This window comes from Rickettsia endosymbiont of Villa modesta (assembly GCF_964026485.1).
In the GTDB taxonomy this organism is placed as follows: Bacteria; Pseudomonadota; Alphaproteobacteria; order Rickettsiales; family Rickettsiaceae; genus Rickettsia; species Rickettsia asembonensis.
This window is the reverse complement of the sequence record NZ_OZ032157.1, coordinates 173,015-230,685: the sequence shown is the minus strand read 5'-3', so window position 1 is coordinate 230,685 and position 57,671 is coordinate 173,015. Positions and strand designations below refer to the sequence as shown.

Genomic DNA, 57,671 nt, shown 5'->3' with positions numbered 1-57,671 from the left:
AACACAAGAATATGCTAAAAATACTCTAAATTTAAAAAATAATTTATATAATCAAATAGTTGAAACTGAAACCGGAGCTAATTTAGTTGGGATGTATAATAATTTTCAAAGCTGCAGTCAAGAATACGCTCAGGAAGTTAAAACAACAGGAGATATAAGTGGTTATCATCTATGTCCTCTAGTATGTTAAAGGCGGAAACCACCTTTCGCCTTTCATATTGATTAGACTTCTTGCATAACGTGGCTAATAACGCGAATTTAGGATAAGGAAGAAGAGAAGCATGGAATAAGAATAAAGTATTTACAAGTTAAGAGTGTTGGGTTACTGAAGTTTTTCAACAAAAAAACAAGAACCCAACAATGAAAAAATGTATCACAACTTTATTTTAGATACTAGACAATTTTTGTGAAATATATGAAGAATGGGAGAAGCAAAAATTAATACCAACAGATAGAAAACGCCGGAGAGAAGGGAATTTAAGCCTTTCAGAGCTTTTAACTATCGTATTATATTTTTATATATCGCCGTGCAAAGATTTTAAGAATTATTATTTATATCACTTATCATATAAATATAGAGGTTATTTTAAATTACCAAGTTATAGTCGAATAATACAATTATGGTCAAGATTAATTCTACCGCTTGGTTATAATGTTGCAACTATTTAGAGGAGAGGAAACAGGAATTTATTGCATAGATTCAACTAAATTATCGATATGTTATACAAAACGTACAAATAGCAATAAAGTATTTAGTGGTATACTTCTTTTACCTGAAGAATTGGTAGTATTAGATATTAATTATCCATAAGAACATTGATTATTCGCTCATCTAAATATTCATTTTCCAACTTTTCAAGTTAAAGAAGTATATAGCTAAAATAGGGATGAGTAGTTATGGATGGTTTATGGGGTTTAAGTTGCATATAGTAATTAACAATAAGGGAGCGATTATGGCGATCAAAATTACCAAAGCAAATAATAGTGATTTATCGGTAGCAGACGATATAACTGATGGATTACAAGGTAAACTCTTTGGTGATAAGGGATATATTTCTAAGGAATTATTTACTAAATTATTAGGTCGTGGATTACGCTTATTTACAGGAATTAGAAAAGATATGAAGAATCATTTATTGGAAATGGAAGATAAAATACAGCTTAGAAAAAGGTCGTTGGTTGAGTCAGTATTTAATGTCCTAAAAAATAATATGAATCTTGAACACTCAAGGCATCGATCACCTACTAATTTTTTAGTTCATATTCTAGCTTGTGTTAATGCTTTTAATATTACTAAAACTAATATTTTAAACTCTTTTTTCGATAATCTTAAACTCTTCTTATCCTAAACTGGCGTTATTAGTGTATCAGGTTCTACCTGTTATCACAAAATAGGACTATAATTTTATTTAGAAAATGGTGCCAATGTGGGGATTTGAACCCCAGACCTACGCATTACGAATGCGCCGCTCTACCAGCTGAGCTACATCGGCAAGGCTGAGATATGTCATTCCTGCGAAAGCAGGAATCTAAGTAAGCATACAAGAAACTATGTAATTTTTATCCAATTATTAAGGTTGTTCTACTGGATTCCTGCTTTCGCAGGAATGACATAGAACTATGCGATAATGTTTACAATCAGCATCTTTATAAATGCGTTGAAAATCTTAAATGGAAATGCTGCGTATCGTCATATTTCTTCTTCTTAACCGGGAAACCCCAATCCATTCTGATCGGTGCAAAACGTGTTACCCAAATAAAGCCGAAACCAACGGAAGCTCTAAGCGATTTATCGTTATAAAAACCGTTTGGAGTTTGATATTGTTTCTTATTTAGACCTACTCCCCATACGCTTCCTAAATCCATAAAGACTGCACCGGTTAAATTAAATTCCTCAGGTACAGGTGTTGGGAAATTAAGCTCTGTTGAGAATGTGTAATATCGCTCACCGCCAAGTCTTTCATTAGTGACCTTTTCGCGAGGTCCTACACCACCGCTTGCAAAGCCTCTTAAACTATAATCACCTAAATTAAAGCGATCGGAAATTCTAATAATTTTTCCTCCAAGCCCTGCAATATCACCACCGGAAGCAGATAATTTTAAAGTAAGCTTGTTATGTATGAAAGATTTATAATATTTACCGTCAACTTCATGTTTTATATATTTGTTATCACCTCCAACGCCGGCAAATTCTTGGGTGCCGCTTACTAAATAACCGTTCTTTGGAACAATTTTATTATTGGTTTGATCATAAGTAATAGTATGTCCTATAGCAGAAGTAATAAATCTTCCCATCTGCTCATTTAAGAATATTGAGCTTGATGGACTCAGTGCACTTAAAATATCACGTTTAATTAAACAATCTATTTCGTGACCTAAATCCTCTTTAATTTCATAGCCAAGAGAAGTTTTAACCCCTATAGAGTGTAACTTATAGCTTTGATCGGTTGTATTTAATACACTAGCACCGCGTCCTGTATAGTTTCTAAAAGCATTTACGCCAAGCGATAAATCACGATCTAAAAAGTGTGGTTCGGTAATACCGCCGTAATAGCTTGTACTGTTTTTACTTACTTGTACACCGGCATTAAGTAGTTTACCGGTACCGACTAAATTACGCTCTAAGAAAGAGAAACGCCCGAATAAACCGCCAGCAGTATTATATCCTAAATCAAAACCTATAGAGGAAGTAGATTTTTCATCAACTTCAACGTTAACATCATATTTATATTTAGCTTTAGTCGGAGCTAAGCTAATTGCTACTTTCTCAAAATAATCTAAATTTCTAAGGTTACGCTCACCTTTTTCAATATATGAACGGTTAATTATGTCCCCTTCTTCTGTTTTAAATTCTCTTCTTATAACATGGTCTTCAGTTTTAAGGTTATTAATAATATTAACTTTATTAATATAAACCTTATCAGCTTTCTCAATAATAAATTTAATATCTGCAGCATGATTAGCACTTTTCATTATATCCGGATAAACATTTACTGCAGGGTAACCGTTTGCTGTAAAATATTCTCCGATTTTTTCAGCTATATCATCAACCTTTTTCATATTGAAAACCTTGCCTTGCTTAATATTAACAATTTTATTAAGCGGTGTTATATCTATATTAGTTAATTTATTGTCTATTGTAATATTACCGAAGCTATATTTTTCTCCCTCTTCAATGGAATAGGTAAGGGCGAAATATTCTTTAGTATTATTGAGTTCTGCCGATGCCGAAATTACTCTAAAATCTGCAAAACCTACAGATTGATAAAACTCTCTCAGTAATTCTTTATCATATTCCACTCTATCAGGATCGTAAGTATCGTTACTTTCTAAAAAACGAAACCAACGAGATTCTTTAGTTAAAACAATAGATTTAAGTTCTGAATCACTGTAATTTTCATTACCGCTAAAATAAATATATTTAATACCGGTTTTTGGTCCTTCTGCTATATCAAAAATAACCTTAACTCTGTTATTTTCTAAATTTTCGATTTTAGGCGTTACCGTGGTAGCAAAACGTCCGCTACGTTTATAAATTTCTAATATTTTCTTTACATCTAATTCAATTTTAGCTTGGCTAAGAGATTCGCCAGACATTGTATAAATTTCTTTAGCGAGCATATTAGTTTTGATTTTAGAATTACCGCTAAATACTACGCTACTTATAAAAGGCGTTTCAGTAACGTTAACTATTAAATTACCCTCATTTGTTATATGCATAATTATATTTCTAAAAAGTGAGGTGGCATATAAATTTTTTATTGCTTCATCTTCTTTAGAATTATTATAGGTTTCTCCTACCTTAAGCTTTAAATAGCTCTCAATAGTAGAACGCTCAACCCTATGGTTACCTTCGATAGTTATTTTACGAATTACAGAGTCAGCTAATGAAATATGATAATAAAAAATCGTTAATAATAAAATTGTTAACTTACTAATTGATCTGATTTTCACCTAAAACCTTCTTTAAGATTTAATTTAAATTTCTAATGTTTAAATACGATGTCATCCGGTGGTTTGACCACGGTATCCAAAAAAACAATACTAATAATCTTGGTATTTCTAACTGGATCCCGTGGTCAAACCACCGGATGACAGGTGCATTTAAACGTAATTAATGTACTCCACTATAGTAGATAATATAAACGAGAGCAAGCAAATCTATAATTTAGGAAAATAAATTTTGTATATCGTTAGAAACAGAGATTATAATAAGAAAAATTATTATTGCCGCTCCTAATTGTAATAAAATATTTTTAGTTTTAGGATTCGGTAATCTACCGGTAATTGCTTCATAGAGTATAAATATCAAATGTCCGCCGTCAAGTACCGGTATAGGTAGTAAATTAAGTAATCCTAAATTAACGGAAAGCATTGCTATAAATAATAGATACATTTGGGTTCCACCAGCTATAGATTTTCCTGACTCTTTAGCAATAGCTACCGGTCCTCCTATCTCATCGAATGAACGTTTTCCTACAATCATTTGCGATATTGCTTTTAGAGTTAAAGCAGACATATCTATAGTAGTATTAATAGCTTCCCAAAATCCTCCTAAAATTCCTATTTTAGTATGAATAGGTTCATTTTTAGCTATAATACCGATGCGAAGAGTTTTCTTAATTTTCTTTTCTTCGGGAGGCGATATAATGATTTCTTGAGGCATTATATTAACGATAAATTCCTCATTTTTTCTTTCTATAGTTAAAGTAGAAGAGCTAAAGCCGTTGATTAATATCTCTCTCTGTACGTCCCCAAAATCTTTAACAGATTTATCGTTAACCTTAACAATTTTATCTCCTTCTCTTAAGTCTGCTCTCTCTGCCGGTGATGAAGCTACTACATCACCTATTATAGGAGGAATCTCTGTTTTTCCAAAGTAACAATAAAAACCTGCAAATATTATTACGGCAAGTAAATAATTAATTAACGGACCTGCCGCAACTATTAAAAAACGTTCTAAACAAGATTTAGCATAAAAAGCTACTTTTTCGTTAACTTCTTTAGTCTTATCCATAAGGCTGCGATCATAACCGTAAATCTTGACATAACCGCCAAGCGGTATAAGACAAATCTTCCATCTAACTCCTCTTGTATCGGTAATGCCTATTAGTTCTTTACCAAAACCTATCGAGAATTCTTCAACTTTTACATTAAAATATCTAGCAATACAATAATGCCCAAATTCATGGATAAATACCAGGATACTTATTGTTATAATAAATCCGATTATAGACAACATAAAAATTTTATAAGTTTACTAATAAATTATTTTAAGGTATAAATTGCAAGGTTGTAGGTATTATTTCGTTGTTGTGAGCGGGCGTTGTTGTTTTGTTTCCGATGTCATTCCCGCGAAAGCGGGGATCCAGTCTTTTTTTATTTTTTTTGGATACCGTGGTCAAGCCACGGTATGACACTGAACGTAATACTCACTCGCAATGACGAAAATTAAATTTTAAATTTCTTTTCTCTATGAGTTCAAATAAAATTAATAAAAAGTCGATTGCACGTATTGCAGCAGTGCAAGCTATTTATCAAAACATATTGCAAAATAACGATGATATGGATGATATCATACAAAATGTACTTTCTTTTTATCAAAATAATAATTCTACAACAGATTTACCTGAGAATTTAAAAATATCATTAAGTATAAGTCATTTTAAAATGCTGGTAAAGTCAGTATTTGAAAATATTAATAAACTAGACGAAATTATCGACAATCATTTAACAAATGATAAAGATCCTGCACATATGCCGATCTTACTCCGAGCTTTATTGCGGGTTAGTATATGTGAGCTATTATTTTGCCCTACTACTCCTGCTAAAGTAGTAATCAACGAATATACGGACATAGCAAATGATATGTTAAATGAACACGAGATTGGTTTTGTGAATTCAATATTAGACAAAATAGCTCAAGAAAATAATAAAATTTCATGACAAATAATTTAAGCGGTTATAGAAATAAATTCGTTAGAGTTAAGACTTCTAAAAAACGTACCGTCTCTTCTAGTAATTGGCTTAGACGCCAATTAAACGATCCGTATGTTGCAAAAGCACGTATAGAAGGCTTTAGGTCGAGAGCTGCATATAAACTACTTGAAATCCATGAAAAATTTAAACTTTTTAATCCTAACATGAAAATTGTTGATCTAGGAGCAGCTCCTGGGGGGTGGAGTCAAGTAGCTTCCAAGCTTATTAAAGCTTCGGATCATAGCCTAAATAATAAAATAATCTCTATCGATTTGTTAGAAATCGAACCTATTGCCGGAGTTGAGTTTTTTCAAAAAGACTTTTTTGAAGAAAATACGGAAGCATTAATTATTCAGGCTTTAGACGGTAAAGCTGATATAGTAATGAGTGATATGGCATCAAATACCATAGGTCATAAAGCTACAGACCATATAAGAACCTTACTTTTATGTGAGCAGGCTTTTGAATTTGCTTTAAAAGTGTTAAAACCCTCTGGTCATTTTATTGCTAAAATTTTTCGTGGCGGTGCAGAAAATGAATTATTAAATAAAGTGAAGCGTGAATTTAGAACGGTGAAACATTTTAAACCTTCATCCAGCCGCAGCGAATCTACGGAAATCTATTTAGTTGCTCTAAATAAGAAATAATAGACTTCTTTCATAACTTGCTTCTAAGGGTAATTTGTGCGTCGATCCGGTACTCGCATGGCATTTGCGTGGACCGGTAAATGCTCTTTATGTCATTCTTAGCTAAAAGCGGGAATCCAGAAAAAAGTATACATACAGAAAATTTTTGAAATTAAAAGCTCGATTTATCTCGCTTTATGCTGGATTCCTGCTTTCGCAGGAATGACATCGGTATCCACGCAACAACGTCTCCTCGCAATGACGACTTTCAGTATCCACGCAACAATGCCTACTCGCATCCTCACGTACTAAAGTGTACGCTGCGGCGGCAAGCACTTCCGTGTCTCCTACAAATTCCTCCTTATTAACGCCAGTTTAGGATAAGAAGAGTTTAAGATTATCGAAAAAAGAGTTTAAAATATTAGTTTTAGTAATATTAAAAGCATTAACACAAGCTAGAATATGAACTAAAAAATTAGTAGGTGATCGATGCCTTGAGTGTTCAAGATTCATATTATTTTTTAGGACATTAAATACTGACTCAACCAACGACCTTTTTCTAAGCTGTATTTTATCTTCCATTTCCAATAAATGATTCTTCATATCTTTTCTAATTCCTGTAAATAAGCGTAATCCACGACCTAATAATTTAGTAAATATTTCCTTAGAAATATACTTCTTTTACCTGAAGAATTGGTAGTATTAGATATTAATTATCCATAAGAACATTGATTATTCGCTCATCTAAATATTCATTTTCCAACTTTTCAAGTTAAAGAAGTATACAGATAAAACATTACTGCTTTACTTAAATAATGAAGAAGAAAAAAAAGAGTTTATTTTAAGCTTTTGTCAAAATTCTTTAGATTATGATGAAGCGTTAGAGGTTTGCCGGTATTTTCTTGAAAAAAAAAGAAAGTGAACAAATACATAAAACTGTTTTTCAAGGACTTAGTTATATAGTAATCAGAGTCCAAAAAATAAATTTTGATATAACATTGCCGTTTATCAAAAAATTTATAAAGTTAGATAAAAGTTGTGTGCATATTTATACAGGCTTTTTTTGAGTTAACATAGCAATTATGATACCTGAATTAAGAAAAAAAGCAATGCCTTTTTTGAAAAAAGCAAAATCACCTTATCTAAAAGAAATACAAGCCTTAAATCATTGAATATTGCTTTATTGCACTTTTATATTCAACTTCTTAAGCCGAATAGCAGATTATGTAATAATTCGCTATTCGTGTTAATTAACTATTATCTTTTTTCTTGGAGGAATATAGATTGTTTCATCTTCAGCATGCGAAATCTTTTCTAAAAGTCCGATAAAACGGTCTTTATTAGGTACTAGCTTTACTATTGCCCACCCTTCTTCTATTGATTTCTTTATGCGTTCTATATCAGATTTATGCTCTGAAAAAGATATAACTTTTTGTGCTGGATTTTGCATATTGATAAATCAATTATAGTTAATAAATGTTAATATTATAGTAAATATTTTTTAATAAATCAATCACATATTTATTATTTGCTAAATATAAATAAAATGATTACCATATATTAGGTCTTGTCTACTTATATCCTAATAAATAGTTTAATTAAAAATTAAAAGTTGTACAACAATTTTTTATTTTAAACATATATTTTTATTTCACTTATTAACTTTATTTAATTTAAACTGTATAATTTAATTATGTCAAATGATAATTTACAACCGCCTGCTCTTTCTAAAAAGCAATTATTTGCTTTTTTTGGTATGGTTGTCGGGATGTTTATGTCGGTACTTGATATTCAGATTGTCGCTAGCTCATTATCCGTAGTAGCTGCAGGTCTTGCTGCATCAAGCGATGAGCTTTCTTGGGTTCAAACATCTTACTTAATAGCTGAAGTTATCATTATTCCTATTACCGGCTTTTTAGCAAGGTTACTTTCTACCAAAATTTCTTATTTTATTGCAGCTCTAGGATTTACGGTTATGAGCGTATTATGTTCGCTCGCAACTAATATTGAATCAATGATTATCTTTAGAGCATTACAAGGATTTTTTGGTGGTGCTATGATACCGACGGTATTTAGTACCGTTTTTATAATTTTTCCTGCATCACAACGTCCTACCGTTACTATCTTAATCGGTCTTGTGGTAACCGTTGCCCCTACTTTAGGACCTACACTCGGTGGATATATTACGGAGATTTTATCATGGCATTTTATGTTTTTATTAAACGTCATACCTGGTATTTTCGTATGCACGGTAGTATTTTTATATGGGGATTTTGATAAACCAAATTATAAATTACTGAAAAATTTTGATTTTCTCGGTATATTATTAATGGCTTTAACGCTCGGCTTATTACAATATGTTTTAGAAGAAGGAAACAAAAAAGGTTGGCTTGAGGATAATTTAATATTATTTTTAAGTATTGCAGTAGCTTTAGGTTTTGTTTTATTAATCATTAGAGAACTAACCTTTATTAATCCAATTTTAGATTTAAAAACATTCCTTTATAAAGACTTTACTTTTGGTTGCCTTTATTCATTCGTTATGGGTATCGGATTATACGGGGCAGTATATATATTACCGCTATTTCTCTTTACTATTGCCGGATATGATACATTACAAATCGGGGCTACTATGATGGTGACGGGCGGAGCACAATTTTTATCTGCACCACTTGCCGGTAGGATGTTAGGGCTAGGGGTAGATTTACGCCTGATGCTTATTATAGGGCTTGGAGGGTTTGCTCTCGGATGTCATTTGAATAGTTTTCTAACGCCTGATTCTAAATTTGCTGCATTTGTGCTTCCTCAATTTGTTAGGGGGCTTTCATTAATGTTTTGTTTTATACCGACTAATAATATAGCTCTTGGCAATATGCCAAAAGAAAGAGTAGGTAACGCTAGCGGGCTTTATAATCTTACTCGTAATTTAGGAGGAGCTGTAGGACTTGCGGTAATCAGTACTATACTTACTAATGATACTAAAATCTTTATGCAATATTTATCGGAAAATATCTCGTCTACTTCTATAATGGCATTAGAACAACTAGATTCTTACACTGAATTATTAAGCGGGAAAGTCCTTAATCCTGAAAAAGCATCCTATTTGTTATTAGCAAACAAATTAAATAATGATGCTTTTGTAATTGCAATAAATAATATATTTAATATGATAGGGCTGTTATTTGTATTTATAATGCTACTAATACCTTTTACTTCAAATATCAAATTAACCGGAAATGTTAATGCTCACTAAAATTAAATTTATATTATATTTTCCTTGGTTATTATTAGAAATATGGAAATCAGCTTTCTCGGTTATCAAAATAATTTGGCAAAGAAAGATAGAGATAGAGCCGGTTTTTGAATGGATTGACGCAGAAGGGCTAGAAGAAATCGGTGAAGTAATTTATAGTAACTCGATTACATTAACACCCGGTACGGTAACACTTGATATAAATAATAATATGCTATTAGTGCATGCACTCAATAAATCATCGATTACCGATCTACAAAGAGGTAGAATGATTAAAAAAATTAAGCAAATATTAAAAACAACTTGAGGTAGAAAATAATATCAGATATAAACGCTCTAAAGTGTAAAAAAGTTTTGCTTAAAGTTTCAGGAGAAGCTTTAATGGGAGACAAGCAATTTGGACATGAATATGAGGTAATAAAAAAGATTGCCGGCGATATTAAGGAGGTCATTGATTTAGGAGTAGAAGTCGCTGTTGTAGTCGGAGGCGGGAATATTTATCGAGGGATCAATGCAGCACTTGTCGGTATGGACCGAGCTTCAGCGGATTATATAGGTATGCTTGCAACGGTGATTAATGCTTTAACATTACAAAACGTTATGGAAAGCCTAGGTATCTATACAAGAGTTCTATCGGCTATTCCTATGATGAGCGTGTGTGAGCCTTATATTCGCCGCAAAGCTAAAAGACATATGGGAAAAAAGCGTGTAGTAATTTTTGCTGGCGGCACGGGTAACCCTTTTTGTACAACCGATAGTGCCGCAGTACTTCGTGCAATCGAAATGAATTGCGATATTTTATTAAAAGCAACTCAGGTTGACGGCGTATATGATGCCGACCCTAAAAAAAATCCTGATGCTAAAAAATATTTCACTATTAGCTATAAAGATGTTATAACTAACAACCTGCAAGTCATGGATACGGCAGCTATTGCAGTTGCAAGAGAAAATAAGTTACCTATACGAGTATTTTCGATAAAAGAACAGGGAAATTTTGCTAGAGTAATACAAGATAAAGGCGAATATACGACAATTGAGGAATAATATATTGTAGTGTGACTCGGTTTTTCGTCATTGTGAGGAGGTCTTGTTGCGTGGACTGGTAAAATCCACTGTGTCACCCCGTGACTTGACCACGGGGTCCATAAAAATAATAAACAAATACTAATAATTTTAGTATTTTAACTGGATCCCGCGATCAAGTCGCGGGATGACAATAGAAAACCGATCCACACAACAATGTACTTGGTTCATGTACTAATAATATATAAAATAAATATATGGATGAATAAATATGGACACAGAAACGTTAAAGAAAAACTTACAAGAAAAGATGGATAAAGCTCTGAAAGTTTTAGATCATGAGCTTAAAGGGCTACGTACCGGTAGAGCTTCGGTTAATTTGCTTGATAGCGTAACCGTGGAAGCTTACGGGAGTAAAATGCCGCTTTCACAAGTTGCTTCTCTATCCACCCCGGATGCACGAACAATTAACGTGCAGGTTTGGGATAAATCTATGGTGTCCTCGGTAGAAAAAGGAATTACGATAGCGAATCTTGGCTTAACTCCAGCAACAGACGGTCAATTAATCAGACTACCGATACCGGCTTTAACTGAAGAAAGACGTAAAGAACTGGTAAAGCTTGCTCATAAATACGGTGAGGCTACTAAAATTTCATTACGTAATATTAGAAGAGACGGCAATGAAGAACTTAAAAAGCTAGAAAAGGATAATATTATTGCAAAAGATGAGCATCATAGCTTATCTGAACAAGTACAAAAACTAACCGATGATTATAGTAGTAAAGTTGGCTCGGCAATAAAACAAAAAGAACAAGAGATAATGACTGTTTGATTCTAATCGTCATTGCGAGCAGCCATAGGCTGCGTGGCAATCTCGTCAAATACCCTGAGATTGCTTCGTCAAAATTTTCAATTTTTCCTCGCAATGACGCCAACGCCTAAAAATACCCGAATGAAGAACATAAAACTATGATTACAAAAGAAGAAGCACAGAAAATAGCAAAATTAGCTAGATTAAAACTTGAAGAAGATACTGTAGAAAAATTTTCTACTCAGCTTAGTACTATTATGAATATGATTGATATCTTAAATGAAATAGATTGCAAAGATATAGAACCTTTAACTTCGGTTTCTAATATGAATACTAGAATGCGAGAGGACGCCGTTACGAGTTCTGATTTATCAAATAAATTATTTGATAATGTAAGCGGAAATAGTGCCCAGCTTGCTAAAGAAGTAAAATATTTTATCACTCCAAAGGTTGTTGAATAATTATGACGGAACTAAACAAATTAACAGTAGCAGACAGTGTAAAAGGTCTAAAAAATAAAGATTTTACAAGTAAGGAATTAGTTAATGCACATATTAAACAAATAGAGAAACATAAAAACCTAAATGCTTATGTTACCGAAACTTTTGATTTAGCTTTAAAACAGGCTGAAGCAGCCGATCAAAATTATGCTAAAAATCAACCGCGAACACTTGAGGGTATACCATTTGCCGCTAAAGATCTTTTCTGTACGAAAGGAATTAGAACTACGGCATGTTCTAATATACTGAAAAATTTTATACCTAATTATGAATCAAGCGTTACACAAAATATTTTTGATAAGGGCGGTGTGATGCTCGGCAAAACCAATATGGATGAATTTGCGATGGGTTCGGCAAATATCACTAGTTGTTTTGGAAATGTAATTAGCCCTTGGAAAGCAAATGATGATAATGCAGATTTAGTTCCGGGCGGTTCTTCAGGCGGTTCAGCTGCAGCAGTTAGCGGGTTTATGGCATCTGCTGCTCTTGGTAGCGATACTGGAGGCTCGGTACGTCAACCTGCAAGCTTTACGGGTTTAGTCGGATTTAAACCGACATATGGTCGTTGCTCAAGATACGGAATGGTATCGTTTGCTAGCTCACTTGATCAAGCAGGGATATTTACTAGAAGCGTTTTAGACAGTAGCATTATGCTTGAAGCGATGATGGGGTTTGATGAAAAAGATTTTACTTCGATTAAAGCAGAAGTTCCCGAACTACAATCCGCTATCGGAAGTTCTATGAAAAATATGAAGATAGGTGTACCTCTTAGCCTTGGTGAAGGCAATATTATTGAACCTGATATTATGAAAATGTGGCAGGATACCATAGAGCTACTTAAAAACGCCGGTGCTGAAATAGTTGATATTACGCTGCCGCATGCTAAATACGGTGTTGCCGTTTATTACGTAATAGCACCGGCTGAAGCTTCTTCAAATTTATCTAGATATGACGGCGTTAGATACGGTCTTCGAGTAGAACGTGCAAATATGACGCTTGACGAAATGTATGAAATGACTAGATCAGCCGGATTTGGGGAGGAAGTAAAACGTCGTATTATGATTGGAACACATGTGCTTTCATCTAGTTGTATGGATGCATATTATCTAAAAGCTCAAAAAGTACGTCGTTTAGTTGCAAACGATTTTAATAATGCTTTTGCAAAAGTTGACGCCATTTTGTTACCTGCAACACCGACCGAAGCTTTTAAGATCGGTGAAAAACAAAATGATCCGACTATTATATATTTAAACGATTTATTTACTATTCCTGCAAGTTTAGCCGGTTTACCTTGTGCATCGGTTCCTGCCGGATTATCGGCACGAGGTTTACCTCTTGGGATGCAGATTATAGGTAAACAATTAGATGAATATAATGTTTTGAAAGTAGCATCGACAATTGAGTCAGGTGTAAAACATATTAAATTTGAGCCAAAGGATTTTTAATTATGGCATATATTGAAGGTAATACGGGGAAATGGGAATATGTAATAGGGCTTGAAATCCATGCTCAAATTTCCTCAAAATCTAAGCTTTTTTCAGGAAGTAGTACTATTTTTGCAGCAAGTCCAAATTCGCAGGTTTCCTATGTTGATGCAGCAATGCCCGGGATGTTACCGGTATTAAATAAGCATTGTGTACACCAAGCAATTAAAACAGGGCTTGGGCTTAAAGCTAAAATAAATAAATATTCGGTATTTGATCGTAAAAATTATTTTTATGCCGATCTGCCCCAAGGTTACCAAATCTCACAATTTTACTATCCTATAGTACAAAACGGGACTATGGAAATACCGACTAGTACCGGCGATCTTAAAACTATTCGCATTAACCGTTTGCATTTAGAGCAGGATGCGGGTAAATCTATACATGATCAATCACCACATTACAGCTTTATCGATTTAAATCGTGCCGGTATTGGGCTTATGGAAATTGTAACCGAGCCTGATATATCTTCGCCGGAAGAAGCGGCTGAATTTGTAAAAAAGTTGAGGAATTTGTTACGTTATATCGGCAGCTGCGACGGTGATATGGAAAAAGGCTCAATGCGTTGCGATGCTAATATTTCAGTAAGACGTAGTGGCGAACCACTAGGCACAAGATGCGAAATTAAAAATATTAATTCAATTCGTAATATTATTAAAGCAATAGAATTTGAAGCTAAAAGACAAGTAGATTTGCTTGAAAGCGGTGAAGCAATAATTCAAGAAACACGCTTATTTAATGCCGATAGCGGCATCACTAGAACTATGCGTTTAAAAGAAGAAGCACTTGATTATAGATATTTTCCTGATCCTGATTTATTACCGCTTGTTATTTCTGATGAGTTAATAAATGAACTAAAAGCAAACTTACCTGAGCTACCTGATCAAAAGACTGAAAAATATACGAAAGAATTTGGCTTAAGTAAATATGATGCCGAAGTAATAGTAGCCGATGAATCGGTTGCTGAGTATTTTGAGAAAGCAGCAAATGAATGTAACCCTAAAATGCTTACTAATTGGCTAACTAGTGAGTTGTTCGGACAATTAAACAAAGCATCGATAGGAATAAATGAATGTAAAATTACTCCTAGTAACTTTGCAAAACTGGTAAAATTAATAGAAAATGATACTATTTCCGGTAAAATTGCAAAAACCGTTTTTGAAATTATGTTTGAAACCGGTAAAGCACCTGATAAAATAGTAGAGGAAAAAGGACTGATGCAAGTTTCGGATAATAACGTGCTGAACACAGTAATTGACGAGGTAATAGCTGAAAATCCTGAATCAATAGAGGGTTATAAAAGTGGTAAGGATAAATTATTCGGTTTCTTTGTAGGCCAAGTAATGAAAAAAACCGGCGGTAAGGCTAATCCGACGCTTGTGAATCAGCTTTTAAAGGATAAGCTGGATTCTTGATGTTTACCGATGTTGTCTGCATGGTTTCTATGTCATTCCTAGCTAAAGACATTATTGCGTGGACCGGTAAAATCCACTGTGTCACCTAGTTCGCTTGACCACGGGGTCCATAACAACAATAAAAAATACTAATAATTTTAGTATTTTTAACTGGATACCGTGGTCAAGCCACGGTATGACACACCAAACGGGTTTTTCAAGCCATACAACAAGCTCAATGCCTTACGGAAATGACACGGAACACACTAAAACTTAAAACATTATTTTTATGAAATTTCTAAAAATATTTCTACTATCTTTCTTACTAGTTTCTTGTGAAAAAAAAGAAACGGAAAAAACTTTAATAGTCGGTACTGCCGCAGATAATCCTCCTTATGAATTCATCCAAGACGGAGAGATTGTTGGGATTGATATTGATATTATAAAAGCAATAAGTGAGCGTCTAAATAAAAAAGTTATCATAAAAAACTTCGACTTTAACGGTTTACTTGCAGCTTTAGTTAGTGAAAATATTGATGTTGCGGTGGCGGAGCTTTCCGTAACACCGGAGCGTTCCGAATATATCAGCTTTTCCGATAACTACGCTACTGCAAGATTTGCCATAATATATAGAACAGGCGATAATATACAAAATAGCAAAGATCTAGATAATAAAATAGTAGGGGTACAGCTCGGTAGTGTTTTAGAAAAAAAAGCACAAGATCTATCACAGACAATGAATATTAAAGTTCATTCTTTAGCAAATCATTTAATGTTAGTTGAAGAGTTAAAAGCCAGAGTCATAGATGCTATTATTTCTGAGGAATTTCAAGGCAAGAAATTAAAAGAAAATAATTCAAATTTAGAAAGCAGTACTTTAGAAGAATTTTCATCAGATTTTGCTATAGGTATGTCTAAAAACTCAGGACTAATTAATGAAATTAATGAGGCAATCGATTCATTAAAAAAAGACGGAACCATTAACAAAATTATGAAAAAATGGCTGGGACAGTAACAGAAAGTCAATTTAAAGATACTATGAGTCGATTCCCCCAGGGAGTGACTATTATAACAACAACTTGTAATAACGAGCTTTTTGGCTTTACTGCTAGTTCTCTTACTTCTGTATCTTTAAAACCACCGTTAATATTATTTTGCCTCAATAAAAACTCTTTTAGTATAAACAGTTTTCAGAAAAGTGATAAATTCGCAGTTAGTATTTTAGCAGAGAATCAAATTGATATCTCAAAACATTTTGCTCAATCACAACCTAATAAATTTACAAAAATTGCTTATGAGCTTGGCAATAAAACCAATTGTCCTTTAATAAACGGTGCAACTTGTTATATAGAATGTAATAAATATGCTTCTTATGATGCCGGTGACCATGTTATATTTATTGGTGAAGTAATAAATACTGCTATTAAAAATGATTTAAAGCCTCTATTATATTTTCATAAATCTTATGCAAATTTACAATAAATCAAACATGATTAATATCGGTCTTAGCGGTTCTACCGGTAAAATGGGAAAAACCATTACAGAGAGAATAGATAAATTTAAAGATTGCAAAATTTCAGCAAAATTTAATAGTACTAATAATTTAGATGATTTAGATAATTTTTGTAAAAATTCTGATGTAATCATCGATTTTTCTACTCCTGAAATATTAGAAAAATTAATTAATTATGCATTAAAACATAATACAAAATTAGTAATCGGAACCACAGGACTTCAGCCTCAACATTTTAAGCTTTTAGAAAAAACAGCTCAAACTTTACCTATTTTATATTCTGCAAATATGAGTATCGGGGCTAATTTGCTCAGCTATTTAGCAAGAAAGACAACAAAAATACTAGATGATTACGATATTGAAATTCTAGAAACCCATCACCGTAATAAAAAAGATTCACCCTCAGGAACTGCTATTATGCTTGCTGAAACAATTGCAAGCGAGAAAGGATTAAATATAGCATTTAATCGTGGTAACAGACCGAGAAGCGAAAAAGAAATAGGTATTTCCTCGCTTCGTGGTGGAAATGTTCACGGTATACATGAAATATCTTTCCTAGGTGACGATGAAATAATCATTTTAAAACACGAAGCTCTGAATAAAAACTCTTTTGTCATTGGTGCAATTAAAGCTGCTATTTGGCTACAGGATAAATCACCGGCTTTATATTCAATGCAAGATATTTATAATTATCACTTGAAAAAGAGCCTTTAAAGGGCTATATTTTATTATTATACCTTGGTAAATGAAGAATTGGTAGACGAAGCTCAATTTGAAAAAGAGCAAGGGGAGTCTGTAAACCGAGGAGCGGAGCGTATACTTAATACGTGAGCATCCGAGGGCTTACAAAGACGACGTAGCCAATTTTTCAAGTTCAGCGAGTATAAATAACATAATCCTAAGGTTACTTTATGATCGATTATACAAAAACTTTAACTGCCACCTCAAAGAATAAAACTTTTGATGAAGGCTTAAGAAAATACATGCTTAAAGTATATAATTATATGGCTTTAGCACTTTTACTAACCGGTGTAGCAGCCGTAACGACTATATCAGTTGAACCTATTTATAATTTAATGTTTCAAACAGGTTTCGGCACTATTATAATGTTTGCTCCGCTCGGTATCGCTTTATATTTCTTTATGGGCTTCGGACGAATGAACCTGAAAACGGCACAAATATTATTTTGGGTTTATGCCGGTTTAACCGGTATGTCGCTTGCATATTTAGCTCTTATTTATACCGGTGCCTCGATAGCTCGTACTTTCTTTATTTGCTCTTCCGTTTTTGGAGCAATGAGTTTATACGGTTATAGTACGAGTAGAGATCTAACATCTATGGGTTCATTTTTTGCAATGGGTCTTATAGGTCTTATCATTGCTTCATTAGTCAACTTGTTTCTAAAAAGCTCGGCTCTTTCTTTTGCTACTTCTCTTATTGGAATAGTAGTATTTATGGGATTAATTGCTTGGGACACTCAAAAGATTAAGTCTATGTATTACATGGCAGGAAACGATGAAGTAGGACAAAAGCTTTCTATTATGGCAGCCTTTACTTTATATTTAGATTTTATAAATCTTTTCCTATATTTAATAAGATTTTTAGGCAATAGAAGAGATTAATTGGTATCCTTTCTGCAAAGTCATGATTTATTCATGGCTTTGTTTTTTTCATTGTCATATCACGATCAAATCTATAGTACCGAATAGTTTTTAAAAAGACCTCGATGTTATATCCCCACAAAAGCGGGATCTTGTTGTATGGATACCGACTCCTCATTGTGAACGGTCTAAGCGAGTTGGCGTTGTTGCGTGGATACCGATGTCATTCCTGCGAAAGCAGGAATCCATCATAAAGCGAGATAAATCGAGCTTTTAATTTCAAAAATTTGCTGTACTTATACTTTTTTCTGGATTCCCGCTTTTAGCTAAGAATGACATAAAGAGCATTTACCGGTCCACTCAACAATACCTGCTCGCAATGACGATTGAGATAGCCATGCAACAATGTCATCGCCCTAGCAGCAATTATAACTTCTTATTCTTTCTCTGCATTTTTTCTAGCTGACGGTGATAGCATAACGCTTAGCTCTTTTAGAGCTTTATCTTCTACATAGCTTGGAGCGTTCATTAGTAAATCTTCAGCTTGCTGATTTAAAGGAAATGCAATTATTTCTCTTATATTAGTAGCTTCTGCGAGTAGCATAACGATTCTGTCAATACCGGGAGCTATTCCGCCATGTGGTGGAGCACCAAACTTAAACGCTCTAATCATACCGCCAAATCTCTTATCAACTTCCTCCTCACTATAACCTGCTATGGAAAATGCTTTATACATAATCTCAGGCTTATGGTTTCTAATAGCACCGCTAGAAAGCTCTATACCGTTACAAACAATATCATACTGGTATGCATTAAGCTCAAGTAGTTCTTCAGTTGTTTTAGCATTTTCTAAGGCTTCCAAACCACCTTGTGGCATAGAAAATGGATTATGGCTAAAATCAATTTTTCCTGTTTCTGCATTTAATTCATAAAATGGAAAATCAGTAATCCAACAGAATTTAAAGCAATCTTTTTCAAGTAAATCAAGCTCTTCACCAAGTCTTATTCTAACCTTACCTGCAAGCTTTGCAGCTTTTTCTTTTTTATCGCTAGCAAAAAATACGGCATCACCGTTACTAATACTAGCTGTAGCTTTTAGACTCTCTAATTGCTGCGGGCTTAAGAATTTTGCTACCGGTCCTTTTGCTTCACCGGTTTCACTAAACTGAATATAGCCAAGTCCACCTGCTCCTTCTGATACCGCAAACTCTATCATTTTATCGAAGAAACTACGAGGCAGTGCAGCTGCCTTAGGGGCAGGAATTGCACGAACAATACTACCTTTTTTGATATTCTCTCTGAAAATCGTAAAATCGGAATCTCTAAATATCTCAGTTACATCAGCAATTATAATAGGATTTCGTAAATCAGGCTTATCAGAGCCGTATTTTAGCATAGATTCATTATATGGAATACGAACAAAAGGAGTCTTTGATACTTTTTTATCCGTGAATTTAGTGAATAAATCATACATCACAGGCTCAATAGTACTAAATACGTCTTCCTGTGTAACAAACGACATTTCTACATCTAGCTGATAAAACTCGCCAGGTGATCTATCGGCTCTTGCATCTTCATCCCGAAAACAAGGAGCAATTTGGAAATAACGATCAAAGCCTGATACCATCAATAACTGCTTGAATTGCTGAGGTGCTTGCGGTAACGCATAGAACTTACCAGGATGCATCCTACTCGGTACTAAGAAATCCCTAGCACCTTCAGGTGCACTTGCCGTTAAAATCGGTGTTTGAAATTCGGTAAAACCTCTTCCCGTCATCAAATGACGAATATGAGCAATAATTTGTGAACGTAGTATTATATTATTATGTAACTTCTCACGTCTAAGATCCAAAAAACGATGCTTAAGCCTTGAATCTTCCGGAGCATCTTTTTCGGTATTAATAACAAAAGGTAGAGTATCTGCAACCGATTCAACAATAAATTCACCTGCTAAGACCTCAATATGACCTGTCGGAAGCGTATCATTAATAGTATCATTTGATCTTGCTACAACTGTACCGCTTACCGTAATTACCGACTCATAACGCAAACGGCTTGCATCTTCCATAAGCTGCTGGTTTTGATCGGTAAACACGATTTGAGTTATACCATAATGATCACGTAAATCTATGAAAACTAGATTACCGTGATCTCTTCTTCTATGTACCCAACCGGATAACTTAACTTCTTTCCCAACATCGGATATTTGTAATTCGTTACAATTATGAGTTCTATATTTATGCATTTTCTACGTATATTTCTTTCCTTTATACATATACATAAAATTACAGAGTTTCGCAAATAAAAACTAAAGTTTTACCTTGCCAAAATTTTATCTTGATATTGCAGCAGCTTTTGGCTTTGATGGGAGTTGCTGATAATTTTGTTGTTGAGGTTTTACTTGATTTAACTCACCTTTAATCCATTCATATATTGCTTTCTTAGGGTTTTTAATTATCTCTGCAACATTTTCTACTAGATTTATTATTCCTTTAACTAACGATAATACATCTTTTGCTATTTCACCTATAGAATTATTACCTGCTTGTAGTTTTTCTTGGTCTTTATTGGACAAATTACTACGTATGTTATTCATTCTTGATTTAAGCTCATCTTGTTCTAGCTCTTCTTTTGTAAAATGTGACTTAAGTTTTCTATCAACAATTTTTTGTTCTTCCGGAGTTAAATTCTTGTATTGATCAACAAGTTTATTAACTTTTTCTTGTTCTTCCGGTAGTTTTGAAATATTTTCAGCAATATTTGGCATTTGTTTCTCTCATAAAGTTAAAACATATTAATTTTGCGTATTATATATATTTTTTAACTTTATACAAGAAAAACTTTAATAGAAATTAACCTTTGAACGCAGCCTTAATACCTAGAAAGTCTAAAAAATTTCGTAATTCTTGACGTGCAAGCACGTGTGAGCTATTAAATGCTCTATCATATTTTGCAGTTTTTAGATCAAATAATGTTAGACCTTGTAAAAATAACTCCCTATATATTACACGTTCACTAAATCCTTCTGCGAGTTTAAAGTTAATTCTTTTAGCAAGTTTAGCTAATACATTCCCTACGCGTCTTTTATTTAATGCATCAAGATTGCTTAAACGATTGCGAAGTATTACCCAATCTATACTAATTCTATCACGACTAGCACGCTCCATTTTCTGCTCCCAAATCATTTGACTATATATTGATGGGCTAATAATTTCATCCTTGCTATCGACTTTTGCTATTACGTCTAAATCTAGAAAGCTGTCATTAATCGGTGTAATAATTGTATCGGCGTAAGAATGAGCAACTCTTGATAAAGGAGTATGACTGCCTGGGGTATCAATCACTATATAATCGGCATCTTGATTATTTTCTAGTACTTCCTCAAAACTCTTGACTTGCTCTTCTATCTCTCCTTCAGATATATGAAAATGTTTTGGTACTAATACAGGTTTATCAGGATTTTGTTTATTATATAAATCTCGATTTTTTAAATAGCTTGTTAAAGAACCTTGCCTTGAATCGGTATCAATACTTACTACCGAGCAATTTTGATACAGCAAAGCTATTATTAGATGCATACAGCAGGTAGTTTTACCTGCTCCACCTTTTTCATTACCGATAACAAATATATAAGGTTTATTTATTGTGTTCATAATTATATTCAGAATAAACGAATAGTAGATAGACGAAGTTTAATGTCATTTTTAGCTAAGCATTGTCAGATGAACCCGATGTCATTCCCGCGTAGGCGGGAATCCAGTTCTTTGTCATACCACGACTTGATCGCGGTATCTAATTTATTATTTTTAGATCCCGTGGTCAAGCCACGGGATGACATCCCAAAGCCTTGGATTCCCGCTTTCGCGGGAATGACATAAAACGATCCATGCAACAACGCCCTTCGCTTCTCGCAATGACGACTCTGTATTCATGCAAGCAATGCCACACAAAAACGGCATCAAGTATATTCTTTGATAAATTTTTCAAGTAATCTAACACCATATCCAACTGCTCCCTTAGGCCCGAGTGCTGAAGCTTTGTTACTATTTGCAACGCCTGCTATATCTAAATGAGCCCAATCTACCCCGTCTTTAATGAAGCGTTTGATAAAATGTGCAGCCGTGCTGCTTCCGGCAGCTCCCGGTACGTTACCGATATTTGCCATATCGGCTATGTCGGAATTGATCATTGCATCATACTCATCATGAAGCGGCATTCTCCAAAGTTTTTCATTAACTTCTTCCCCTACTTTTATTAACTTATCAGCTAACTCATCATTATTGGAAAAACAACCGGCATATGTACTACCGAGTGCTACGGTTATCGCTCCTGTTAGAGTTGCAACGTCAATCACGCATTTAGGCTTAAATTTTTCTTGTGCATACCAAACGGCATCGGCAAGTACTAAACGCCCTTCTGCATCGGTATTTAAAACTTCTGCAGTTTGCCCTGACATAGTAGTTACTACATCTCCTGGACGCTGTGCGTTACCGGACGGCATATTTTCTACAAGCCCTACAACACCGACTATATTTACAGGTAATTTTTGACCGGCAACCGCAATCATAGCACCCACGACTGCTGCAGAACCTCCCATATCGTATCTCATTAAATGCATATTACTTGACGGCTTTAAGGAAATACCGCCTGTATCAAAAATCACTCCTTTACCAACCAAAGCAATAGTCGGAACATCTTTACTGCCGCCTTTATATTCCATCACTACTAATTTTGACTCGTTTTGTGAACCTTGACCGACCCCAAGTAATGCTCCCATACCAAGATTTTTCATCTCACGTTCACCGATAACGTCAACATCTACTCCGAACGGTTCAAGTATATCAACTATTCTTTCAGCATAAACTTGCGGAGTTTTAATATTTGATGGTTCATTACATATATCTCGTGTAAAAAATACTGCCTCAGCAATTAATTTTTTGACTTCAAATAATTTTGCTGCTTCAGTACTATTATCGGTAAAAATCTCAATTGACTCTACTGCAAACTTCTCTGCTTCTTTTAAGGTAGTTCTATATTTATTAAATCTGTAAGAAGCAAGGAATGCACCGCTAGCAACTAAAGATATAAATGTTTGAGGTGTAAACTTGCTAATTCTATTTGTAAGTTTTAAGCCGATAGTAGAAATTTTAGCACAAATTGCATTTTGTAAGATTTTACCGCCTAACTCTTCAATTTTTGCTTCAGTTAATTTTTCTTCATTCCCAAGACCTGCTATTATCAAATATCTAACCTCGCCTGATTTAATGACAGACGGAATAACTTTAATCTGTCCATATTTACCGGTAAATTGCAGTTTATTCTGAATAGTTTTAGAAATTAATCCGTGATGTTGTTGATCAAGTCCTATTAAATTACTATCAAGCTTTAACTGTTCATCAATAAAAACTACTAGACCCTGATTAGTAGATGATTCTTCATTCACAAAATTTATGTTAAGCATACTCATTCCTTATATTACTTTTGACTTTGGATAATTCTATTTATCTTGATAAAACTTTGCAAGTATTATAATTGATTTAAAACAAAATCTCATTAAATAGCATTTGACAAATGTTAATGTTTTTTATATTTTGCTGACGAGTTAGTTAAATTTAAGTAATAATATGCCAGTACATGACATCACTTCTCATTTAATTAAGCAGAAGTATACAATGATTAAAACATCATGTGAGCTAAACCAAGATATGGATGAGATTTATAGCCTCACGCCTCATCCAATGCGATATACTTGCTTTAACTATTTAAAGTTATTATCTCTACCTAATATCGCTAGCATTTTATGTAACAAAGCTTTGTTTTACGGCTAATCCTGTATGGACATGGACAGGGGCTAATATTTTGTATAAGAAGATGGATTAAGCAATAGCCAAAAAAATATTACACGGCTTACCTGATGAAATAGAAGCAGATCAACATATACCTAAAATTGTTGAGTATGTATTAAAAAAATATGAAGAAAACCCTACATTAGCACCTCTTGTTGAACCTACATTTATACAAAAATTTTTAGCAAAGACCGGTAAATATATTCCTGCTTTTTCTAAAATAGTAAAGTTTTGGAATGAAGGAGGAATTAATTATTCTGATGAAATACAAACAAAACGAAAATTAATTGACGTTATTTATAAACAAATTGTTTCTAAAGCTTATGAAGTAGGTAAAAAAGGAGAAAAACTTGAAATAACGGATGTGAAAGCACTTTTCCCAGAGATAAATTTTGAAGAAAAAATCAATGCTAAATCAGAAAATCTTGAAATAGAGAAAGTAGAAGTAATCAATGAAGAGCCTTTAATTTCTGAATTACCTGTTAGACATCTTTCTAAACCAGTTTATAGAGAGGAATTTAAAGGAGATACGGAACGCGCAGCACCGCAGCGTATATAGACATATGTGAGGATGCAAGTCTAGGCTCGACGTCTAAATTACCTCTAGAAGCGAAGTTTAGGAAGATGTCTATTGATCAAAAACACGAGGAAGCTACGATTACTACTAATGCAAATAATGGTATTAACCCATTAGTAAACTTACTCATGTTAAAAGCTTTACATGATGGAATTTGTCAAGAGGTGCTGAAAACTTATGTTGAACATTGTTTAGCAGAAATTCCGATATCTAAAAATCAAGAAATACTTGAAAACTTCCGATATGAAGATTCTTTAGCAAGATTACAATTATACGGTAATTATAATTATGATAACAATAATACGTATATCTTTGAACAACCAGTATCTTATTTAGGTCAAACCTACGAGCATTTAACAGCACCGATTGCTTGTTATTAAAGAATCATTCCTACAAAATAAGAAAAAGCCTATAGTACCAGACATTTTGTTAAAAAATCCCAATGTCATCCCCGCGAAAGCGGGGATCCAGACTAAAAAAACTTTACTTTACTGGATTCCCGCCTACGCGGGAATGACATAGAATAAAAATTGTCCGGTACTATAGTTATCCCCGCGTGGATACTAAAGGTCGTCATTGCGAAAAGCGAAGCGACGTGGCAATCTAGAAAATAATTAAAAAAATTCTGTAAATCAGAATTTTTAACTGGATCCCGTGGTCAAGCCACGGGATGACAGTGGTGAAATTGAGCCATACAACAACGCTTAGGTCGTTCGCAATGACGACTTTCAGTATCCACGCAATAACGCCTTACAAGAATCAAGTATATTTATACATTTTCTTCATCAAGCTTCACGGCTGCTTTACGCATTTTATCCATAAAGTAACCGGTTCCGGCAGGTACTAATCGTCCAACTATCACGTTTTCTTTTAATCCTCGTAGCTTATCTATTTTACCGGCAATAGCTGCTTCTGTTAAAACTCTAGTAGTCTCTTGGAATGATGCCGCAGAGATAAACGATCTAGTTTGCAGAGAAGCTTTAGTAATACCTTGTAATATTAATTGTGCTTCAGCAGGTTTTAAACCATTTTTAATAGCTTTTTCATTTATCTCCTCGAATTCATGTCTATCTATTTTTTCACCTGCTAATAAGGTAGTTCCACCTGAATCCGTGATTTCTACTTTTTGTAACATCTGACGAATAATAACTTCTATGTGCTTATCATCAATCTTTACACCTTGTAAACGATAAACGGCTTGAACCTCTTTAACAATATAATTTGCAAGAACCTCTACACCCATTACTTTTAAAATATCTTGAAGTACTGGATTACCGTCAATCAATAAATCGCCTTTTTTAACAAAGTCACCTTCGTTAACTACAACATGCTTGCCTTTAGGTACCATATACTCAATAGACATTGTTTCATCAATCGGATGTATAATAATACGTCTCTTAGATTTATAGTCTTTACCGAATTCTACTCTACCGTCAACCTCGGCAATAACTGCGTGATCTTTAGGACGTCTTGCTTCTACAAGCTCGGCAACTCTCGGTAAACCACCGGTAATATCTTTAGTAGTGGTTGATTCTTTCGGTATACGTGCAATAATATCACCTACAGATATTTGTACTCCGTCTTCTACGCTTAAAACTGCTCCAACCGGCAAGTAATATCTAGCTTCTAAACCATTTGATAAGGTTATAACTGCACCTTTAGTATCTAAAAGCTGTATACGCGGACGTAATTCTGCACCGCGTGAATATTGCTTCGATTCAATAATAACTTTACTCGGTATTCCAGTAGCTTCGTCAGTTACGTCACGAATAGAAATACCCTCAACCATATCTTTGAATAAAACTTTACCTGATTTCTCCGTGATAATCGGTATAGTATAAGGATCCCACTCCGCTAGTTTTTGAGTTTTAATAACCATATCACCGTCATCAACAAGTAATCTAGCACCGTATGGAATTTTATGACGAGCCTTTTCATTACCGTTATTATCAAGTAATAATAATTCACAATTTCGGCTCATAACAATTTTACGTTCTTCGGAATTAATAACAACGTTACGACTTATAATTTTCACTTTTGCGTCACAGGAAGCTTCTACAGAAGAAACTTCAGCACCTTTTGTTGCCGCTCCTCCGATATGGAAAGTTCTCATTGTAAGCTGCGTACCTGGTTCACCGATAGATTGAGCAGCAATAACCCCGATTGCCTCACCCTCCGACACCAACGTACCGGTAGCAAGATCCCTACCGTAACATATGCTACATATACCGGTAGTACTTTCACAGGTTAATACGGATTTTATCATAATTCTGTCGAGTCCAGCCGACTCAATCTGCTCTAACTTTGCTTCATTAATAAACTCGCCTTTATTGAGAATTAGATCATTAGTTACAGGATGAAATATATCGATAGCGGTAGTACGACCTAAAATCTTTTCAGCTAAAGGTACTATAACTTCTCCCCCTTCAATAACACTCTTAACTTCAATCCCTTTATCAGTTCCACAATCTTTTTCGGTAATAATACAATCTTGTGCAACGTCTACTAATTTTCTTGTTAAGTAACCTGAGCTTGCCGTTTTTAAAGCCGTATCTATTTGCCCTTTACGCATTCCGTTAGCAGAATTAAAACACTCAAATTCAGTTAATCCTTCCTTAAAGTTAGAGATAATAGGAGTTTGTATAATTTGACCGTTTGATTTGGTCATTAAACCTCGCATACCGCCTAACTGCTTAATTTGCTGGAAAGAACCTCTTGCTCCGGAGATAGCCATCATATATATAGCATTTATTTTTTGATGATTCGGATCATCACTAACTGGCGGCGTAGCAATCTCTTTCATCATGTCGTTTGCTACTCTATCGGTACATCTTGACCAAGCATCAACTACTTTATTGTATTTCTCTCCATAAGTAATTAAACCGTTTGAATATTGTTGTTCAAATTCTTTTATTTCAAGCTGAGTTTCATTGATATGAGTACTCTTAGATTCCGGTACTACCATATCGTCCATTCCAAAAGAAATACCTGAAGAACAAGCATATTTAAAACCTAGTTTCATTAGCTGATCGGCAAAAATTACTGTAGCTTTTTGACCGCAGTGACGATAAACTAAATCTATAACTAATGATATGTCTTTTTTAGTGAGTTGTTTATTAATAAACTTGAATTCTATATTAGGGTTAGAAGGCAATAATTCACCGACCATTAACCTACCGTAAGTAGTATCAATGATAACAGGGACCATTTTACCTTCGACATTTAGCTGATTTCTACGATATTTTATCTTTGTATGAATAGTTATAAATTTATTATATAAAGCATGTTCCATCTCAGCTAAATCTGAGAACATCATCCCTTCGCCTACTTCATTATCAAATGCAAGGGTTAGATAATATAAACCAAGTACTATATCTTTATCCGGTACAATAATAGGACGTCCGTTTGCAGGGCTTAAGATATTATTTGTAGACATCATAAATACCCTAGCTTCAAGCTGTGCTTCAATCGATAACGGAATATGTACCGCCATCTGATCACCGTCAAAGTCCGCATTAAACGCAGCACAAACAAGCGGATGAAGCTGAATCGCTTTACCTTCGATTAATAGCGGTTCAAATGCTTGAATACCTAATCGATGCAATGTCGGAGCTCTATTAAGTAAAACCGGATGCTCTCTTATGACTTCTTCAAGCACATCCCAAACTTCAGGCTTTTCAGCTTCCACCATTCTTTTTGCGGCTTTAATAGTCGTAGCAATACTGTACAACTCAAGCTTAGAATAAATAAACGGCTTAAATAGCTCCAATGCCATTTTTTTAGGTAAACCGCACTGATGGAGCTTAAGCTCAGGTCCGACCACGATAACCGAACGTCCTGAATAGTCAACCCTTTTACCAAGTAGGTTCTGACGGAAACGACCTTGCTTACCTTTAAGCATATCACTTAATGACTTAAATTGACGCTTATTAGCATTTTTCGCTGCTCTACCTCGACGACCGTTATCAAATAACGCATCCACTGCTTCTTGTAACATTCTTTTTTCGTTCCTGACTATTATATCAGGAGCTTTTGACTCTATTAGTTTCTTTAAACGATTATTCCTATTAATTACTCTTCTATAAAGTTCATTTAAGTCCGAAGTAGCAAATCTCCCGCCGTCAAGCATAACAAGCGGTCTAATTTCAGGAGGAATAACCGGCAAAACATCCATAATCATCCATTCCGGCTTATTTTCCGACTCTAAAAAATCCTCTACTAATTTTAAACGCTTTACTAATTTTTTCTTTTTGACTTCTGAGGAAGTGGTTTGTAATTCCTCGTATAATTCTTGCTTTAACTTTAAAAAATCAAGCTCTTTAAGCATTTGTTGTATTACTTCTGCACCTATAGAGGCAGTAAATGCATCTTCACCGTACTTATCTTTTGCTTTCTGTAATTCTTCCTCTGTTAAGAGTTCGCCTTTTTGTAAAATCGATAACCCTGGGTCAACTACTACATAATTTTCAAAATAAAGAATCTTTTCTACATCTCGCATTGTCATATCAAGAAGCATACTAATTCTTGAAGGTAGTGACTTTAAAAACCAAATATGAGCAACGGGAGCAGCAAGTTCAATATGCCCCATTCTTTCACGCCTTACTCTAGAAACCGTAACTTCAACGCCGCATTTCTCACATGTAATACCACGATTTTTCATCCGCTTATATTTACCGCAGAGACATTCGTAATCTTTTACCGGACCAAAAATTCTTGCACAAAATAAACCATCTTTCTCTGGTTTAAAGGTTCGATAGTTAATTGTTTCAGGTTTTGTTACTTCACCGAAAGACCACGAACGTACTTGATCAGGACTTGCTATATTAATCCTTATTTGATCAAATTGTTGAGTATTACTTAATTGTCCGTAAAAATTTACTACGCTCATAAATACTTTTCCTTAAAAATTACTCGTATACTTCTTTATTTAAAGTTCTCATTGTATGGTTTTCGTCATTGCGAGGAAATTGCAGAGCAATTGTACGCCCGCAATCTCGTGCCAAAATCCTGAGATTGCCACGCTCCTTTTAGTCGCTTAGCTCATGACGCTTTAGTATCCATAAACCACAGAATAACTAACTCGAAGTTACTTCAAGCTTTACGTTAAGACATAAAGATCTAAATTCTTTTATCATAACATTAAATGATTCAGGAATGCCTGATTCAAAATTATTTTCACCACGTACTATAGAATCATAAGTTTTGATCCTACCGTTTACGTCATCCGACTTAACCGTTAACATTTCCTGTAACGTATAAGCCGCACCGTAAGCTTGTAATGCCCAGCATTCCATTTCTCCGAAACGCTGTCCACCGAAATGAGACTTACCTCCAAGCGGTTGCTGCGTTACTAAGCTATAAGGTCCTATAGAACGAGAGTGAATTTTATTATCGACTAAGTGATGAAGCTTCAGCAAATATTTCTGTCCAACGGTCACTAGACGGTCAAAATATTCACCGGTTCTACCGTCAATTAATTTTACTTGTCCTGAAGGATCTTGACCGGCAAGTTTTAACATATCTTTAACGTCCTGAACTTTTGCTCCGTCAAATACAGGAGTTGCAAAATGTACGCCTTTACTTACTTTATTACAGAAAGATATAATCTCTTCTTCCGATCTTTCAAGTATATAATTAATATTCTCTCCGTATAGCTCAAGTAAGAATTTCTTAATCTGCTCAATACCTATATGTTTATTTTTATATTCCTTTACTAAGGTAGATATTTTTTTTGCTAAATTTATTGATGCCCACCCAAGATGCGTCTCTAAAATCTGTCCTATATTCATACGAGACGGAAGACCTAGAGGGTTAAGAACGATATCTACCACAGTTCCATCTTCTAAAAATGGCATATCTTCTTCAGGTACGATACGTGAAATAACACCTTTATTTCCGTGCCTTCCTGCCATCTTATCCCCGGGCTGTAATTTATGCTTAGTTGCGATAAATACTTTTACTACTTTTAAAGCTCCCTGAGGTAAATCATCACCGCTTTGCAATTTTTCTACCTTAGTAGCAAATCTTTTATCGATGGCATCTTTTTTCTCATCATAATGAACTTTAACTTGCTCTATTTCATTCATTACATTTGCATCTTCCACGGTAAGCTGCCAAAATTGCCCTTTAGATAAACCTTTTAGCATTTCACTAGTAATTGTTCGTCCTGCTTTTACTTGCTTAGGACCGTTAACAATCACCTGCCCTATTAAAAGCTTTTCAAGCCAACTAAACACAAAATGCTCAATAATTTCTAATTCGTCGTCTCTGTCTTTTGCTAATTTTTCAATTTGTTGTTTTTCAATAGCAATAGCTCGCTGGTCTTTTTCTACACCCCTACGAGAAAATACCCTTACTTCTACTACAGTTCCGCTAACTCCCGAAGGTACATGCAGAGATGAATCTTTTACGTCAAAAGCTTTTTCCCCGAAAATAGCACGTAGTAGCTTCTCTTCAGGAGTAATAGGCGATTCACTTTTCGGTGTTACTTTTCCGACTAAAATATCACCGGCTTTTACTTCTGCACCTACATAAATTATTCCGACTTCATCAAGATGACGCAATGCTTCTTCGCTTACATTCGGTATATCACGGGTAATTTCTTCAGGACCAAGGCGTGTATCTCTAGCTATTACTTCAAACTCTTCAATATGAATAGATGTAAACACATCCTCTTTTACTATACGTTCAGATATTAAAATTGAATCTTCAAAATTATAACCGTTCCAAGGTAAGAAAGCCACAAGCACGTTTCTACCTAAAGCAATTTCACCGTTATCCGTACTAGGACCGTCAGCTATAATATCGTTTTTCTTAACATAATGACCGACCTTAACTAAAGGCTTTTGATTTATACAAGTATTATGATTGGATTTTTGGAATTTTAATAAATTATAAATATCAACAGACGGAGAACCGCCAATTTTTTGTTCTAGAGTTCTAATCACTATTCTATTTGAATCTAACTGCTCAACAATACCGTCATGTAATGCAAGTACTGATGCTCCGGAATCTTTAGCTACTACCCCTTCAACTCCGGTACCTACAAAAGGTGCATCCGTTTTAATTAAAGGAACGGCTTGTCTTTGCATGTTTGAACCCATCAAAGCACGGTTAGCATCATCGTTTTCTAAGAAAGGTATAAGAGAAGCCGCAACCGATACTACCTGCATAGGAGTCACATCAATAAAATCTACCTCATGCGGTTCTACCATTACAAAATTACCGCCTTCAACACGGCAATTAATAAACTCTCCTTGCAACTTTCCGTCTTTATCAACTTTAGAATTTGCTTGTCCAATTTTGTATTTACCTTCTTCAATAGCAGAAAGATATACTACTTCATCAGTTACCTGCCCATCTTTAACTCTTCTATATGGACTCTCTATAAAACCGTGTTTATTTATCCTAGCATAAGTAGCCATAGAGTTAATTAACCCGATATTCTGACCTTCAGGTGTTTCAATAGGACAAATACGACCGTAATGAGTCGGATGTACGTCACGCACCTCAAAACCCGCTCGATCTCGACTAAGCCCTCCGGGACCGAGTGCCGACAGCCTTCTTTTATGAGTTATTTCCGATAATGGATTTGTTTGATCCATAAATTGGGATAATTGGGAGGTACTAAAAAATTCTTTTACGACTGAAACTAAAATCTTGGAATTTACTAAATCATGAGGCATTACGGTATCAACATCACCTGCCGACATCCTTTCAATTACAGATTTTTCCATTCGGACTAAACCTATTCTAAATTGATTTTCTATCAATTCACCTACTGATCTAACCCTTCTATTACCTAAATGATCAATATCGTCTATAATACCTTTACCGTCTTTAAGCTCTACTAAAACTCTTACGATATTTTTAATATCATCAATTGTTAAAACCGTAACTTCTTCTGAAATATTCAGCTCTAACCTAGAATTCATTTTTATTCGTCCGACTTCTGAAAGATCATATCTTTCCGCATCAAAGAATAAATTATAAAACAGGCTTTCAGCCGCTTCGATATTAGCAGGTTCGCCGGGTCTTAAAACTCTGAAAATATCACATAACGCTGCCTCACGGTCCTGATTCTTATCAGCAAATAAGGTATTTCTTATATATGGACCGGATTGAGGATTGATTACTAATACACTAACATTTTTAATTTTAAAATCATTAATAACATTTAGCATATCGCTAGTTATCATTTCACCGATTTTTGCTAATACTTCATCGCTTGCAGGATCCCTTAAATCTTCGGATAGATATTTGCCGATTAAAGTTTCATGAGCTACTAAAATATTATTAAGCCCTTCCCCAAAATATTTTTTAGCTAAACGCGGAGTAATTTTTTGCCCTGCTTTCAGTAAAACATTTCCGGTATCTGCATCTACTAAATCACTTATTAAACGATGAGCAGTAATATGCTGAGGTATAAATTTAACCGCCCAACCTTTATTTTTAACAAGCTTATAAGTTACTGAATTATAATAAAATTTTATAATTTCTTCAGTACTCATACCTATAGCTCTAAGCAAAGTAGTAGCATAAAGCTTTCTTTTTCTATCAATCCTAAAATAAATAACATCCTTAGCGTCGAATTCTAAATCAAGCCAAGACCCTCTATATGGAATAACACGAGCAGAATATAAAAGCTTGCCGGAAGAGTGGACTTTTCCTTCATCATGATAAAAGAATACGCCAGGTGAGCGATGCATTTGCGATACAACTACTCTTTCTGTACCGTTAATGATAAAAGTACCGTTTTTAGTCATTAATGGGATATCACCCATATATACTTCTTGCTCTTTAATCCCTTTAATTTCTCTAGTACCGGTATCCTCATCTATATCCCAAATACTTAATCTTAAAGTTACTTTAAGAGGAGCAGCATAACTTAAACTTCTTTGACTGCACTCTTCTACATCATATTTTGGAGTATCGAATTCATATTTTACAAATTCTAAATTAGCAATATTGGAGGAATCTGAAATAGGAAAAATTGAGTTTAATATAGATTGTAAACCTTTATTTTTTCTTTCAGAATCTTTAATATTTAACTGTAGAAAGTTTTTTTCATATGAATTTTTTTGAATTTCAATCAAATTCGGTATATCTGCTACTAAATTTATGTGACCGAAATTTTTTCTTATTCTTCTATTATGTGACAAGGGTTGTGCTTCTATATTATCCCTTAATGAAACCATATAATCTCCTGACTGATAAAATTACTGCCCGTATTGAAGTGATTAGGTCCTATACATTTTAATAGAATAATCATAATTATGGCTCTTTTTAGCTGTAAATCATAAGTTTTTTTGAAATAGTAATAAACTTTCCTCTCAAAAATCTTATTAATTTTTGCTTAAAAATATCTCCTAATTATAATCATTAATCAAAAGTGTTCAAAACCTAGGTTCTGTATATAAAATATAAATTATTTATATTTCAAACAGTAAAATTTTTATTGGAATAGCTACCTATTTCAATAAAATGCTTACAATTTGCAGTAAAATAAAAATATACTGTTTTAAATTTTTTTACATAGAACTTAAATTAAAGAAACCTAGTAAGTTTCCTATTTAGATCTTGTGTAGGCTCTGCGAACATTTCCAAAAAGATTTGATTTTGGTTATTTGTTTGTTACAAAAAATTATAAGGTTTTTTTAAAATTAGGTATTATTCCTTCAAAAATCTCATTAATTTTCATCAAAAATCAATTATAAATGTTCACAGAACCTAGAAAATTTTAATAATTTAAATTTCTAGACGTATGGTACGTTAACAAAATTATTTTAATCAATAAGATTTTCAATGTAATAGCTTTAACCTATTTCAAAAAAATAACTTACATTAGCTTTAAAATAATTTTTAAACAAAAAAGCCTTATTCAAATTTAATTACTAAAATAAGGCTTTTTAGACTTTAAGAAGTTAATTTAAAGCTATAAAATATTTTATCATGTAATGCAAAAAATATTAGGTCCTGTAAAAAATTAATCTATATTTAGTTGTTTTTGATTGAAAACCACAAGATTTTTTTTGGAATAAAGATAACTGTTCCAACAAGAATCTTATTAATTTTTACTTAAAAATATCTAATAATACAAATAATTTAATTTTTCTTTACAGAACCTTAATGCAGAAATAATTATTTTAATTCAACTTTTGCTCCGGCAGCTTCTAACTTACCTTTGATTTCTTCAGCTTCTGCTTTTTTCACATTGCTTTTAATCGGCTTTGGAGCTTCATCAACTAATTTCTTAGCTTCAATTAAACCAAGACCTGTGATATCTTTCACAACTTTAATTACTTCAACTTTCTTGTCACCGGCAGCTGTTAAAACTATTTCAAACTCAGTTTTTTCAGCTGCTGCTTCAGCCGCAGGAGCTGCAGCACCGGCAGCTGCTACAGCTACAGGAGCTGCTGCAGATACACCCCATTTTTCTTCTAGCATTTTCACAAGCTCAGCTGCTTGCATTAATGTTAATGATGATAATTGTTCTTCAATTTTAGCTAAATCTGCCATAATTTTTTCCTTTTTACTTTTTTTATATTGAGAGATTACTGCATCAGGTATTTCAAAGTTAATTAAATTCTTTTTTGCTACAAATTATAAGATTTTTTTAAAATAAGAACAATCTCCTATAAAAAACCTTATTAATTTCCACTATAAAAGCTCTTTAATTATCAATTAAAATCCCTAATGCAGTAAACCTTTAAGTTAATTTTTACTAGCATGTGCTTGTATTACTCTCGCCATACTCGAAGACGGGGCTTGTAAAACACCTACAACCTTAGTAGCCGGTGCTTGTAATAACCCAACAATTTTACCTCTAAGCTCATTAAGTGAAGGTAGCTTAGAAAGTTCTTTTATTGAATGTTCATCTAATACGTGATTATCGACTATTCCACCAATAATCTTAAGATTATCATTAGCCTTAGCAAAATTAACTACTAATTTTGCCATCTCAACCGGTTCTTTAGAATAAACAATAGCAGTAGGACCTGCAAATAAATTAGCAATACTATCAAGCCCTGTTTGATTTGCAGCTATTTTTGCTAAAGTATTTTTAACTACTTTAAAACCTGCTTCTTTAGATTTAAGTGATTCTCTAAGTGAACTCACTTGACTAACGGTTAACCCATGATAATGGGTAATAATTACGGAGGGCGATTCTTTATAAATATTTACAATATCCTCTACTGCTACCGGTTTTTCTGATCTTAACACCTTTTAATTCTCCTTTTATAACACAGTTTAATATATTTAAACTGATACAAATGCTCAAAATAACAAAACTTTTTTTTATTATTACTATACTACCGTTAAACGGCTATAAAAATTATGCTATACTAGTTAAATCTATTTGTACCGATGCTCCCATAGTAGAAGATAAATACACTGCTTTTAAATAACTTCCTTTTAATCCGGCAGGTTTCGCTTTAATTACTGCCTCAATAAACGCATTTAAATTTTTTAATAAATCTTGGTCTGAAAAAGATAATTTTCCAAGCCCTGCATGAATTATACCTGCTTTCTCTGCTCTATATTCTACTTGACCGCTTTTAGCATTTTTAATAGCATTTTTAATATCTAAAGTTACGGTACCAAGTTTAGGGTTAGGCATTAAACCTTTTGGTCCTAAAATTCTTGCAACTGAACCTATAACTGCCATCATATCGGGAGTAGCGATACATACATCGAAATTAATTTTCCCTGCTTTAATTTCATCAATAATATTTGTTGAACCTACTAAATCTGCCCCGGCACTTTTAGCTTCTTCTTCTCTTTCTTCTTTACAAATAACGGCAACTCTTACGGTTTTGCCTGTACCGGCAGGTAAATTAACTACACCACGTACCATTTGATCGGAATGCCTAGGATCAATTCCAAGCTTCATAACTATTTCTAAGGTTGGATCAAATTTAACATATGATGCTGATTTTAATCGTTCAACTGCATTTGTTAAATTATATAAAGTATCTGATTTTACTTTTTCTCTAGCTTCTCTTATTTTTTTACCGCCGCTAATTTTTACGGCAACATCTTTCTTATTTGACATAATAATTAATTCCCTACCACTTCAAGTCCCATAGATGCAGCACTACCACAAATAATTTTTGTTGCTGCTTTAATATCTTTTGTATTTAAATCAGGCATTTTTAACTTTGCAATTTCACGACAATCATCCATAGTAACTTTACCTACTACGGCTTCTTTCTTAGTAGCACTAGAACCTTTAGTAATTTTAGCATATTTCTTTAAAAAATAAGAAGCAGGAGGAGTTTTTATTTTAAAAGAAAAACTACTATCTTCATAAACAGTAATTAAAGTCGGTAAAGGTACTCCTTTTTCCGTATCTTTTGTACTATTATTAAATTCATCACAAAATGTTTTAATATTAACTTTTCTTTGCCCAAGGGCCGGTCCTATAGGAGGAGCAGGAGTGGCTCCGCCGGCCGGAATTATCAAGTTAATATAACCTTTTATTGCTTTCTGAGACATTTATAAATATCCTTATTTTTCTCTTAAATTAATATTACTTTATAACACTCTTACGTAGAGGTAGTTTATATATTGCACTTTAGTCCTAATTAGACATATACTTCTTTTTTTGAAGAAGTTTTAAATAATGAGTAATGAAAATGAAAAGCGGTTTTCACTTTTATTAAAAATTTATTTATTTTTCTTACTCTTCATTTTATTTAGTATTCTAAAAATACTATCGGCTTTTAATCATTTTTCTTTACTTGGTTAAAATTTAGTTCTATTGGAGTTGCTTTACCAAATATTGATACTGAAACTTTTAACCTATTTTTTTCCTGATCTATTTCTTCTACCGTACCGGTGAAAGTTTCAAAAGGACCGTCTGTAACAGTCACTATTTCACCAACTTCATACAATTTAGAATTCTTTGCTTCTTTAGCTTCTGCTTCCAAATTATTAAAAATATTCTGTATTTCGCTTTCCGTAAGAGCTTTTGGTGTGGTCTTGCTTCCTAAAAAGCCGGTTACTCCTGGTATATTTTTTACTAAATGCCAAGATTTATCAGTCATATTCATCTTTATCAAGATATAACTCGGCATTAGTTTTTTTTCTACCTTGACATTTTTACCGCGTTTAACTTCAGAAACTCCAAAAACAGGTATTAATATATCTTCAAAAAAATCCGTCATTTTCTGTTTAGCGATTCTTCTAAGCATATCTTCTTTAATGCGTTTCTCTGCTCCTGATGCCGTATGTACTACATACCACTGCTTTACATTTTTTTCAGAAGAAGGCAATATATTATCTATACTCTGTGCTGTCACAATTTATTCCTTATACTATTTGCCGATATTAAGCAAAAGCTGCATTATGTTATGTATACTATAATCAAGTACCAAACAAATTAGGCTAAAAATAAAAACTGCTACTACCACTACTAATGTTGAAGCAACAAGCTCTTTTCTAGTTGGCCAAACTACCTTATAAGTTTCTTGTTTCACTTGTTCAAAAAACTTATAAATTTTATATTCTTTAAACATGTTTTTGTTAGGTAATTTATTAGACTTCTTACAAAATTCTACTTCTAGAGGTAATTGAGACAATGATCCAGCACTGAAATTCTCACATACTAGCATGTACGTTGTGATTCGAGGTGAAGTATCTCTTTTAAATTTTTCTCTATAAGCAAATTTTGTAAAAATTCTATATTTTATAGCAAAAAAGCTCTAAACCTATAATGGCAGGAGCGACAGGCATCGAACCCGCAACCTCCGGTTTTGGAGACCGGTGCTCTACCAATTGAGCTACACTCCTATCATATTTTTAATAAAAAATCAATAAATTTATTAAAAATATTTGTTATTATTAAAAAATTACTATAATAATCGGTACTTCTAATTTATAAGCTGTCATGGTAAAACAACATTTATCTTTGCAAAACATGACATTAATTATATCTAATTAGATCCATCAATTATTTTTTAGCTTTAATAATATCAGCTACCTGACTCGGCACTTGATCATAATGAGAGAATATCATACTAAACTGAGCTCTACCTTGAGATAAAGACCTAAGCGTATTAACATAACCAAACATTTCCGCTAACGGAACATTCGCAGTAACTACTTGAGCATTCCCTCTTGGATCCATGCTTTGAATTTGCCCTCTACGACTATTTAAATCGCCTATAATATCACCCATATATTCATCAGGAGTGATAACTTCAACTTTCATAACAGGCTCAAGTAATTTAGGATTACCTTTCGGCATCCCTTCTCTAAAGGCTGCCTTTGCAGCAATTTCAAACGCAAGTACACTAGAATCTACATCATGAAACGCACCGTCAACTAAAGTTGCTTTAAAATCAATCATAGGATAACCGGCAATAACACCAGTTTCTCTAATATTATTTAAACCTTTTTCAACACCCGGTATATATTCTTTAGGCACGGCACCACCGACGATTTTACTTTCAAAGACAAAAGTTTTATTTTTATCTTCATCTTTTAGATCTTTTACCTCTTTTAGAGGCTCAAAAATAATTTTTACACGAGCAAATTGTCCTGCACCGCCGGATTGTTTCTTATGGGTATAATCGATTTCGCAAGCTTTTGTTATAGTTTCACGATATGCTACTTGAGGAGCTCCAATATTTGCTTCAACCTTAAACTCTCTTCTCATACGATCAATGATAATTTCTAAATGGAGTTCTCCCATTCCTTTTATCACTGTTTGTCCTGTTTCATGATCCGTTGAAACTCTAAATGATGGATCTTCAGCTGCTAAACGAGAAAGTGCAAGACTCATTTTTTCTTGATCGGCTGTTGATTTAGGTTCTACCGCAAGCTCAATTACCGGCTCCGGAAATTCCATTCTTTCTAAGATTACTTGCTTATCCATATCAGATAACGTATCACCGGTAGTAGTATCTTTAAGACCTGCTAAAGCTACTATATCACCTGCTGACGCTTCTTTTACGTCTTCACGATTATTAGCATGCATTAATAGCATTCTACCGATTTTTTCTCTTTTATTCTTTACGGTATTAATAACAGTTGTTCCTGAAGCAATTTTACCTGAATATATTCTAATAAAAGTTAATGAACCGACAAACGGGTCATTCATAATTTTAAATGCTAAAGCTGCAAAAGGCTCAGTTACCGAAATAGGAAAATCTTTTTCTTCACCGGTACTTACTTCCATACCTTTTACTATACCTATATCAATAGGCGAAGGTAGGAAATCTACTACAGCGTCAAGTAAAGGCTGTACTCCTTTATTTTTAAAAGCACTACCGCATAAAACTGGATAAAATGCTGCTGAAATAGTACCTTTTCTGATTAATCTTTTAATCTCTTCTTCTGTTACTTCTTCACCTGATAAATATTTTTCCATGACGCGATCATCTAACTCAACAACCATATCAAGTAATTTAGCACGATATTCTTTAGCCTTGTCTTTCATATCGGCAGGTATATCTTCTTCAAAATACTCAGCACCAAGTGATTCATCTTTCCAAATCACTGCTTTCATTTTAACAAGATCAATTATACCTTTAAAATTTTCTTCAATACCTACAGACAATTGAATAACAAGCGGTTTTGCTCCTAAACGATCTTTGATCATTTCAACGCATCTATAAAAATCTGCTCCCATTCTGTCCATTTTATTGACAAAACACATTCTAGGAACATTATATTTATCTGCTTGCCTCCAAACCGTTTCAGACTGAGGTTCAACACCTGCTACACCGTCAAATACTGCAACCGCACCGTCAAGAACACGAAGCGAACGCTCTACTTCGATAGTAAAATCAACGTGTCCGGGAGTATCGATAATATTAATTATCTTATCTTGCCATCTACAAGTAGTAGCAGCTGAGGTAATGGTTATACCGCGTTCTTGCTCCTGCTCCATCCAGTCCATGGTAGCACCGCCCTCATGAACTTCACCTATTTTATGCGATTTACCGGTATAATATAAAATACGTTCGGTAGTTGTGGTTTTACCGGCATCAATGTGAGCACATATCCCGATATTACGAATATGCTCAAGTTTATTTATTTTACTCATTATATCCCCTACCTTATTTCATTTTTTTAGGGCTAAAATGAGAGAAAGCTTTATTAGCTTCAGCCATTTTATGAGTATCTTCTTTCTTCTTAATGGCGACGCCTCTATTATTAGAAGCTTCAAACAGCTCTTCAGCAAGTTTATCAATCATCATTTTTTCAGAACGTTTTGACGCAGCATTAATAATCCAACGGCTAGCAAGAGCATATCCTCTTCTTTCATCAACATGCGTAGGAACTTGATAATTAGCTCCTCCAACCCTAACCGAAGTTACTTCTAAATGCGGCTTCACGTTATGCATAGCATTATTAAAGGTTTGATACGGATCGACTCTATGCTTCTTTTCAATTTTATTAAAGGCTGAATAAACAATTTTTTCTGCAAGGGCTTTCTTCCCTTCTTTCATAATATTATTGATAAATCTTGACAGTAAAATACTGTTATATTTCATATCAGGTAAAATTACTCGCTTTTCAGCGGCGTGACGACGTGACATTTTATTTTTTCTCTCTAACTAATAATTTATTTTTTTGTAACTGCAACTTGTTTACGAGGAGCACCATAACGTGAACGACCTTGCTTACGTCCTTTAACTCCAGCAATATCATATGCACCGAGTACGATATGATATTTCACACCCGGAAGATCAGGAACCTGACCGCCTCTTACTAATACCCTATCATGCTCCTTTACACTATGCTTTTCACCGGGAATATATGCATTTACTGTTCTTTTATTACTTAAACGCACCGTTGCAATCTTACGAAGTGCAGAGTTAGGCTTTTTAGGGGTAACGGTTTTTACAACTAGGCAAACACCACTTTTAAAAGGATTAGATTCTAAGGCAGGAGCTTTGGTCTTACGAGTTTTTGACTTTCTCCCAAAACGTACTAATTGATTATATGTCGGCATTAAAAAAAAATACTCCAAAAAAACTTATATATACGATAATTAAAGGGTGAAAAAATACTTCCACCCTTTGTTTTAAATCATTTCTAAATACAAATTATAAGAATTTGTAAATTACACTAAATTTAAATTATAATTACTTTTTCCATAAAAGCAAGTATGTTTTAATTAACAATCATTTTTTTCTCAATTATTTTTGCTATAAAGCTGATTAACATCACTAGAATATAATAACAGCACGCAGCAATAAGCATTGGAAAAAAATAATTATATGTTTCAATTGATACAATTTGTGCTCTACGCATTAAATCCATTTCTCCAAGCATAGAAATAATGGCTGATTCTTTAATCAAATTTACAAGCTCATTTACTAATGACGGAAAAATATTTTTAACTGCTTGCGGCAGAATTATATCTTTCATTATTAAAAACTTTGGAATAGCAAGAGCTTCAGCCGCTTCAAACTGCCCTTTATCAACTGCATTAATCCCCGCCCTGATTACTTCGGAAACATATGCTCCCGAATTAAGGGAAAAAGAAATAGCTCCCGCCATAAACACACTAAATTTAACGCCTATTATATAAGGTGAAGCAAAATAAATAATACTTAATTGAATTAATAAAGGAGTACCTCTGAAAATAGAAGTATAGAAATTTGCAAAAAGCCTTAAAGCACGATTCTTATTTACCTTACAAATAGCGAGCAACATCCCTATTACTAAACCGAATATAACGGCAATAACGCTATATTTTAAAGTTACTAAAGTCCCCTCTACAATAAAAAGGATTTTTGGATAAAATTTTATTAAATACTCAAACATTTTGTTTAGTTATATAGTATTGTTTGCCTTGTTAAATGACTGTCGATGTCATTCCCGCGTAGGCGGGGATCCAGCATAAAGCGAGCTAAATCGAACTTTTAATTTCAAAAATTTGCTGTATTTATACTTTTTTTCTGGATCCCCGCCTACGCGGGAATGACATTAAAGGTTTCTGGATTGCCACATCGCTTCGCTTCTCGCTAGTATCTACGAAACAACGACGCCAATTTTTGAAATTCACCGAGTATATACATTAATACACTCTTTTTGCCGGTGGAATTACACTTATCTCATCGGTTAAAGTGGTTAGCGTTACAGGTTTATAATCAAGAACTACTTTACCTGCTTCATCGATAGAGCTAAGAGTATGTTTCATCCAATCTCCATCATTACGATCAGGATAATCTTCCCTAGCATGAGCTCCTCTACTTTCTTTTCTTGCAGCTGCCGAATATACCGTTACCAAAGCTTGATCAAGTAGATTATCTAGCTCTAAAGCCTCCACTAAATCACTATTCCAAATTAAAGATTTATCGTTAATTTTTATATCTTTATAGCCGCTTCTTATTTCGCTAATCATTCCTGCTCCTTCATCTAGTACTTCTTGAGTTCTAAATACCGAAGCGTGGCTTTGCATAGTTCTTTGCATTTTAAGCCTTAAATCTGCAACTACAATATTACCGTTAGCGTGACGGACTTTATCAAATCTATTTATAATTTTTTCAAGACTTGCCTCTTTTATAGGCTTATGGGGACTCGCTGGACTAATAAGCTCAGCTGCTTTTAAAGCACTACTTCTACCGAATACTACTAAATCAAGTAAAGAGTTTGAACCTAATCGATTAGCACCGTGTACCGATACACAAGCCGCTTCACCAATTGCCATAAGGCCTTTTACTACGCTATTATGATTAGTGCCGTCTTTAATAATGACTTGACCGTGGTAATTAGTCGGTATCCCGCCCATATTATAATGAACTGTAGGAAGTACCGGTATCGGCTCTTTAGTAACATCAACACCGGCAAAAATTTTAGCCGTCTCAGAAATACCTGGCAAACGGCTATGTAAAATCTCAGGCGGTAAATGATTTAAATGCAGGAATACATGATCTTTATGCTCGCCGACTCCTCGCCCTTCACGAATCTCGATAGTCATCGCTCTGGAAACTACGTCTCTTGAAGCTAAATCCTTTGCAGCAGGAGCGTAACGCTCCATAAAACGCTCTCCATTTGCATTAACGAGATACCCCCCTTCACCTCTAGCTCCCTCGGTAATAAGACAGCCCGCCGAATATATGCCTGTCGGATGGAACTGTACAAACTCCATATCTTGCAGCGGCAAACCTGCTCTAATCGCCATACCGCCCCCATCACCCGTACAAGTGTGAGCAGACGTTGCTGAAAAATAAGCACGCCCGTATCCGCCTGTTGCAAGCACTACATTATGAGCTCTAAAACAATGCAGACTCCCATCATCTAAATTCCACGCAACTACGCCTCTACATTCACCGTCTTCCATCAATAAATCAATAGCAAAATACTCAACAAAAAACTGCACTTTATGCTTTAGTGACTGCTGATATAACGTATGAAGTATGGCATGCCCTGTACGATCTGCCGCAGCACATGTACGCTGAGCCGCTTTTCCTTTACCGTACTCTGTTGTCATACCGCCAAAAGGGCGTTGGTAAATTTTTCCCTCTTCGGTTCTTGAAAAAGGTACCCCGTAATGCTCAAGCTCTAAAATTGCATCGGGAGCATTCTTGCACATATACTCGATGGCATCCTGATCACCTAACCAGTCTGAACCTTTCACCGTATCATACATATGCCAACGCCAATCATCTTCGCCCATATTCCCAAGAGCTGCACTGATTCCGCCCTGAGCAGCCACAGTATGACTACGGGTTGGAAACAACTTAGTTATACAGGCGGTATTTAGCCCTTCTTTAGCCATACCGAATGCAGAACGAAGACCAGCTCCGCCTGCACCTACAACTACTACGTCAAATTTATGATGTATGATATTATACGCTTTAGTCATTAAATTAATTTTTTATTATTTTGATACGTGAATTGCCTATTCCTGTCACCCCGTGGCTTGACCACGGGGTCCAGTAATTCAATACACAATAATGCTATAAACTGTTTTCTGGATACCGCGGTCAAGCCGCGGTATGACAATTTTTACCCCCTATAAAACATCGCTATTACAAAAGCTACAATAGTCACAATGCAAAATGATTGCACTATTATAATCAATATATTACGTAATTTGTGACAACTTACATAATCCTCAATCACTACACGCATACCAAGCATTGCATGATACAACGAAATAGCCACCGTAATTAACAATGCTACTACGTTAAAAGGCTTTTTAAGCTCCCACATAATAATATTTATATCATTATTTTTGTTAGTTAGCGTAAAATATATTAACCATATAGAACATAAAGCTAATATAATTCCCGTTACTCTTTGCAATAACCAATGATGAGAACCGCTTTTAGCAGAAGCACTATTTTTTGCTTTTACAATTTCTGCTTTAAAATCATATACCATTAATTTTCTCTAAACATATTAAGCTGTCATACCGCGACTTGATCGCGGTATCCAAAAAACACATTATTAATAAAAATAATTTACTTTAAAAGTTCTTCATATAAAACACTCATTGTCATCCCGTGGCTTGATCGCGGAATCCAAAGAAATAACTAAAAATACTAATATTATTAGTATTTTTAACTGGATCCCGCGATCAAGTCGCGGGATGACACACTATTTATACTTTTATACCCATAGTAACATAGTTAATAATATAGCAAATACAACTACACACCAACCGGTGATATTAACTGCTTTTATAGAAAAGCCGTAACCGATATCCCAAAACAAATGCCGAATACCGTTGCATAAATGATAAAACCAAGCGTAGCTCATTGCTACTAAGCATATTTTTATACTGCAGCAATTAGCAAGTTGTAAATAATTATTATCATATTTACTAAGGATCAGCCACCATACCAAAATCGATACTGCAAAAAATAGAGCTACGCCGGTCATACGATGCAAAATCGATAAAGTAGAACTAATTTGCGGCTTATATATGCTTAAATGCGGCGAAGTCGGACGCTTATTATAAATTTCTTGTTTGGTTTTAGTCATATATTTCTAATAAATAAAAAAAGGTTATGTCATTCCCGCAAAAGCGGGAATCCAGCGTAAAGCAAGATAAATCGAGCTTTTAATTTCAAAAATTTGCTGTATTTATACTTTTTTTCTGGATTCCCGCCTACGCGGGAATGACATGCTACACCACTAGGTCAATGACATCTATCTCTGTAACCAATGCCCTTCAGCGGGTGACAAATTATCCGCAACTGCTCTCCTATCATCAAAGACGAAACATTCACCTTGCCATAAATTATTCTCATTTTGCGTATCTTCTAAATATTGCAGTATACCACCCTTTAAATGATATACCTCTTCATAACCTATACTTTTAAGTAAGCTGGTGGATTTTTCACACCTAATACCGCCTGTACAAACCATAGCAATTTTTTTACCTTTGAGCAATTCTTGATTCTGCTGAACCCAAGCAGGAAACTGCTTAAATGTTTTAGTATTAGGATTAATTGCCGATTTAAATGTACCTACCTCTACTTCATAATCATTTCTAGTATCTATTACTATAACATTTTGTTTGGTGATAAATTCGTCCCAATCTTTCGGCTCTATATATTCACCTTTAAATAAATCAACATTCAAATCTTCAACATTCATGGCTACAATCTCTTTCTTAAGCCTTATCTTCAGCTTTTGAAAAGGATGAACATCGCTATAATTTATTTTAACGTTAACATCTTTGGGAGAGGTTATCTTTATCAATTCTTCAAGTACAAGATTTACATTTTCGTATGAACCTGAAAAAGAACCGTTAAAACCTTCGTTAGCTAATAAAATAGTACCTCTAACATATTTTCTTTTACCAATAAGCAAAAGTTTCGGTATCAAATTCGCTGGTTCTTCTATATTAACAAAACTATATGCACTTAAAATTGCTATTTTTTCATTCATAATTATTTAGGTGTCATACCGTGGCTTGACCACGGTATCTAGTTAAAAATTAAAAAATATTGGATACCGTGGTCAAGCCACGGTATGACATTTAATCACACCACCGATAACGGCACGAATACACTTGTATCGCCCCTTTCAATCAAGAGCAAAATATTTTGCTTATTCGATTTTTTTGCATTTTCATATAATGCTTCTAGCTTACTTATATTGTCTATGCTTTCCTGATTAATATTGGTTATCAGATCGCCAATTTTGAAGCTACTTTCTTCTTCATCAATATTGGTTATAACTATTCCCGCTTTATCGCTCGGAATATTATATTGTTGTCTTAATTCTTCAGTCAAATTACTAAAAGTAATATTATTTTTAGTAATAGATAAATTACTTTCTTCTTTGTTTGTTATTTCTTCTTTATTGGTCTCTTCTGTAGAATCTTTGGTAACTTCTTCATTATCTGAAGTAATTTTAATAGGTAATTCAAGCTCTTTTTTCTCGCGAAGTATTTTTACTTTTACTTCCTGATCAATAGGAGCATCTGCAATAATTACACGTAATTTTTTAGTATTTTTAACCGGTATATCTGCAAACTCTATTATTATATCACCTGTTTTAATTCCTGCTTTATCACCTGGACCGTCTTCTTGTACTTTAGCTACTAACACCCCCCTAGTATCTTTAAGCCCTAACCCTTCAGAAATTTCCTCGGTTAAATCTTGTATTGTTACTCCAAGGCGTCCTCTACTTACTTTTCCATCTTTCTTAAGACGTTCGATTATGGGCTTTGCAGTATTTGACGGTATTGCAAAACCAATACCTATATTAGTACCGAGCGGTGAAAAAATTGCCGTATTTACGCCTATTACTTTCTGATCCAAATTAAACATAGGACCGCCGGAATTACCGTTATTAATTGCAGCATCCGTTTGAATAAAATTATCGACTATATTATCCGTATCTATATCGATATCCCGCCCTTTAGAGGAAATAATACCGCTTGTCACCGTACCGCCTAGATTACCGAATGGATTACCGATTGCAATAACCCAGTCTCCTACTCTTGCATCATTTGAATCTCCAAACTCAACAAACGGTAACGGTTCCTCACTATCTATTTTTAAGAGAGCTAAATCGGTTTTAGTATCGCTACCTATTAATTTAGCCGATAATTCGGTATTATCTGCAAGTTTTATATTAATTTTATCAACATTTGCAATTACATGATAGTTTGTCACTATTAAACCGTTAGGCTCAATAATAAACCCTGAACCAAGCGGAACGCTTTTAAGAGTTTGATCGACCTCTTCCAAATTCAGCGGTATATTAAGCTTTTCTAAAAAATCATTAATGACGTCTAAAGGCTTTTTTTCTTGCAGCGGATCTTTCTCAGCATTTTCCGACTTACTATTAACATATTCTATTGTTGAAATATTAACGACTGCAGGAATTAACGGCTCAACTATATCAGCAAAGCTATAACGGGCAGCTTCACTTACTTTTAAAGGAGCAGAATTTATTGCCGTAAATTCATTCTCTTCTTGCTCCGCTACTTTTAAAGATTTACTATTTTCTTTTGCTAGAACAATGTTACTTGATATTAAAACTATTATAACAAGAACTATTTTCAGATTCATCATACTACTTAGTTAAATTAAGGTATTTTAAAACTTCAGCCTCAGGTGAAATCACAAAATTAGTATCTTCTTTCTTTAAAGAATTTTTATATACTAAAAGTGATCTATAAAATTTATAAAATTCCGGATCGACGGAATAAGCGGAATTATATATTTTTGCCGCTTTCTCATCGCCGTCACCTTTGATAATTTGTGCATCTCGATAAGCTTTAGCAAGTATTATTTTACTTTCTTTATCTGCTTTTGAACGGATACGCACGCTTTCTTCCTGTCCTTCTGCTCTAATTTGGGTCGCTTCTTTTTCACGTGCCGTTTGCATACGGCGATAAATAGCCGCACTATTTTCTTTCGGTAAATCTGCTCTTAAAATTCTAACATCTACAACATCAATTCCAAAGCTTTTAGCTTCTCCGTCTACTTGATTTAAGATATTTAGCATTACATTACTACGCTCTTGACTTAAAAGACTACTTAGCGAAATTTTACCTATCACTTTACGCATTGACGATTCAAGATTACGAGTCAACCTAATTTTCACACCTTGATAATCATGTACCGTTTTATAAAACATTACGGGATTATTAATTTGGAATTTGGCATAAGCATCAACAATAACTCGTTTACCGTCGGTAGCCGTTAATTCTTTTGCCTCAACCTCAACATCTAAAAGACGTGTATCAAAAAATTCAACATTTTGAATAAACGGGATTTTAATATTTAGTCCTGGATTTTCTATAGTCCTAACTGCTTCACCAAACTGGAATACTACAGCAGATTGGCGTTGGTCAACTGAAAATAAGGAGCTAAAAATCAGTATCAGCCCAAAAACAATTGTAAAAATTATATAATAGATCTTATGTTGCATTTAATATTCCTTGTTGTGTTTTTATATTCTATGCTGTCATAGTGTCATCCTAGCTAACTTGATCGCGGGATCCAGTCTTTTTTATTTTTTTGGATACCGTGGTCAAGCCACGGTATGACAAATTGGATTCCCGCATACGTGCGAATGACATCGGTATCCACGCAGAATGCATAGTACACTACGGTTTAATAGCCATATGCGGTAGTAGTGCATTATTAATAATCGTTTTATTTGAACCGCCTAATATCTCTTCGACTACTTCTAAATATAACCTATCTCTAGTTACTTGCCTACCTATAGTATATTGTTTATAAATAGCATTAAATCTTTGGCTATCACCTTCTGCTTTTGATATAACTTCTTCTTTATAACCTTCTGCTTCTTGTATAATCTTTGCGGCCGCTCCTCTAGCTTCCGGCAAAATCTTATTATTATAGGCTTGAGCTTGATTTATTTCTTTCTCTTTATCTGCCTTTGAAGTTTGCACGTCTCTATAAGCGTCTATTACTTCGGCAGGCGGCTCGGCTTTTAATAATTGTACTTTCTCAATCATAACACCGGCATTATAACTATCCAGTATCTTTTGTGCTAATTTTTCTATTTTGTAAGTAATTTCTTGCTTTTGATCAGATAATACCCAAGAAATAGGAGTATTGCCTATTACTTCTCTAACAGCACTTTCTACTGTTGCTTTTACTGTTTCTTCAGGTCTTTGTACGTTAAAAATAAAATCTTCGAGGTTATTAATATGCCACATTACGTCACAATTTAAAGCAACGATATTTTCATCACCGGTAAGCATTATACTTTCACCGGCAATATTTTTAGTATTATCGCCACCGCTACGTGCCGAGCTATTTGTACGATAACCAATCTCAATTCGGCGTGATTGTTTAACTTTCTCAACTATTATCTTTTCAAAAGGGGCAGGCAAATGATAATTAAGCCCGGGGTAGCCCTTACGCACAAAACGTCCAAATCTTATTACCGCTGCTTCTTCACCTTCTTTTATTTCATAAATACCCGAAGCAAGCCATAAAGCAATCACTGCGACAACAGCTAAAATTATTGTTTTAGCATTGAAATTAAACTGGAATTGAAATTTATCAAAATTAAATTGATTTTTACGCGGTCTTGTGAATATGTTATCATCTTTATTAGCATCAAAATCTTTCCATGGGGATTTTTTTAAAATCGAGCTATATTTTTTACTAAGCATTTGCTTTTTTATATTATTTTAAGGATTAAGTGATTATATATATTATAGCATATAACGTCAAGTTACGAACTTAAACAGCCTTAAAAAGGAAATTTAATTATGGCGGATTTACACCAAAAGCAAATTATCGATAAACTTCAGCATATTATCTTTAAAGATGGTACTTTTTTAAATAAAGTTATATCGGATATTATAATTAAGGGTAATAATATAGGTTTTTCCATAGATATATCAGGTAAAAACAAGTTAGAAGCCGAAGAAATAAAAACTAAAGCAATTGATAAGCTTAATGAGATTTCGGAAATAAATAAAATAACAATTGTTTTTACCGAAAGTAAACCGATGGAGAAAAAAGCTCAAAAACCAAAATATTTTGTAGAAAACGTAAAAAAAATTATCTTAGTAGCGTCAGGTAAAGGCGGAGTCGGAAAATCTACAATATCGGCTCTTATTGCTCAGCAGTTAAGTCTAGAAAATTACCGCGTCGGGATAGTGGATGCGGATATTTACGGTCCATCAATTCCGCATATATTCGGCATTAACGAAGTACCGAAAACAACAGATGGACGAATAATACCGATAACGGTAAAAAGCATCCAAGTTATTTCTATAGGCTTTTTTGTTAAAGACCATTCGGCAATTATTTGGCGTGGTCCTATGGCTAGTAAGACCATTTATCAATTATTATCAGTAACAAAATGGGATAATTTAGATTATCTAATTATCGATATGCCGCCGGGAACTGGTGATATTCATTTAAGCCTTTTAGAGAATTATCATTTAGACGGCGTAATAATCGTAACAACACCGCAAAAAATATCAGAAATAGATGTAATACGTTCTATAGATTTATATCAAAAACTTAATTTACCTATTTTGGGAATAATTGAGAATATGAGTTATATGTTTGAAAATAATAGCGGCGAGCATTTATCGCAAAAATATAATATTCCCTTAATCGCTCAAATCCCGATTATGCCGCAAATAGCCGATGCTTGCGATAAATCACTACCTCTAACAGATTTATTAACATTACCTTTAAAAGAATATTTATCATGAAAATATGGGTTATTGCAGATGATAGAACAGGCAACACGCATCAGGCTATTGCACTTGCAGAAAAATTAACGGTATTATTGCATGGATCGAAAAACGCACCCGGTGTCATACCGTGGCTTGACCACGGTATCCAAAAAAAAATTAAAGAAGACTGGATCCCGCGATCAAGTCGCGAGATGACAACTGAAAAATCGATCCATACAACAACATCAAAATTAGCTACAGATTACACTTTAATTAAATTGCAATATAATTGCTTAGCTAAGCTACCGAATTTTTTACTAAAATATTATCCTATTCATATAAAAAGTGAGCTATTACAAGATATTATGGCAAAACCTTTACCTGACATGATAATTACCGCCGGCAGAAGAACGGCAGTTTTAGCATTTTATTTAAAAAAGAAATTTAAAGATATTAAGCTAATCCAAATAATGCAACCTAATCTTCCCTATAATGTATTTGATGCCGTTATTCTGCCTTATCATGATTCAAGTAATAGCCAAAATGTCATCCCGTGGCTTGACCACGGTATCCAAAAAAAAATTAAAGAAGACTGGATTCCGCGATCAAGTCGCGGAATGACAATTCCCATCAACGGAGCTATCAACAACGTAACCGAAAAGTTCACCGCCGCGAACTTTGAACTCCAAAAACATTATCCTGATCTTAAACATTTTATTGCCGTGATAATCGGTGGGAATAACAAAAAATTTAACTTCAACGAAGATGAAGCAGTTTTATTTTCTTCATTATTAAATAAAATATCTACTAATCAACAAATACCGTTTTTCATTAGTTTCAGCAGACGTACACCACAAGCTGTAAAATCAATTATTAAAAATAATATGCCGTCTTCTACAATTATTTATGACCCGAACGAAGACGCAGGCTATAATCCTTATATATTTATGCTTGCTAATGCAAAATATATAATCTCTACAGCCGACTCGATTTCAATGTGCAGTGAAGCAGCTTCAAGCGGCAAGCCTCTTTATATATTCTGCCCACCAAACTTTAATTCCTCAAAGCATAAGATTTTTATAAAGCAGTTAGTAGAGCAGAAAATAGCAAAAACTTTTGATGAGTCCGTAACAATGCTAGAAGAATATAGCTACCAACCTTTAAATGAAGCAGAAAGAGTAGCTAAAATTATTAAATCTTTAACCAAAAGCTGGTAATTATATGGATAAAGATATAAAATCATATATATTTATTGAGAAGTTAAAGTCTTTATCATTCGTTGAAGCAATATGGCTTTTCGGTTCTCGTGCTAGAGGGGATAACGATGAGCGTTCCGATATTGATATTGCAATTATCTGCCCTAATATTACAGATCAAGAATGGCTAAAAGTTATGGATATTATAGAGAATGCCGACACCCTTTTAAAGATAGATTGTGTAAGGTTTGAAAATACTAAAACAAGCTCTGAACTTTATGAAAATATATTAAAAGAGAAAAAAATTATATATGTCAAAAATAAACCTTAAGCTTGAAAAATTTCGTAAAGCTTTTATGACACTTGAAGATATCTATTTAAAACCGGTCACAGCAGATAGGGCTTATATTGATGCCACTATACAAAGATTTGAATTTACTTTTGAACTCGCTTGGAAGTTTTTAAAAGAATATTTTTCTCAAAAAGGCACAGTTCTTCACTATCCTAAAGAAGTGATAAGGGAAGCTTTTGTTAACGGTATTATAAATGATGAGAGTTTATGGATTTATATGCTTACTGATCGTAATATGACATCTCATACTTACGATAAAAAACTTGCCGATGAAATCTATAGCCGGATAAGAAATTATGTTCCTGAACTTAAGAAGTTACTAGATGCTATTGATTCAAAGACTTCATAATGCCTTGCAGTGTTTGAACTTCAGGGGAAGAGAGGCTATTGATACGTGTCAATATATTAGTGATATTTTGCTGCATAGCGGGCTTTTTGTCAGGAGCTTTGAAGAAGCCGGCTTTATCGAGTCTGCCGAATAAATTTGCTAAAAAATGTTCTATTTCTTCTTTAGTAGCTAATTTTTGAATATTGTATACTTCTTCAACATGAAGAGTTGTTAAAATGATTAGGAACAATGGTTTGAAAATTGTCATTTACCAATGAAGAAATTTTATTTTTATATTTTTCAGGGAGTGTTGAGCTATGAAGAGTAAAAGGTTATAATGTGATAAAAAAATAAGAAAGTAAAAAATGTCAGAGCATCAAATAACAATGGTCAGTTTAGATGAATTAGTTAGCCCGGAACATCAATATCGTAAATTTAAAAGTTAATTTAATTTCAAAGTAGTTGAAAGAGAGTTATTAGCGATAGAAACTGAAGCTAATTATAAAGGCTATGGAGCATTGAGGTTATTTAAATGTTTACTTCTACAATTTATGGAAGACTTATCTGATCGAGAATTAGAACGTTATTTCGCTGATAGTAATGCCGGCAAATGGTTTTGTGATTTTGCTCTTACAGAGACGACTCCAGATTATAGTGTGTTTAGTAAAATACGTAAGAAAATAGGTACTAACTTACTATCAAAAATATTTGCAAACTTTAGAGAACAACTACGAAAGCAAGGTTATATGAGCGAGGTATTTACCTTTGTAGATGCCTCTCATTTGATCTCAAAAGCTAGTCTTTGGACAGAACGTGATGAGTTGAGGAAGCAAAAATATGACAAGCTAAATAATGAGACTTTGCCCAAAGTTGCGAATGATAAACAAGCTAAAATTGGTTGTAAAGGAGGTAATAAGTTTTGGTATGGTTATAAAAAACATGTTAGCGTTGATATCCAATCAGGGATTATTAATAAGGTTGCAGTTACCTCTGCAAATGTTACTGATAGCAAAGGTTTTAAACACGTTATGCCACGCTCCGGTGCTGCATATGTAGATAAAGCATATTGTACAAAGTCTACCAAAGATACAGCAACTAGGCAAGAAGTGCATCTTTGTGCTGTAAAGAAAAATAACATGAAAGATAAAAATTTTGACCTTGATAACGCCAGTTTAGGATAAGAAGAGTTTAAGATTATCGAAAAAAGAGTTTAAAATATTAGTTTTAGTAATATTAAAAGCATTAACACAAGCTGGAATATGAACTAAAACATTAGTAGGTGCTCGATGCCTTGAGTGTTCAAGATTCATATTATTTTTTAGGACATTAAATACTGACTCAACCAACGACCTTTTTCTAAGCTGTATTTTATCTTCCATTTCCAATAAATGATTCTTCATATCTTTTCTAATTCCTGTAAATAAGCGTAATCCACGACCTAATAATTTAGTAAATATTTCCTTAGAAATATATCCCTTATCACCAAAGAGTTTACCTTGTAATCCATCAGTTATACTTCTTCAACATGAAGAATTGGTAGTATTAGATATTAATTATCCATAAGAACATTGATTATTCGCTCATCTAAATATTCATTTTCCAACTTTTCAAGTTAAAGAAGTATATAGCTAAAATAGGGATGAGTAGTTATGGATGGTTTATGGGGTTTAAGTTGCATATAGTAATTAACAATAAGGGAGCGATTATGGCGATCAAAATTACCAAAGCAAATAATAGTGATTTATCGGTAGCAGACGATATATACTTCTTTAACTTGAAAAGTTGGAAAATGAATATTTAGATGAGCGAATAATCAATGTTCTTATGGATAATTAATATCTAATACTACCAATTCTTCAGGTAAAAGAAGTATATTATCTAGGGAAAAAATATTTTATTTAGAAGTACCGACATATGAACATATAACATCAAGTCAAAATATTCAAGAAAAGTTCCGATAGACAAAATACCTAATGCTTGTTTTTGTTCTCTATTTAAACTTGTTTGTGCTTTCTCATAGCCGAACATAAATTCTTTATAAAAAATTAAATTGTAAAGAAATCTATACTGTTTAAAATAAAAGTCAATAGGGATTTTCGCTTTATACGATAAATAAAGAAATGAAGTGCAACTTATTATTAATTTATGTTATCAATTTTATAACTATAATTGAACTAGTTTAAAGTGGTATGCCCGTGTACCTGAGCATTCATCACAAGCCCAAAGCCGATTAGCATCGATACCATCATTGTTCCGCCGTAAGAAATAAACGGTAAAGGTACACCTACTACGGGCAGTAAGCCCATAACCATAGCTATATTAATAAATACGTGACTAAATAAAATTGAAGTAATACCTATTACCATTAATTTACTAAAAATCTCTCGGCAATTTGCAGCAATTAATAAAGAAATAGTTATAAGTGCAAAATATAATATTAGTAAAAACATTCCTCCCATAAAGCCGAACTCTTCGGCAAAGGTAGCAAAGATAAAATCTGTTTGATGTTCGGGAAGAAAATCTAAATGGCTTTGGCTACCTTGATTTAAACCGCGTCCAAATAGGCTACCTGAACCTATAGCGATTTTAGACTGAATAATATTATAGCTAGCACCGAGCGGATCATGTTCGGGATCTAAAAAAACCATTACCCGTTTTTTTTGATAATCATACATCATATTCCAAGCAATAGGGAGGCTAATAAGAGCAGCAAGACCTAGTATTATAAAATATTTTATTCTAAAACCCGTTGCAAAAAATATAATTGCCGAAACAATTAAAACAATCATTCCCGTACCTAAATCCGGTTCTCTAATTATTAGAAAAGCCGGTATTAAAACTCCTATAATCGGTATGATAACTTTATGGAATTTTGTTAGATCATCAATTGTTAGTGAATGGAAATACCTCGCAAGCATTAGTACAACGGCAATTTTTATCGGTTCGGAAGGCTGAAGCTTAACTATACCGATATCAATCCATCTTTTACCGCCCATAGCAGTTGAACCGAAAAGCTCCACAGCAACTAGTAAAGCGAGTACACAAAAATAGAAAATATATGATAATCTGAAGATTATATGCAAATCAATCAATGCAACAACAATAGCTAACGGCAAGAATATACAAAAATTTATAATTTGTTTGTAAGCCCAGGGTTGTAAATTACTATTCGCTGCAGAATAAAGCACAATGAAACCAATACAGCAAATTAAGCTAATTAGTAAAATTAAAGTAATCGGTAATTTTTGTAATTGTTCTAGATAATTTTTATGCATGGTTTTTGTATTAAGTAGAGGTATTTTATGTCATTCCTGCGAAAGCAGGAATCCAGTATTTTAAAGCTTTTTAAAAGCTTTATTTAAAAAGTAAAACTATATAAAAATCTTGGCTTCAAAGATTTTTTTAAAAGCTCAATTTATTTCGCTTTATGCTGGATTGTATCTTGAAGCAAGTATTGAAAAGAGTATAGAGTAGAAAATAAGGAGTGATACCGTTTAACTGGATGGATCATAAAAGATCGAAGGAATCTAGGTACACACCTCATAATCTACAAAGTGTTGTAGTACGAACGGTAGGATGGTCCTGAAGAGATCGAATTTACAATCCTGTAATCGCACTTTGAACAACGTTAACAAGGTATCAGAAATGACAGAAGAAAACAAGTTATTTATAGGTATAGATGTATCAAAAGCAACATTAGATATATCTATGAATAAAAAACATTATAAAATTAAAAATACAGATGAAGCAATAACTGATTTTATAAAATCAGTTATTGCTTCTAATAAAATTAAGCTTTGTGTATTAGAATCGACGGAAGGTTATGAGCGTCTTGTAATGAAGAAGCTTCAAGAGTGGGATATTGTGGTACATAGAACACACCCAAATAAGGTATATACTTCTTTAACCTGAAAAGTTGGAAAATGAATATTTAGATGAGCGAATAATCAATGTTCTTATGGATAATTAATATCTAATACTACCAATTCTTCAGGTAAAAGAAGTATACCACTAAATACTTTATTGCTATTTGTACGTTTTGTATGACATATCGATAATTTAGTTGAATCTATGCAATAAATTCCTGTTTCCTCTCCTCTAAATAGTTGCAACATTATAACCAAGCGGTAGAATTAATCTTGACCATAATTGTATTATTCGACTATAACTTGGTAATTTAAAATAACCTCTATATTTATATGATAAGTGATATAAATAATAATTCTTAAAATCTTTGCACGGCGATATATAAAAATATAATACGATAGTTAAAAGCTCTGAAAGGCTTAAATTCCCTTCTCTCCGGCGTTTTCTATCTGTTGGTATTAATTTTTGCTTCTCCCATTCTTCATATATTTCACAAAAATTGTCTAGTATATAAAATAAAGTTGTGATACATTTTTTCATTGTTGGGTTCTTGTTTTTTTGTTGAAAAACTTCAGTAACCCAACACTCTTAACTTGTAAATACTTTATTCTTATTCCATGCTTCTCTTCTTCCTTATCCTAAATTCGCGTTTTTACTCAATTATGAAAACAATACAAAGAATTGCAATATACGAAGATCAACTTCAAAAAGAGCAA

The 57,671-nt window shown here is 33.7% G+C and carries 52 protein-coding genes, 2 tRNA genes and 8 pseudogenes (1 of these 62 cut by a window edge); 26 read left to right on the top strand and 36 right to left on the bottom strand.

Annotated features, from left to right (window positions below):
- Both rlip and AC5584_RS01235 read left to right on the top strand, forming a co-directional pair.
- A protein-coding gene (rlip, locus tag AC5584_RS01240) for a secreted effector lipase Rlip (protein WP_499162211.1) crosses the window boundary here: on the top strand, positions 1 to 190 show its 3' end. The gene continues 872 nt to the left of window position 1, outside the view; 190 of the gene's 1,062 nt are visible here — the last part of the coding sequence; the start codon falls outside the window, past its left edge; its stop codon occupies positions 188 to 190.
- Between the two features lie 200 nt (positions 191 to 390).
- A pseudogene (locus AC5584_RS01235) lies at positions 391 to 1,349 on the top strand (IS982 family transposase).
- Positions 1,350 to 1,417: 68 nt separating this feature from the next.
- Here AC5584_RS01235 and AC5584_RS01230 read toward each other — a convergent pair.
- Positions 1,418 to 1,493 (bottom strand) — tRNA-Thr (locus tag AC5584_RS01230).
- A 154-nt stretch (positions 1,494 to 1,647) separates the two neighbouring features.
- Positions 1,648 to 3,954, bottom strand: a complete 2,307-nt coding sequence (gene bamA, locus AC5584_RS01225) for an outer membrane protein assembly factor BamA (RefSeq protein WP_499216586.1) — start codon at positions 3,952 to 3,954, stop codon at positions 1,648 to 1,650.
- Between the two features lie 35 nt (positions 3,955 to 3,989).
- Here bamA and AC5584_RS01220 point away from each other — a divergent pair, with 35 nt between their 5' ends.
- Entirely contained in the window at positions 3,990 to 4,118 is a 129-nt protein-coding gene (locus tag AC5584_RS01220) for a hypothetical protein (RefSeq protein ID WP_499216585.1), read from the top strand.
- A 50-nt stretch (positions 4,119 to 4,168) separates the two neighbouring features.
- On the opposite strand, the gene rseP is transcribed toward AC5584_RS01220, so the two are convergent.
- Positions 4,169 to 5,242, bottom strand: a complete 1,074-nt coding sequence (gene rseP / locus AC5584_RS01215; RefSeq protein WP_499162208.1) for an RIP metalloprotease RseP — start codon at positions 5,240 to 5,242, stop codon at positions 4,169 to 4,171.
- Between the two features lie 233 nt (positions 5,243 to 5,475).
- On the opposite strand from rseP, the gene nusB reads away from it, so the two are divergent.
- Both nusB and AC5584_RS01205 read left to right on the top strand, forming a co-directional pair.
- Complete coding sequence (nusB, locus tag AC5584_RS01210; RefSeq protein ID WP_410527563.1) at positions 5,476 to 5,946, top strand: transcription antitermination factor NusB; 471 nt, start codon at positions 5,476 to 5,478, stop codon at positions 5,944 to 5,946.
- Complete coding sequence (locus AC5584_RS01205) at positions 5,943 to 6,626, top strand: RlmE family RNA methyltransferase (RefSeq protein WP_499216584.1); 684 nt, start codon at positions 5,943 to 5,945, stop codon at positions 6,624 to 6,626. Before nusB ends, AC5584_RS01205 begins: the two co-directional genes overlap by 4 nt.
- A 354-nt stretch (positions 6,627 to 6,980) precedes the next feature.
- Here AC5584_RS01205 and AC5584_RS01200 read toward each other — a convergent pair whose 3' ends face one another.
- Together AC5584_RS01200 and AC5584_RS01195 are read right to left on the bottom strand one after the other, a co-directional pair.
- Complete coding sequence (locus tag AC5584_RS01200; RefSeq protein ID WP_499216949.1) at positions 6,981 to 7,277, bottom strand: transposase; 297 nt, start codon at positions 7,275 to 7,277, stop codon at positions 6,981 to 6,983.
- A 574-nt stretch (positions 7,278 to 7,851) separates the two neighbouring features.
- Positions 7,852 to 8,055, bottom strand: coding sequence for a DUF2674 domain-containing protein (locus tag AC5584_RS01195; protein WP_011271433.1), 204 nt, complete (start codon positions 8,053 to 8,055; stop codon positions 7,852 to 7,854).
- Positions 8,056 to 8,298: 243 nt separating this feature from the next.
- On the opposite strand from AC5584_RS01195, the gene AC5584_RS01190 reads away from it, so the two are divergent.
- The 12 genes from AC5584_RS01190 to AC5584_RS01135 all read left to right on the top strand — a co-directional run bounded on the left by AC5584_RS01190 (position 8,299) and on the right by AC5584_RS01135 (position 18,205).
- Positions 8,299 to 9,858 (top strand): DHA2 family efflux MFS transporter permease subunit, encoded by a 1,560-nt coding sequence (locus tag AC5584_RS01190; protein ID WP_499216583.1) that lies wholly within the window; start codon positions 8,299 to 8,301, stop codon positions 9,856 to 9,858.
- Positions 9,842 to 10,165 (top strand): monovalent cation/H+ antiporter subunit E, encoded by a 324-nt coding sequence (locus AC5584_RS01185; protein ID WP_410527880.1) that lies wholly within the window; start codon positions 9,842 to 9,844, stop codon positions 10,163 to 10,165. The genes AC5584_RS01190 and AC5584_RS01185 overlap by 17 nt, the downstream gene beginning before the upstream one ends.
- 8 nt (positions 10,166 to 10,173) lie before the next feature.
- Entirely contained in the window at positions 10,174 to 10,902 is a 729-nt protein-coding gene (gene pyrH / locus AC5584_RS01180; RefSeq protein ID WP_499217076.1) for a UMP kinase, read from the top strand.
- A 250-nt stretch (positions 10,903 to 11,152) separates the two neighbouring features.
- Positions 11,153 to 11,713, top strand: coding sequence for a ribosome recycling factor (gene frr, locus AC5584_RS01175; RefSeq protein ID WP_499216582.1), 561 nt, complete (start codon positions 11,153 to 11,155; stop codon positions 11,711 to 11,713).
- Between the two features lie 137 nt (positions 11,714 to 11,850).
- Entirely contained in the window at positions 11,851 to 12,153 is a 303-nt protein-coding gene (gatC, locus tag AC5584_RS01170) for an Asp-tRNA(Asn)/Glu-tRNA(Gln) amidotransferase subunit GatC (RefSeq protein ID WP_499216581.1), read from the top strand.
- Between the two features lie 2 nt (positions 12,154 to 12,155).
- Positions 12,156 to 13,637, top strand: a complete 1,482-nt coding sequence (gene gatA / locus AC5584_RS01165) for an Asp-tRNA(Asn)/Glu-tRNA(Gln) amidotransferase subunit GatA (protein ID WP_499216580.1) — start codon at positions 12,156 to 12,158, stop codon at positions 13,635 to 13,637.
- Positions 13,638 to 13,639: 2 nt separating this feature from the next.
- Positions 13,640 to 15,091: an Asp-tRNA(Asn)/Glu-tRNA(Gln) amidotransferase subunit GatB gene (gene gatB, locus AC5584_RS01160; RefSeq protein ID WP_499216579.1), complete on the top strand. Its 1,452-nt coding sequence runs from the start codon at positions 13,640 to 13,642 to the stop codon at positions 15,089 to 15,091.
- Positions 15,092 to 15,185: 94 nt separating this feature from the next.
- Entirely contained in the window at positions 15,186 to 15,347 is a 162-nt protein-coding gene (locus tag AC5584_RS01155; protein WP_410527874.1) for a hypothetical protein, read from the top strand.
- A gap of 12 nt (positions 15,348 to 15,359) precedes the next feature.
- The gene (locus tag AC5584_RS01150; RefSeq protein WP_499216578.1) at positions 15,360 to 16,085 is read left to right on the top strand and encodes an ABC transporter substrate-binding protein; all 726 of its coding nucleotides are present in this window, start codon (positions 15,360 to 15,362) and stop codon (positions 16,083 to 16,085) included.
- Positions 16,070 to 16,552, top strand: a complete 483-nt coding sequence (locus tag AC5584_RS01145) for a flavin reductase family protein (protein ID WP_499216577.1) — start codon at positions 16,070 to 16,072, stop codon at positions 16,550 to 16,552. Before AC5584_RS01150 ends, AC5584_RS01145 begins: the two co-directional genes overlap by 16 nt.
- Before the next feature lie 7 nt (positions 16,553 to 16,559).
- Complete coding sequence (dapB, locus tag AC5584_RS01140; protein ID WP_499217075.1) at positions 16,560 to 17,297, top strand: 4-hydroxy-tetrahydrodipicolinate reductase; 738 nt, start codon at positions 16,560 to 16,562, stop codon at positions 17,295 to 17,297.
- 197 nt (positions 17,298 to 17,494) lie between these two features.
- On the top strand, positions 17,495 to 18,205 hold the full coding sequence (locus tag AC5584_RS01135; RefSeq protein ID WP_499216576.1) for a Bax inhibitor-1/YccA family protein: 711 nt from the start codon (positions 17,495 to 17,497) through the stop codon (positions 18,203 to 18,205).
- A 415-nt stretch (positions 18,206 to 18,620) separates the two neighbouring features.
- Here AC5584_RS01135 and aspS read toward each other — a convergent pair whose 3' ends face one another.
- The 6 genes from aspS to AC5584_RS01105 form a co-directional block, all read right to left on the bottom strand.
- Positions 18,621 to 20,429 (bottom strand): aspartate--tRNA ligase, encoded by a 1,809-nt coding sequence (aspS, locus tag AC5584_RS01130; protein WP_499216575.1) that lies wholly within the window; start codon positions 20,427 to 20,429, stop codon positions 18,621 to 18,623.
- Between the two features lie 87 nt (positions 20,430 to 20,516).
- Complete coding sequence (locus AC5584_RS01125) at positions 20,517 to 20,951, bottom strand: hypothetical protein (RefSeq protein WP_040256986.1); 435 nt, start codon at positions 20,949 to 20,951, stop codon at positions 20,517 to 20,519.
- Between the two features lie 85 nt (positions 20,952 to 21,036).
- Positions 21,037 to 21,837, bottom strand: coding sequence for a division plane positioning ATPase MipZ (locus AC5584_RS01120; protein WP_499162220.1), 801 nt, complete (start codon positions 21,835 to 21,837; stop codon positions 21,037 to 21,039).
- A gap of 65 nt (positions 21,838 to 21,902) precedes the next feature.
- Positions 21,903 to 22,022: a palindromic element RPE4 domain-containing protein gene (locus AC5584_RS01115; protein ID WP_499216574.1), complete on the bottom strand. Its 120-nt coding sequence runs from the start codon at positions 22,020 to 22,022 to the stop codon at positions 21,903 to 21,905.
- Positions 21,991 to 22,116, bottom strand: a complete 126-nt coding sequence (locus tag AC5584_RS01110; protein ID WP_499216573.1) for a hypothetical protein — start codon at positions 22,114 to 22,116, stop codon at positions 21,991 to 21,993. Before AC5584_RS01110 ends, AC5584_RS01115 begins: the two co-directional genes overlap by 32 nt.
- 26 nt (positions 22,117 to 22,142) lie before the next feature.
- The gene (locus AC5584_RS01105) at positions 22,143 to 23,645 is read right to left on the bottom strand and encodes a leucyl aminopeptidase (protein ID WP_499216572.1); all 1,503 of its coding nucleotides are present in this window, start codon (positions 23,643 to 23,645) and stop codon (positions 22,143 to 22,145) included.
- A 163-nt stretch (positions 23,646 to 23,808) separates the two neighbouring features.
- Here AC5584_RS01105 and AC5584_RS01100 point away from each other — a divergent pair.
- Positions 23,809 to 24,987: pseudogene (locus AC5584_RS01100) on the top strand (palindromic element RPE1 domain-containing protein).
- Between the two features lie 389 nt (positions 24,988 to 25,376).
- On the opposite strand, the gene rpoC reads toward AC5584_RS01100, so the two are convergent.
- The 15 genes from rpoC to sdhD all read right to left on the bottom strand — a co-directional run bounded on the left by rpoC (position 25,377) and on the right by sdhD (position 44,956).
- Positions 25,377 to 29,495, bottom strand: a complete 4,119-nt coding sequence (rpoC, locus tag AC5584_RS01095; RefSeq protein ID WP_499216571.1) for a DNA-directed RNA polymerase subunit beta' — start codon at positions 29,493 to 29,495, stop codon at positions 25,377 to 25,379.
- A gap of 187 nt (positions 29,496 to 29,682) precedes the next feature.
- Entirely contained in the window at positions 29,683 to 33,804 is a 4,122-nt protein-coding gene (gene rpoB / locus AC5584_RS01090; RefSeq protein ID WP_499216570.1) for a DNA-directed RNA polymerase subunit beta, read from the bottom strand.
- Positions 33,805 to 34,747: 943 nt separating this feature from the next.
- Positions 34,748 to 35,125 (bottom strand): 50S ribosomal protein L7/L12, encoded by a 378-nt coding sequence (gene rplL / locus AC5584_RS01085; protein WP_218459909.1) that lies wholly within the window; start codon positions 35,123 to 35,125, stop codon positions 34,748 to 34,750.
- Between the two features lie 195 nt (positions 35,126 to 35,320).
- Positions 35,321 to 35,830 (bottom strand): 50S ribosomal protein L10, encoded by a 510-nt coding sequence (rplJ, locus tag AC5584_RS01080; RefSeq protein WP_040256974.1) that lies wholly within the window; start codon positions 35,828 to 35,830, stop codon positions 35,321 to 35,323.
- A gap of 112 nt (positions 35,831 to 35,942) precedes the next feature.
- On the bottom strand, positions 35,943 to 36,662 hold the full coding sequence (gene rplA, locus AC5584_RS01075; protein ID WP_499216569.1) for a 50S ribosomal protein L1: 720 nt from the start codon (positions 36,660 to 36,662) through the stop codon (positions 35,943 to 35,945).
- Positions 36,663 to 36,667: 5 nt separating this feature from the next.
- A complete protein-coding gene (gene rplK / locus AC5584_RS01070; protein ID WP_499216568.1) occupies positions 36,668 to 37,105 on the bottom strand; it encodes a 50S ribosomal protein L11 in 438 nt (145 codons plus the stop codon).
- Positions 37,106 to 37,332: 227 nt separating this feature from the next.
- Positions 37,333 to 37,911 (bottom strand): transcription termination/antitermination protein NusG, encoded by a 579-nt coding sequence (gene nusG / locus AC5584_RS01065; RefSeq protein ID WP_499216567.1) that lies wholly within the window; start codon positions 37,909 to 37,911, stop codon positions 37,333 to 37,335.
- A gap of 15 nt (positions 37,912 to 37,926) precedes the next feature.
- Entirely contained in the window at positions 37,927 to 38,127 is a 201-nt protein-coding gene (secE, locus tag AC5584_RS01060; RefSeq protein WP_004996644.1) for a preprotein translocase subunit SecE, read from the bottom strand.
- 198 nt (positions 38,128 to 38,325) lie between these two features.
- A tRNA-Trp gene (locus tag AC5584_RS01055) sits at positions 38,326 to 38,401 on the bottom strand.
- Positions 38,402 to 38,561: 160 nt separating this feature from the next.
- Positions 38,562 to 40,661, bottom strand: coding sequence for an elongation factor G (gene fusA, locus AC5584_RS01050; RefSeq protein WP_499216566.1), 2,100 nt, complete (start codon positions 40,659 to 40,661; stop codon positions 38,562 to 38,564).
- Positions 40,662 to 40,674: 13 nt separating this feature from the next.
- On the bottom strand, positions 40,675 to 41,157 hold the full coding sequence (rpsG, locus tag AC5584_RS01045) for a 30S ribosomal protein S7 (RefSeq protein ID WP_004996646.1): 483 nt from the start codon (positions 41,155 to 41,157) through the stop codon (positions 40,675 to 40,677).
- Positions 41,158 to 41,183: 26 nt separating this feature from the next.
- Entirely contained in the window at positions 41,184 to 41,573 is a 390-nt protein-coding gene (gene rpsL, locus AC5584_RS01040; protein WP_499216565.1) for a 30S ribosomal protein S12, read from the bottom strand.
- Positions 41,574 to 41,734: 161 nt separating this feature from the next.
- Complete coding sequence (locus AC5584_RS01035) at positions 41,735 to 42,391, bottom strand: amino acid ABC transporter permease (protein ID WP_202069661.1); 657 nt, start codon at positions 42,389 to 42,391, stop codon at positions 41,735 to 41,737.
- Positions 42,392 to 42,644: 253 nt separating this feature from the next.
- Positions 42,645 to 44,435, bottom strand: coding sequence for a succinate dehydrogenase flavoprotein subunit (sdhA, locus tag AC5584_RS01030; RefSeq protein WP_499216564.1), 1,791 nt, complete (start codon positions 44,433 to 44,435; stop codon positions 42,645 to 42,647).
- Between the two features lie 143 nt (positions 44,436 to 44,578).
- A complete protein-coding gene (gene sdhD, locus AC5584_RS01025) occupies positions 44,579 to 44,956 on the bottom strand; it encodes a succinate dehydrogenase, hydrophobic membrane anchor protein (RefSeq protein WP_499216563.1) in 378 nt (125 codons plus the stop codon).
- A gap of 112 nt (positions 44,957 to 45,068) precedes the next feature.
- Here sdhD and AC5584_RS01020 point away from each other — a divergent pair, with 112 nt between their 5' ends.
- Positions 45,069 to 45,272: a hypothetical protein gene (locus tag AC5584_RS01020; protein WP_499217101.1), complete on the top strand. Its 204-nt coding sequence runs from the start codon at positions 45,069 to 45,071 to the stop codon at positions 45,270 to 45,272.
- Here AC5584_RS01020 and sdhC read toward each other — a convergent pair.
- From sdhC to hflK, 5 genes are all read right to left on the bottom strand, one after another.
- A complete protein-coding gene (gene sdhC, locus AC5584_RS01015) occupies positions 45,185 to 45,559 on the bottom strand; it encodes a succinate dehydrogenase, cytochrome b556 subunit (RefSeq protein WP_499216562.1) in 375 nt (124 codons plus the stop codon). The genes AC5584_RS01020 and sdhC overlap by 88 nt on opposite strands.
- Positions 45,560 to 45,727: 168 nt before the next feature.
- On the bottom strand, positions 45,728 to 46,471 hold the full coding sequence (trhO, locus tag AC5584_RS01010) for an oxygen-dependent tRNA uridine(34) hydroxylase TrhO (RefSeq protein ID WP_499216561.1): 744 nt from the start codon (positions 46,469 to 46,471) through the stop codon (positions 45,728 to 45,730).
- Between the two features lie 95 nt (positions 46,472 to 46,566).
- Positions 46,567 to 48,108: a Do family serine endopeptidase gene (locus tag AC5584_RS01005; RefSeq protein ID WP_499216560.1), complete on the bottom strand. Its 1,542-nt coding sequence runs from the start codon at positions 48,106 to 48,108 to the stop codon at positions 46,567 to 46,569.
- Between the two features lies 1 nt (position 48,109).
- Complete coding sequence (hflC, locus tag AC5584_RS01000; RefSeq protein ID WP_499216559.1) at positions 48,110 to 48,970, bottom strand: protease modulator HflC; 861 nt, start codon at positions 48,968 to 48,970, stop codon at positions 48,110 to 48,112.
- Between the two features lie 178 nt (positions 48,971 to 49,148).
- The gene (hflK, locus tag AC5584_RS00995) at positions 49,149 to 50,189 is read right to left on the bottom strand and encodes an FtsH protease activity modulator HflK (protein ID WP_499216558.1); all 1,041 of its coding nucleotides are present in this window, start codon (positions 50,187 to 50,189) and stop codon (positions 49,149 to 49,151) included.
- A 99-nt stretch (positions 50,190 to 50,288) separates the two neighbouring features.
- On the opposite strand from hflK, the gene AC5584_RS00990 reads away from it, so the two are divergent.
- Genes AC5584_RS00990 through AC5584_RS00975 form a run of 4 tightly spaced genes read left to right on the top strand, consistent with a single transcriptional unit; the run spans position 50,289 to position 53,109 of the window.
- Positions 50,289 to 51,248 carry an Mrp/NBP35 family ATP-binding protein gene (locus tag AC5584_RS00990; protein ID WP_499216557.1) on the top strand — a complete coding sequence of 320 codons (960 nt, stop codon included), beginning with the start codon at positions 50,289 to 50,291 and terminating at the stop codon, positions 51,246 to 51,248.
- Positions 51,245 to 52,429: a mitochondrial fission ELM1 family protein gene (locus tag AC5584_RS00985; protein WP_499216556.1), complete on the top strand. Its 1,185-nt coding sequence runs from the start codon at positions 51,245 to 51,247 to the stop codon at positions 52,427 to 52,429. Before AC5584_RS00990 ends, AC5584_RS00985 begins: the two co-directional genes overlap by 4 nt.
- Before the next feature lie 4 nt (positions 52,430 to 52,433).
- Positions 52,434 to 52,739: a nucleotidyltransferase domain-containing protein gene (locus AC5584_RS00980; protein WP_499216555.1), complete on the top strand. Its 306-nt coding sequence runs from the start codon at positions 52,434 to 52,436 to the stop codon at positions 52,737 to 52,739.
- Positions 52,720 to 53,109 carry a nucleotidyltransferase substrate binding protein gene (locus AC5584_RS00975; RefSeq protein ID WP_499216554.1) on the top strand — a complete coding sequence of 130 codons (390 nt, stop codon included), beginning with the start codon at positions 52,720 to 52,722 and terminating at the stop codon, positions 53,107 to 53,109. Before AC5584_RS00980 ends, AC5584_RS00975 begins: the two co-directional genes overlap by 20 nt.
- Here the strand turns inward: AC5584_RS00975 and AC5584_RS00970 are convergent.
- A pseudogene (locus tag AC5584_RS00970) lies at positions 53,087 to 53,305 on the bottom strand (RNA methyltransferase); the annotation flags it as partial. The gene AC5584_RS00975 and the pseudogene AC5584_RS00970 overlap by 23 nt on opposite strands.
- 265 nt (positions 53,306 to 53,570) lie before the next feature.
- Between AC5584_RS00970 and AC5584_RS00965 the strand changes: the two are divergent.
- Positions 53,571 to 54,269: a transposase gene (locus tag AC5584_RS00965; RefSeq protein WP_499217074.1), complete on the top strand. Its 699-nt coding sequence runs from the start codon at positions 53,571 to 53,573 to the stop codon at positions 54,267 to 54,269.
- On the opposite strand, the pseudogene AC5584_RS00960 reads toward AC5584_RS00965, so the two are convergent.
- Positions 54,261 to 54,602: pseudogene (locus tag AC5584_RS00960) on the bottom strand (transposase); the annotation flags it as partial. The gene AC5584_RS00965 and the pseudogene AC5584_RS00960 overlap by 9 nt on opposite strands.
- A 110-nt stretch (positions 54,603 to 54,712) precedes the next feature.
- Between AC5584_RS00960 and AC5584_RS00955 the strand changes: the two are divergent.
- Positions 54,713 to 54,835 (top strand): annotated as a pseudogene (locus AC5584_RS00955) (transposase); the annotation flags it as partial.
- Between the two features lie 134 nt (positions 54,836 to 54,969).
- Here the strand turns inward: AC5584_RS00955 and AC5584_RS00950 are convergent.
- Both AC5584_RS00950 and rodA read right to left on the bottom strand, forming a co-directional pair.
- Positions 54,970 to 55,116: pseudogene (locus AC5584_RS00950) on the bottom strand (MFS transporter); the annotation flags it as partial.
- 146 nt (positions 55,117 to 55,262) lie between these two features.
- Positions 55,263 to 56,363, bottom strand: coding sequence for a rod shape-determining protein RodA (gene rodA, locus AC5584_RS00945; RefSeq protein ID WP_499216553.1), 1,101 nt, complete (start codon positions 56,361 to 56,363; stop codon positions 55,263 to 55,265).
- A 370-nt stretch (positions 56,364 to 56,733) separates the two neighbouring features.
- Between rodA and AC5584_RS00940 the strand changes: the two are divergent.
- Positions 56,734 to 56,985, top strand: a pseudogene (locus AC5584_RS00940) (IS110 family transposase); the annotation flags it as partial.
- Positions 56,986 to 57,098: 113 nt separating this feature from the next.
- Here the strand turns inward: AC5584_RS00940 and AC5584_RS00935 are convergent.
- Positions 57,099 to 57,495, bottom strand: a pseudogene (locus AC5584_RS00935) (transposase); the annotation flags it as partial.
- Positions 57,496 to 57,671: the final 176 nt, after the last annotated feature.

What these genes read in the sequence shown, in the direction of transcription:
- gatA (WP_499216580.1), top strand. Translation starts at nt 12,156, where the DNA reads ATGACGGAACTAAACAAATTAACAGTAGCAGACAGTGTAAAAGGTCTA.
- rseP (WP_499162208.1), bottom strand. Translation starts at nt 5,242, where the DNA reads ATGTTGTCTATAATCGGATTTATTATAACAATAAGTATCCTGGTATTT.
- dapB (WP_499217075.1), top strand. Translation starts at nt 16,560, where the DNA reads ATGATTAATATCGGTCTTAGCGGTTCTACCGGTAAAATGGGAAAAACC.
- AC5584_RS01005 (WP_499216560.1), bottom strand. Translation starts at nt 48,108, where the DNA reads ATGATGAATCTGAAAATAGTTCTTGTTATAATAGTTTTAATATCAAGT.
- rplA (WP_499216569.1), bottom strand. Translation starts at nt 36,662, where the DNA reads ATGTCAAATAAGAAAGATGTTGCCGTAAAAATTAGCGGCGGTAAAAAA.
- gatB (WP_499216579.1), top strand. Translation starts at nt 13,640, where the DNA reads ATGGCATATATTGAAGGTAATACGGGGAAATGGGAATATGTAATAGGG.
- AC5584_RS01105 (WP_499216572.1), bottom strand. Translation starts at nt 23,645, where the DNA reads ATGCTTAACATAAATTTTGTGAATGAAGAATCATCTACTAATCAGGGT.
- AC5584_RS01120 (WP_499162220.1), bottom strand. Translation starts at nt 21,837, where the DNA reads ATGAACACAATAAATAAACCTTATATATTTGTTATCGGTAATGAAAAA.
- AC5584_RS01185 (WP_410527880.1), top strand. Translation starts at nt 9,842, where the DNA reads ATGTTAATGCTCACTAAAATTAAATTTATATTATATTTTCCTTGGTTA.
- trhO (WP_499216561.1), bottom strand. Translation starts at nt 46,471, where the DNA reads ATGAATGAAAAAATAGCAATTTTAAGTGCATATAGTTTTGTTAATATA.
- AC5584_RS01115 (WP_499216574.1), bottom strand. Translation starts at nt 22,022, where the DNA reads ATGTCATCCCGTGGCTTGACCACGGGATCTAAAAATAATAAATTAGAT.
- AC5584_RS01190 (WP_499216583.1), top strand. Translation starts at nt 8,299, where the DNA reads ATGTCAAATGATAATTTACAACCGCCTGCTCTTTCTAAAAAGCAATTA.
- aspS (WP_499216575.1), bottom strand. Translation starts at nt 20,429, where the DNA reads ATGCATAAATATAGAACTCATAATTGTAACGAATTACAAATATCCGAT.
- sdhD (WP_499216563.1), bottom strand. Translation starts at nt 44,956, where the DNA reads ATGGTATATGATTTTAAAGCAGAAATTGTAAAAGCAAAAAATAGTGCT.
- rpsG (WP_004996646.1), bottom strand. Translation starts at nt 41,157, where the DNA reads ATGTCACGTCGTCACGCCGCTGAAAAGCGAGTAATTTTACCTGATATG.
- rplL (WP_218459909.1), bottom strand. Translation starts at nt 35,125, where the DNA reads ATGGCAGATTTAGCTAAAATTGAAGAACAATTATCATCATTAACATTA.
- hflK (WP_499216558.1), bottom strand. Translation starts at nt 50,189, where the DNA reads ATGCTTAGTAAAAAATATAGCTCGATTTTAAAAAAATCCCCATGGAAA.
- secE (WP_004996644.1), bottom strand. Translation starts at nt 38,127, where the DNA reads ATGTTTAAAGAATATAAAATTTATAAGTTTTTTGAACAAGTGAAACAA.
- rplK (WP_499216568.1), bottom strand. Translation starts at nt 37,105, where the DNA reads ATGTCTCAGAAAGCAATAAAAGGTTATATTAACTTGATAATTCCGGCC.
- frr (WP_499216582.1), top strand. Translation starts at nt 11,153, where the DNA reads ATGGACACAGAAACGTTAAAGAAAAACTTACAAGAAAAGATGGATAAA.
- AC5584_RS01205 (WP_499216584.1), top strand. Translation starts at nt 5,943, where the DNA reads ATGACAAATAATTTAAGCGGTTATAGAAATAAATTCGTTAGAGTTAAG.
- AC5584_RS00980 (WP_499216555.1), top strand. Translation starts at nt 52,434, where the DNA reads ATGGATAAAGATATAAAATCATATATATTTATTGAGAAGTTAAAGTCT.
- rodA (WP_499216553.1), bottom strand. Translation starts at nt 56,363, where the DNA reads ATGCATAAAAATTATCTAGAACAATTACAAAAATTACCGATTACTTTA.
- AC5584_RS00990 (WP_499216557.1), top strand. Translation starts at nt 50,289, where the DNA reads ATGGCGGATTTACACCAAAAGCAAATTATCGATAAACTTCAGCATATT.
- AC5584_RS01035 (WP_202069661.1), bottom strand. Translation starts at nt 42,391, where the DNA reads ATGTTTGAGTATTTAATAAAATTTTATCCAAAAATCCTTTTTATTGTA.
- rpsL (WP_499216565.1), bottom strand. Translation starts at nt 41,573, where the DNA reads ATGCCGACATATAATCAATTAGTACGTTTTGGGAGAAAGTCAAAAACT.
- AC5584_RS01150 (WP_499216578.1), top strand. Translation starts at nt 15,360, where the DNA reads ATGAAATTTCTAAAAATATTTCTACTATCTTTCTTACTAGTTTCTTGT.
- sdhA (WP_499216564.1), bottom strand. Translation starts at nt 44,435, where the DNA reads ATGACTAAAGCGTATAATATCATACATCATAAATTTGACGTAGTAGTT.
- gatC (WP_499216581.1), top strand. Translation starts at nt 11,851, where the DNA reads ATGATTACAAAAGAAGAAGCACAGAAAATAGCAAAATTAGCTAGATTA.
- fusA (WP_499216566.1), bottom strand. Translation starts at nt 40,661, where the DNA reads ATGAGTAAAATAAATAAACTTGAGCATATTCGTAATATCGGGATATGT.
- AC5584_RS01220 (WP_499216585.1), top strand. Translation starts at nt 3,990, where the DNA reads ATGTTTAAATACGATGTCATCCGGTGGTTTGACCACGGTATCCAAAAA.
- rpoB (WP_499216570.1), bottom strand. Translation starts at nt 33,804, where the DNA reads ATGGTTTCATTAAGGGATAATATAGAAGCACAACCCTTGTCACATAAT.
- AC5584_RS01110 (WP_499216573.1), bottom strand. Translation starts at nt 22,116, where the DNA reads ATGAATACAGAGTCGTCATTGCGAGAAGCGAAGGGCGTTGTTGCATGG.
- sdhC (WP_499216562.1), bottom strand. Translation starts at nt 45,559, where the DNA reads ATGACTAAAACCAAACAAGAAATTTATAATAAGCGTCCGACTTCGCCG.
- AC5584_RS00975 (WP_499216554.1), top strand. Translation starts at nt 52,720, where the DNA reads ATGTCAAAAATAAACCTTAAGCTTGAAAAATTTCGTAAAGCTTTTATG.
- hflC (WP_499216559.1), bottom strand. Translation starts at nt 48,970, where the DNA reads ATGCAACATAAGATCTATTATATAATTTTTACAATTGTTTTTGGGCTG.
- AC5584_RS01195 (WP_011271433.1), bottom strand. Translation starts at nt 8,055, where the DNA reads ATGCAAAATCCAGCACAAAAAGTTATATCTTTTTCAGAGCATAAATCT.
- rpoC (WP_499216571.1), bottom strand. Translation starts at nt 29,495, where the DNA reads ATGAGCGTAGTAAATTTTTACGGACAATTAAGTAATACTCAACAATTT.
- AC5584_RS00985 (WP_499216556.1), top strand. Translation starts at nt 51,245, where the DNA reads ATGAAAATATGGGTTATTGCAGATGATAGAACAGGCAACACGCATCAG.
- nusB (WP_410527563.1), top strand. Translation starts at nt 5,476, where the DNA reads ATGAGTTCAAATAAAATTAATAAAAAGTCGATTGCACGTATTGCAGCA.
- AC5584_RS01135 (WP_499216576.1), top strand. Translation starts at nt 17,495, where the DNA reads ATGATCGATTATACAAAAACTTTAACTGCCACCTCAAAGAATAAAACT.
- AC5584_RS01125 (WP_040256986.1), bottom strand. Translation starts at nt 20,951, where the DNA reads ATGCCAAATATTGCTGAAAATATTTCAAAACTACCGGAAGAACAAGAA.
- AC5584_RS01145 (WP_499216577.1), top strand. Translation starts at nt 16,070, where the DNA reads ATGGCTGGGACAGTAACAGAAAGTCAATTTAAAGATACTATGAGTCGA.